Genomic DNA, 48070 nt, shown 5'->3' with positions numbered 1-48070 from the left:
GCCGGGCTCAGCCACCAGGCCGTCAACGTGCGCGCCGGCATCCGCGTACAGGGCGCCGCCCACGTGCAGAACGTCAATGCCTACCACAGCCGCTTGCGCGGCTGGCTGCGCATATTCAACGGGGTAGCCAGCCATTACCTGCCGAATTATCTGGGGTGGCGCTGGATACTCGACGCCGGACGCATCCGCTCCCCAGAAACATTGTTGAAGGCAACCATCGGAGAGTTCCCACACCTTACGGTGACATAGCCAAAAAAAACGGAGGACTCGCGTGAATCAAACGGACCAGTTGGCGGTACTGAAAAAACCGCTGCCCGCATCCCTTGCTGCCGTACTTTCCCTGATCTTTGCCGACCGCTTTTCCATGACGCAAGCCATGCGCGAACACCATGGCCGCGACGAGTCGAGCTATCCCCCCATGTTACCGGACGCTGTCATCTTCGCCCATTCCACCGAGGAAGTGGCGGCCGCCGTCAAGCTGTGCAGCGCACACGACGTGCCCGTCATCGCCTATGGCAGTGGCACCTCGCTCGAAGGCCACGTGCTGGCCCTGCATGGTGGCGTGACGATTGATCTGTCGCAAATGAACGCCATGGTCGCCGTGCATGCTGAAGACTTGACGGCCACCTTACAGGCGGGCGTGACGCGCAAGCAGCTGAACGAGGAAATCCGCGACACGGGTCTGTTCTTCCCCATCGACCCCGGCGCCAATGCGTCGCTGGGCGGCATGGCCGCCACGCGCGCCTCGGGCACGAATGCCGTACGCTACGGCACCATGCGTGAAAACGTGCTGGCCCTGACGGTGGTGACGGCCGATGGCCGCATCATCAAGACGGGCACGCGGGCGAAAAAATCCTCGGCCGGCTACGACCTGACGCGCTTGTTTGTCGGCAGCGAGGGAACGTTGGGCATCATCACGGAAGTGACGGTGAAACTGTATCCGCTGCCCGAGGCGATCTCGGCGGCTGTTTGTTCTTTTCCCGGCACGGGCGAGGCCGTCAACGCCGTGATCCAGACCATCCAGATGGGTGTGCCCGTGGCACGGGTCGAGTTTCTCGATGAAAACGGCGTCAAAGCCATCAATGCCTACGACAAGATGGCGCTGCCGCAAAAACCCTTATTATTGTTTGAATTCCACGGCACGCCGGCCAGCGTGGCCGAGCAGGCGCAACTGGTGCAAGCCATCACGGCGGAGCACGGTGCCAGCGATTTCGAGTGGGCCAGCCGCCCCGAAGAGCGCTCGCGCCTGTGGGCCGCGCGCCATAACGCGTATTTCGCCCTGCTGCAGATGCGCCCCGGCAGCCGCGCCATTTCCACTGATTGCTGCGTGCCCATTTCCCGTCTGGCCGAATGCATCCTGGCCACCAAGGCCGATTGCGAGGCGCAGGGCCTGGTCTACGCCATCATCGGCCACGTGGGCGACGGCAATTTCCACGTGCAGATGCTGGTCGACCCCGATGATCCCGCCGACATCGCCCGCGCGGAAAAGGTCAACAGCGACATGGTCACGCGCGCCATCTGCATGGACGGCACCTGCACGGGCGAACACGGCGTGGGCATGCACAAGATGGCTTTCCTGGTGGAAGAGCATGGCGAAGGCGCCATCGACACCATGCGCGCCTTGAAACACGCGCTGGACCCGAAGAACATCATGAATCCGGGCAAGATCGTGCGCTGGTAATCAGGCCGTCAATTCCATGCGCATCGGCACAAACGCGATGCCGCCCGTCTCCACCTTCGGTCCCGTAGCGACAAAGTCCAGGCTTTCATACAGGGGCAAGGCGTAGGCCGAGGAGTTGACGGTAAATGCCGTCACGCCGCCCCTGGCCAGCGACGCATCGCGGGCGGCCTTCCACAGGCGGCGCGCCATGCCGCGCCGGTGCAGGGCGCGCGGCACGAACATGTGGAACAGGTGCGTGTTGTCGCGCATGGCCACCACGCCGGCCAGCTCGCCATCAATATGCGCGAGCTGGTAATGGTAGTTCGGTAGCGACAAATAGTTTTCGATGGCTGGCTGGCGGCAGTGTTCGATGAACGTTTCCGCCCCCGCGCCATCCGGGTGCAGGGTCAGAAAGGGCATCAGGTCGTCGATCAGGGCGACGATGGCGGGCGCGTCGGCGACCAGGGCGGGACGCAGTGTCGTTTCGGGTAAAGTAGTCATGATGACAATCATGCCACCGCCTGGACGATATTGACAAGCATCAACAGAAATCGCGGCTGCTGGTGCGCAAACGCCCCAACAGATGCGACATGTCGACCAGGCGCTTGGCCACCAGGTTGCGCACCAGTCCCTCCCTTTGCCACACGCCATATACGCCCAGCAGGGGTGCGCTCAACACTTCGCGCCGCTGGCTTTCCACCAGATCGGGCCAGACGATGACGTTGACCGTGCCCGTCTCGTCTTCCAGGGTCATGAAGATGACGCCCTTGGCCGTGCCCGGTCGCTGGCGCACGGTGACGATGCCGCAGGCGCGCGCCAGTTGGCCATTCGTGTAGCTGGCAAGCGCGGATGCGGGCAGAAAACGCTGTTCCAGCAATGACTTGCGCAGCAGCGCAAGCGGGTGGCGGCCCAGGGTCAGGCCTTGCGAACGGTAGTCGCTGACGATACTCTCCCCCTCCGTGGGAGCGGCCAGCACGGGTAAGTCTTCCTCTGGTGTGGTGGAACGCAGCAAATCCCTGTCGGGCACGGCGCCGGCCGCCTGCCACAGCGCCTCGCGCCGGTGGCCGGCCAGCGCGTGCAGCGCGTTACCGGCGGCGAGCACCTGCAAGTCATGACGGTCCAGGCCACCACGCCGCGCCAGGTCGGCCACGTCGACGAAGGCGGCGATGGCGCGCGCATCCTCGATGCGTTGGGCCGCCTCGCCACGCATGCCGAACAGGCTGTTCAAGCCGAGGCGCACGGCGGGTGAGGTGCCCTGCCCTTCTTCCAATGCCGCTTCCCAGCCGCTGACGGCCACGTCGACGGGCAGCACTTGCACGCCATGCCGGCGAGCATCCTGCACCAGTTGCGATGGACTGTAAAAGCCCATGGGCTGGCTGTTGAGCAAGGCGCACAGGAAGGCAGCCGGTTCGTGGCATTTCAGCCAGGAACTGGCGTAGGTCAGCAGGGCAAAACTGGCCGCATGCGACTCGGGGAAACCGTATTCGCCGAAACCCTCGATCTGGCTGAAGATGGCCTCGGAAAATTCTTTCTCATAACCATTGTCCACCATGGCATCGACGATGCGGTCATGGTAATTGTTCATGCCGCCCTTGCGTTTCCAGGCCGCCATGGCGCGCCGCAACTGATCCGCTTCGCCGGGCGTGAAATCGGCCGCGATGATGGCCACCTGCATCACCTGCTCCTGGAAGATGGGGATGCCCAGGGTGCGCCCCAGCGCCTTTTCCAGGCCCTTCGGATACTCGACCGGCTCTTTCTGCTGGCGCCGCTGCAAGTACGGATGCACCATGCCGCCCTGGATGGGGCCGGGGCGCACCAGCGCCACCTCGATGACGAGGTCGTAGAATTCACGGGGACGCAGCCGAGGCAGCATGCTCATCTGCGCGCGCGACTCGATCTGGAACACGCCGATGGTGTCCGCCTGGCACATCATGTCGTAGGTGGCGGGGTCTTCGGCGGGAATATCCTGCAGGCGGAATTCCTCGCCGCGCCGCGCACTGACCAGCTCCAGGGCACGGCGCAAGGCCGACAGCATGCCCAGCGCCAGCACGTCGACCTTCATCAAGCCCAGTTCCTCCAGGTCATTCTTGTCCCACTCGATGACGCTGCGCTCGGCCATGCTGGCGTTTTCAATCGGTACCAGGCGCGACAACTTCCCTTGCGCGATGACAAAGCCGCCCGGATGCTGGGACAGGTGCCGGGGAAAACCCAGCAGTTGCTGCGCCAGGCCGGCCCACTGCTGCGACAACTCCGCCTCCGGGTCCAGCCCGCATTCGGCCAGGCGCTCCAGCAGATCGCGCTTGCCGTCGAACCAGCGATGCGCTTTGGCCACTTTTTCCACGATGGCCAGGTCGATCCCCAGCGCCCGGCCGCTGTCGCGCAAGGCGCTTTTCGGCCGGTAGCTGATCACCACGGCCGCCAGCGCGGCCCGCTCGCGGCCATATTTTCCGTAGATGTATTGAATGACCTCTTCACGCCGCTGGTGCTCGAAATCGACGTCGATATCGGGCGGCTCGTTGCGCTCGCGCGACATGAAGCGCTCGACCAGGCAATTGCCGCGCGCCGGGTCCACTTCCGTGATGTGCAGGCAATAGCAGACAGCCGAGTTGGCGGCCGAGCCCCGGCCCTGGCACAGGATGTTTTGCGCGCGTGCAAAGCGCACGATGTCGTACACGGTCAAAAAATACGGCTCGTAGGAAAGGTCGGCGATCAGTTCCAGCTCGTGCTCGATCTGCTGCTGCACGTTTGCCGGGATACCCAACGGAAAGCGGATGCGCGCGCCCGCATAGGTTTCCTCGCGCAGATACGTCGCTGGCGTGTGGCCGTCCGGCACCAGCTCGTCGGGATAGTCATAGCGCAAGCTGTCGAGGGAAAATTCGCACATCCTGGCGATGCGCACGGTTTCCGCCAGCGCTTGCGGCGGATACACATTGGCCAGGCGCAAGCGCGCGCGCAGATGCTGTTCCGCATTTTGCGCCAGCGCATAGCCGCACTCGCCCACGGACTTGCCCACGCGTATCGCGCACAGGGTGTCGAGCAAAGGCTTGCGCGAACGCACATGCATGCATACATGGCCGACGGCCACCACGGGCAAGCCCAGCGCCAGCGCAACGTCCTGCACGCCGCTGCGGTGCGCGTCATCCTGGGCCCGCTGCAGCAGGTTCAGGCCGATCCAGCTGCGCTCGCTTCCAAAGGTGGACACCATCCACGCGCCCTGCGCGCGCAGCGTTTCGGGCCGGGCCGGATAGCTGGGCAGCAAGATCATCAGGCAGCCGGGCAAACCCTGCAAATGGGCAAACTCGGACGAAGGCGCGGCGAAATCCTCGGGCGTCAGCAAATAACGCCCCTTGGCCGCCCGCGTGCGCGCCATGGTGATCAGTTCCGACAGATTGCCGTAACCGTCGCGGTCCTGCACCAGCGCCAGCAAGGACAGCGCCGCGCTACCGTCGGCCTGCGTCAAATGAAAATGCGCGCCGATAATCAGGGGAAAACCGGCCCGCTTGGCTGTCGCATGGGCGCGCACGACGCCCGCCAGCGAACATTCGTCCGTGATGGCCACCGCCTTGTAACCGAGCTGGACAGAGCGCGCCACCAACTCTTCCGCATGCGAGGCCCCATGCAGGAAGCTGAAATTGCTCAGGCAGTACAACTCAACATACTCGGGTAAAACAGCGCCCCACATGATCCACCTCAATACTGTATATAAACACAGTATATTATACTTATCTGGATTCGGGCTAATCGTTTATGCTGGTGTTTTACCTTTTGCCTCGACCGCCATGATCGCTCATCTCTTGAAATGTTTCGGCGCCGCACCCGGTGGCGGCAATGCGGCGCTGGTCGTGGAAAATGAGCACGGTAGCGTAACGGCGCGCCAGGCCTTCGCCCGCGAACGCCAGGTCAGCGCCTGCGTCTTCATCGACCGGCAAGCGGACGGCGGCATCGTGCTCGACTATTTTTATCCGCACACGCGCAGCCCCCTGTGCCTGCATGCCACCCTGGCGGCCGCGCATGTGCTGCTGACGGTGCCTGGCGCCCCGGCAGCCCTGACGGTGAGCACGGCCATGCACGGGCAAGCCTTGCAACTGGTGCGCCGCGCGGAAAATTTTTTCATCGGCCTGGTGCCGCAGCCGGCACCTGCCGTCAGCCTGGAAAAGTATGTGCCGTCAGAACTCATGGGCCAGCACATGCACTTGCTGTCGCCGCCCGTGATCGCCTCGGTCGGCAGTCCTAAGCTGTTGCTGGAAGTGGCCGACCGCACCACCCTGCGCGCGCTGCGGCCGAACCTGGAACTGATCGCCGACTGGAGCGCCTTGCACAAGGTCAACGGCTGCTATGCGTATTGCCGCACGGGCGAGAACGCATACGAGGGGCGCAACTTCAACCACCTCGACCCGGCGCTGGAAGACAGCGCCACGGGCGTGGCGGCGGGCGCGCTGGCATCGCATTTGCAACAGTCGCTGCGCCTGCATCAGGGCCACGTGACGCAGCAACCGTGTTTGATCGACGTGCAATACAGCCCCGGGGAGATCCTGGTGGGCGGCATGGTGCAACGCAGCACCTGAATGGGGCATCGCGCACCAGCGCAAGGCAAGCCAGGCGGTGAACAAAAGATAGTCAACCAGGAAACAACAGTTACGGCAGATTTGTAATAACAAAACAAAGTATCGCTGGTGGAGGATGAAATGATGGCACTAAAATCAAGTCACAATACCACTTGGAGACACCGCGTGCCGACCCTCACCACCTTGCGTAAAGCCATCCTCATCAGCCTGTACGGCAGCACCACCCTGGCCGCCTTCAGTCCCGCCGCCATGGCCCAGAGCACGGAAGCGACCGCCACGGACGGCCCCGTGCAAACGGTCAGCGTGGTCGGCTCGCGCCGGGTCACCAGTTCCGCCACCGACACCATGGTGCCGGTCGATATCATTCCGATTTCCAGGGTGGCCGAGCAAGGCGGTCAGTTTGACCTGGCGCAATCGCTGCAATACATCTCGCCCTCGTTCAACTCCACGCGCCAGACGGGCGCCGACGGGGCCGACCTCGTCGATTCGGCCGCCCTGCGTGGCCTCGGTTCCGACCAGACCCTGGTGCTGGTGAACGGCAAACGGCGCCACACGACGGCCCTGGTCAACCTGTTCGGCGCGCGCAACCGCGGCAACACGGGCACGGACATGAATGCGATTCCGTTGTTGGCGATCAAGAACGTGCAAGTACTGCGCGACGGCGCCGCCGCCCAGTATGGCTCGGACGCCATTGCCGGCGTGATCGACATCGAACTGAAGAAAAGCCTGGGTTGCGAAGCGGTGGCCGGCTACAGCCAATACTCGGCCGGCGACGGCAAGAACTACATGACCTCCGCCTACTGCGGCATCGCGCTGGGCGACAAGGGTACCTTGGCCATCACGGGCGAATACCTGGACCGGGGCCGCTCGAACCGGGCCGACGCGGACAGCATGCGCATCATTGGCGACACCAAATCGCAAAACAAGACGCTGTACATCAATGGCGACTACGCCACCAGCAGCACGGGCAAACTGTACTTCACGGCCGGCGCGCAGACGCGCGACGCGTCCAGCGCCGCATTCGGCCGGGGTGGCATCGGCAGCGAAGACATTCCGTCGCGCAATTCGGCCGCCATGTATCCGAATGGTTTCGTACCGTTCATTAACGGCAAGATCGATGACCAGTACGCCACCATCGGCCACCGCAGCCAGATCGGCGAATGGCATGCTGACTTTTCGCAAACCTATGGCTACAACAAGATGCGCTACGACATCAGCCATACCTTGAACGCCTCGATTGCCAACCTCGACCTGATAAACGGCGGCAAGGGCGTCAGCGCCAGCAGCTATGACGCGGGCGGCTTCTCGTTCCAGCAACTGACCAGCAACGCCGATTTCAGCCGCTTTTACGACACGGTGATGAGCGGCATGAACGTGGCCTTCGGTGCAGAATACCGCAGCGAGGAATACAAGATCATGGCCGGCGAAGCGGGCTCCTACAGCGACGCCGATGGCGTGGGCGTGGGCGGCAATGCGGGCAGCCAGGGCTTTCCCGGCTTCCAGCCCGGCGACGCCACCAAGGCCAAACGCCACAGCATCGCCGCGTATGCCGACGTGGAACTGGACTGGACAGATCGATTTAAAACGCAAGCGGCCCTGCGCTATGAAAAATTCAGCGACTTCGGCTCCACCGTGACGGGCAAGCTGGCCGCCAGCTACAAGGTGGCACCCGACGTGCTGCTGCGCGGCTCGGCCAGCACGGGCTTCCGCGCGCCGTCGCTGCAGCAAGTGTATTTCTCGTCCACCTTCACCGACTTCATCGGCGGCGTGCCCACCGACGTGGTGCTGGCACCGAACGGCGGCACCGTCGCCAACGCGGCCGGCATCCCGAAATTGAAGGAAGAAAAATCCACCAGCTTCACGTTCGGCACCACCTGGACGCCGACGCAAGCCATTTCCGTCACGGCCGACTTGTACAACATCAAGATCAAGGACCGCATCGTGCTGTCGGGCCGCTTCAATGCCGACAACTATCCGGACCTGGCGGCGCGCCTGGCCCTGTTGGGCGTGGGCGAGGCGCAATTCTTCGTCAACTCCATCGACACGCGCACGCGCGGCCTGGACTTGACGGCCTCGCACAAGGGTGAACTGGCCGGCAACCGCCTGAACACCTTCCTGGCCTTGAACTTGAGCAAAACGGAAGTGACGAAGGTCAAGACGCCCGCCTCGCTGACGGGCTTCGAGGATGTCTTGCTGTCCGAGCGCGAACGCCTGTTCATCGAACAGGGCGGCCCCCGCGCGAAAGCCACCCTGGGCTTCGACTACATCACGGGCAAGCTGGAATCGGACCTGCGCATCATCTATTTTGGCCCGCAAACCCTGGGCACCTTCAGCGGCACGGCCGCCGGCGTGCCCAACGCCCATTATGCGGCCAAGACTTCAGCCGACCTGAGCTTCACCTACAGCATCAACAAAAATACCAAGCTCACTTTCGGCGGCAACAATATCTTCAACGTCAAGCCCACCACGCAAAACGCGGATGAAACGGACAATGGTTTCAAATACGACAGCGTGCAGTTCGGCCTGAACGGCGCCTCGTATTTCGGCCGCCTGTGGGTGAAGTTCTGATCGCCCTGTCCGCCTGAAGAAACAGCGGCTGCGCCAATATGGGCAGCCGCTGTTTTTTTATGCGCAGATCAATACGCAGTGAACAATCTTTGCCCTGCGGCGGAAAGCACGGATAATAGCGGCTAACTCATCAGCACAGTATTGGATTACCTCATGGAAATTAAAGTCAACTTTCTCGACAAGCTGCGTCTCGAAGCCAAGTTCGACGATTTTACCGTCATCGCCGACCAGCCCATCCGCTACAAGGGTGATGGTTCGGCGCCTGGCCCGTTCGATTACTTTTTGGCATCGTCGGCACTGTGCGCGGCCTACTTCGTGAAGTTGTATTGCGATACACGCAATATTTCCACCGAGAATATCCGCCTGTCGCAAAACAATATCGTCGATCCGGAAAACCGTTATCAGCAGATTTTCAAGATCCAGGTCGAGTTGCCGGCCGATATCTCGGCCAAGGACCGCCAGGGCATCCTGCGCTCGATCGACCGTTGCACGGTGAAAAAAGTGGTGCAAACGGGGCCAGAATTCGTCATTGAAGAAGTCGAGAACCTGGACGCCGATGCGCAGGCCTTGCTGACCTTGAATCCGGATCCGGGCGCGAGCACCTATATCGTGGGCAAGGATTTGCCGCTGGAACAGACCATCGCCAATATGTCCAGCCTGCTCGCTGGCCTGGGCATCAAGATTGAAATCGCCTCGTGGCGCAACATCATTCCGAATGTGTGGTCGCTGCATATCCGCGACGCGCACTCGCCCATGTGTTTCACCAACGGCAAGGGCGCGACCAAGGAAAGCGCGCTGGCGTCAGCCCTGGGCGAGTATATCGAACGGCTCAGCAACAACCATTTCTATGCGGGTTCGTTCTGGGGTAACGACATCGCCAACGCGGATTTTGTCCATTACCCGAACGAACGCTGGTTCAAGCCGGGCCGCAAGGATGCGCTGCCGAAGGAGATTCTCGATGCCTATTGCCTCGATATCTACAACCCCGATGGCGAACTGCGCGGCTCGCACCTGATCGACACCAACTCCGGCAATGCGGAGCGCGGCATCTGCTCGCTGCCGTATGTACGCCAGTCCGATGGCGAGGTCGTGTACTTCCCGTCCAACCTGATCGAAAACTTATATGTCAGCAACGGCATGAGCGCCGGCAATACCCTGGTCGAAGCGCAGGTGCAATGTCTGTCAGAAATTTTTGAGCGTGCCGTCAAGCGCGAAATCCTCGAAGGCGAAATCGCCCTGCCCGACGTGCCGCAAGAAGTGCTGGCGAAGTATCCGGGCATCCTGGCCGGCATCGCCGGGCTGGAAGAACAGGGTTTCCCCGTGCTGGTGAAAGATGCGTCGCTGGGCGGCGTGTACCCGGTGATGTGCGTCACCCTGATGAACCCGCGCACGGGCGGCGTGTTTGCCTCGTTCGGCGCGCACCCGAGCCTGGAAGTGGCGCTCGAGCGCAGCCTGACGGAATTGCTGCAGGGCCGCAGTTTTGAAGGCTTGAACGATTTGCCGCAGCCCACCTTTGCCAGCGAAGCCGTCACCGAGCCGAATAACTTCGTCGAACACTTCATCGATTCCAGCGGCATCGTCTCGTGGCGCTTCTTCAGTGCCAGGGCCGATTACGATTTTGTCGAGTGGGATTTCTCCGGCCACGGCGAAAACTCGAACGCCGAGGAAGCGGCCACCCTGTTCGGCATCCTCGCCGACATGGGCAAGGAAGTGTACACGGCCGAGTACGACCAGCTGGGCGCCACCGCCTGCCGCATCCTCGTGCCCGGTTATTCGGAAGTGTATCCGGTCGAAGATTTAATCTGGGACAACACCAACAAGGCGCTGCTGTTCCGCGCCGACATCCTGAACTTGCATAAGCTGGACGATGCCAGCCTGGAAGACCTGCTCGATCGCCTGGAAAATAGCGAGCTTGACGAGTACGGCGACATCGCCACGCTGATCGGCATCGAGTTTGACGAAAACACGGTGTGGGGCCAGCTGACGACGCTGGAATTGAAGCTGCTGATTCATCTCGCCTTGCAGCAATTCGAGGAAGCGAAAGAGCTGGTGGAAACCTTCTTGCAGTACAACGACAACACGCTCGAACGCAAACTGTTCTATCAAGCCTTGAACGTGGTGCTGGAAGTGGAACTCGATGACGAGCTGGAGCTGGACGATTACGTCGTCAATTTCCGCCGCATGTTTGGCGACGCCCGCATGGACGCGGTGCTGGGCTCGGTGGACGGCAGCGTGCGCTTCTTCGGCCTGACGCCGACCAGCATGCAACTGGAAGGCCTCGACAGGCACCAGCGCCTGATCGACAGCTTCAAGAAATTGCACGCGGCGCGCGCCAAGGCTGCGGCCCGCTAGGGTGGAAAGCCAGGGCTGCTAGCAACCGGCTGACGAGAGTCAGCCGCCTGCCAGCGCTGCGATCTCCTTCTGCATGTTTTCAATGGCCCTCTGGTTGTACTGGTCGGCGAAATACGCATCGCCAAACAGCTGGCCCGCCTGCGCCTTGCTGCATAAATGCTGCAGCGCCAGGCCCCGCTGTTCGTTGAAGCGCACGGGATCCACATGCGCGTACTCGCGGCCGATGGCTTGCGTATAGGCGTGGTACACCTCTTCATCTTGCCCCAGGATGGCCAGGTCGGCGCTGAGCATGGCGTCCTTCAGCGCGTGGCTGATACCGGGGCCCTGGAAATGGTCGGTGACGCGTATCAATTGCGCCACATCGAGGTTGTCCCCGGCATCGAGGCCGCTGGCCAGCCATAACTGGGCGCTCGCCTCTTCGCTCGAATACAGGGCGTCTTCGTCGTGGCTATAGACGGCGTCGTGGAACCAGAAGGCTTTTTTGACCAGCGCGCTGTCGCGTTTGGGCGCATTGGTATTGTCGGCCCACACACGGATTTCCGACAGGCCGTGCACCAGGTGGTCGAGGTTGTGATAATGACGGTCCGCGCCGCCATACGCCTGCGGTCCCGTCAGGTGCGCGAACCAGTGATCAGCCAGCGCGATGTCGGCTTGCGAGGCGCTAGCGTAATTCCACAGCGCTTCCCACTCCTTGCGCAGGCAGTCGAGTATCCACGCCTGGTAGGCAGGACCGGGGACGAATTTTTTCATGGTCCAGTTCCAGCCCACGGGACCTTCCAGCGCCTTGACGAAGCTGGAACTGACGGAACCGAGGTCACGCGGCGGCATGACGAAAATCGTCTTGGCACCAGCAAGTACGTCCACATTCGTTTGCTGGATCAGGTTTTCATAATCGAAATCGGCCGTCGTGCGGATGCCGCGTATCAGATAGTCGCAGCCATGCTTTTTCGCCGCGCGCGCCGTGTAGTCGCCCTTGACGATAACTACCTGCACATTCTCCCAGCCGCACTCGCGCGCGCTCTGCTCGATGATGCGCTTGCGGTCTTCGGCGGGAAATTGCGGCTTCTTGGCGGGGTTTTGCGACAGGAAGACGATCACCTCGTCGGCAAGCGAACGCGCTTCGCCGATCACCCACATATGGCCGTTGGTGATGGGGTCGAGGGTTCCTGAAAATCCGATTCTCTGCATGTGCACTCCGTGGTCTGGTTCTGCTTGTTTCGCAGACAATATAGGGCCACGGCGCGCACGTCAATGCACCAGGTTAAAGATTCGCCTCAACCCGCCTCGATCTGGAGGGAAATCTGCCTCATTTTTTCACCGCCTGGGGGAATTCCACGCGCACGCACAGGCCGCCCAGGCGCTCGGATTTATCCAGCACCAGACGCGCGCCATGGCGTTCGGCGATGGCCTTGATGATGGCCAGCCCCAGGCCGCTGCCGTTGGCGTCCGTGCCGGGCACGCGGTAAAAGCGGCTGAAGACGCGCTCGCGTTCCTCGGGCGCGATGCCTGGGCCGCTATCTTCCACGGACAAGGTCACGCCGACGGGGCTGGCGCGCAGGTCGATATCGACCGTGCCACCCTGCGGCGTGTACTTGATGGCGTTGTCGACCAGGTTGCGCAGCATGATGTTGAGCGCATCGGCCTGCCCCGCCACCTTGGCCGGGTCCATGTGGTGCAGGCCCAGGTCGATCTTGCGCGCCTGCGCGATACCGGCCATGTCGCCCAGCGCACGCTTGACGACATCGTTCAAGTCCACCGCCTGCAACTGGTCGCCGCTGGCGGCGCTCGCTTCCTGGCGCGCCAGCACCAGCAGTTGCTCGACCAGGCGCGTGGCCCGCTCGATGCCGGCGCTCACGCGCGAAATCGCCAGGCTGCGCTTTTCTTGCGATTCGGCCCGTTCCAGGCTGAGTACCTGCAACTTCAATGCCGCCAGCGGCGTGCGCAATTCATGCGCGGCGTCGGCGACGAAATGCTGCTGCGCGTCGAACGCCGTTTTCACTCGCCCGAACAGCAAATTCAGTTCATGCACCAGGGGGCGCACTTCGTCGGGCAAGCCCGCTTCCGAGACGGGCGACAGATCGTCCGCCTGGCGCGCCGCCACCTGCTTGCGCACGCGCGAAACGGGCGCCAGTGAACCGCTGACCACCCACCACACGACCAGCATCAATATCGGCGCCATCAGCGCAATGGGGCCCACCGTGCGCAGCGCCAGACTGCCGGCCATGCGCTTGCGCACGGCCATGTCCTGGGCGATCTGCACGGTCTGGGAACTGGTTTGCACGGAAAAGATGCGATAGGTGGTGCCGTTGGCTTTCACATTCGAAAAACCCAGCACGGCGCGCTGTGGCAGTTCCGCGCGCGTGATCGAGCGGAACACCTGCACGCCGTCCGGCGTCCACACCTGCACCACCATGTCGTTGTTGACGGGGTCGGCCGGCAACGCCTGCGCATGGTTGGCCAGCGGCGCGCCGGAGCGCAGCGACAGGGCCATCTGCTGCATGTGGTAATCGAAGATCTGGTCGGCGTCGTACAGGGCGCTGCGGTAGGCGATCGACGCCTGCGCCAGAGCCGCCATGATGATGGCTGCCAGCAAAAACCACAGCAGGCGGCCGCGCAGCGAGTGCGTCACCGTGACCTTCATCCTCATGCCTTGGGCACCATGTAGCCGAGGCCGCGCACGTTCTGGATCAAATCGCTGCCCAGCTTCTTGCGCAAGCCATGGATATACACTTCCACGGCATTGCTGTTGACTTCATCCTTCCAGCTGTACAGTTTTTCTTCCAGCTGCGCGCGCGACAGCACGATGCCGGGGCGCGCGATCAAGGCTTCCAGCACGGCCCATTCACGCGCCGACAGGTTGACGGGATGCCCCTCGGTGATCACTTCGCGCGTCAGCGGATTGATGGAGACGCCCTGGTGTTCGAAGATCGGTTCCGGCCGCCCCGAGGCGCGCCGCAGCAGGGCACGGATGCGCGCCAGCAGTTCGTCGAGATCATACGGCTTCAAGACGTAATCGTCGGCGCCCGCGTCGAGGCCCGCGATGCGCTGCTCGACGGCGTCACGCGCCGTGGCCACCAGCACCGGGGTATCGAGTTTGCGCAAACGCATCGAGCGCAGCACGTCGAGGCCATCCTTGCGCGGCAAGCCCAGGTCCAGCAGCACCAGGTCATAGGTCTGCGTCTGCAGGGCCGTGTCGGCCATGTCGCCATCCTTGACCCAGTCCACCGCGTAATGCTCGGCGCGCAGCAAGTCGAGCACCACCTCGCCGATCATCGTGTCGTCTTCTACCAGCAATAAGCGCATGGCTTGCCTCTCTATCTCGTTATTCTCGTTTTCAACCCAAACGCACGGGGATGAAGATCTTATCGGGGCCGCGCTGTATCAGCAAGGCCACCGACTTGGCGGATTTTTCCACCACATCGCGCACCTGCTCGACCGTGTTGACGGGACGGCCATTCACCGACAATAGCACGTCGCCCGGCTGCACTCCGGCATTCGCCGCCGCGCCGCCCGCGTCTTCCACCAGCAGGCCGGCACTGATGCCCGCCTCGCGTTTTTCATCCGATTGTAACGGACGCAATGCCAGGCCCAGCTTTACCTTGCCGGCCGCGCTGTCGCTCTTCGCCACCTCGGCCACCTTGTCGGCCGCATTGCCCAGCATCGCCGTCAGACTGACGATCTTGCCGTCACGCCAGACATCCATGCTGATCTTGTCGCCTGGCAAGGACGTGCCCACCAGCGCGGGCAAGTCGGCCGAGGCGATGATGCGCTGGCCATTCACCTTGCGCACCACGTCGCCCGACTTCAGGCCCGCCTTGTCGGCCGGACTGCCCCGCTCGACGTTGGCCACCAGCGCGCCTTCCGGCGTGGCCAGCTTGAACGAGTCGGCAAAGCCCTGGTTGACTTCCTGCACCGTCACGCCCAGCTTGGCATGGCTGGCCTTGCCCGTGGCGACGATCTGGTCCTTGATGCGGCCGGCCAGGTCGATCGGGATGGCGAACGACAAGCCCTGGAAGCCGCCCGTCTGGCTGTAGATCTGCGAATTGATGCCGACCACTTCGCCGCGCGTATTGAACAGGGGACCGCCCGAATTGCCGGGGTTCACCGCCACGTCGGTCTGGATGAACGGCACGTTGCTGTCGTCGGGCAGGGAACGGCCCTTGGCGCTGACCACGCCGGCCGTCACCGTGCTGTCGAAACCGTACGGCGAACCGATGGCCAGCACCCACTCACCCACTTTCAGGTCGCTCGAATGGCCGAGCGGCACGATGGGCAGGTTGTTGGCGTCGATTTTCAGCACGGCGATATCCGTCTTCGGATCGGTGCCCAGCACCTTGGCGCGAAATTCGCGGCGGTCGTTGAGCTTGACGGTCACTTCGCGCGCATCGCGCACCACGTGGGCATTCGTCATGATGACGCCGTCCGGGCTGACGATGAAGCCAGAACCGAGGCCATGCGTGGGCACGTCGCGGCCACCGCGCTGTCCGCCTTGCGGCCCCTGGAAGCGGCGGAAGAATTCGAAGAACGGGTCGTTGCCGAAGTCGTCGTTGCCGGCCTGGGCCGATGGGTCGTACGCCACCTTGGTGCTGCCCGTCACGCTGATATTGACGACGGCCGGGCTGTTGCGCGCGGCGATCTGGCTAAAGTCGGGCAAGGCCACCAGCGGCGCGGCAGCGGCAGGCGCCACGGCGGCAGCCACGGGGGCGGCGGGCATGCCGGCGGCGGCATTCGCGCCGGCATTGTTCTGATGCATCACCATGGCGCCACCGGCACCCAGCACACCGATCGCGGCCAGCGCGGCTACGGTGCGTTTGATTTTCAGCGATGCGGTATTGGTTTGCTGTTCCATGAATTGCTCCTCATTCAATGAGATTTTGATGTATGCAATAGTGGGCCACGAGTCTTAGGCGGTGCTTAACATTTTTCCATTTGGAAACAGGCATTGGCGCCTTTAAGCAGGGTTTAATCTTGCGTGCCGCGCGCATCTCGCATGGCGGGCGATGAAGGGCCCGAACGGGCTCTGGACGTGACACTGGCCGGATCAACCGGCCAGTATTTTACTGCATGGGGAGGGGCTACCCCCTCCCGCCTATGCCAGCGCTTGGCGCCGACATCCATTCAACTCAGATCAGGCTGCCTGGCGCTGTTCCAGCGCATTCACGTTGGTGGCGGAAGCGATGGTGTCGCTGCCGGTGCCGATCTCGACCTTGCGCGGTTTCAGCGCTTCCGGTACTTCACGCACCAGGTCGATGGTCAGCATGCCGTTTTCAAACGTGGCGCCCGTAACCTTCACGTGGTTGGCCAGCTGGAAACGCTGTTCGAAATCGCGGGCAGCGATGCCGCGATGCAAGAACGTGCGCTCGACGCCATCTTTCTGCTTGCGGCCCGTGATATGCAGCGAGTCGCGTTCGGTGATGATGTCGATCTCTTCGCGCGAGAAGCCGGCCAATGCCATCACGATCCGGTATTTATCTTCCGACACCAGTTCGATGTTGTAGGGCGGATAGCTGGGCTGTGCATCGGCGCGCTGTTCGTTGAGCAACTGTGCCAGGCGGTCAAAGCCAATGGCGGAACGGTACAGGGGAGCAAGGTCAAAAGTACGCATGATAAATATCCTTTTCAAATGAAGCGATAAGAGGGGCGGACCTCACCGTGAGCATCCGCTTGCTACCAATCTAAGGACGATCAAGCGGCCTTCAAGGCCTTGAAAAAGACGATTTTTGCCCCAGTGCCGACAATATTTTTGAGGCTTGCCGCGCAGCGGGCTAGTTGCCGGTGTGCAAGGCGCAAGCCAGCGCCGTCCGGTTACTCACGCCAAGCTTGCGATAAATCATATGCAACTGGTTGCGCACGGTGGCTGGCGACTTGTCGAGCGCTCGGGCGATGGATTTGTAGGGCGTGCCGCGCATGGCCATGGCCGCCACCAGCTGCTCGGCCGGCGTCAGGCGCTGCATGACAACGTTAGCGGATAACATATTTTCATGCATGGGCTGGCTCCCCGACCCTGCTGGCATCGCGCAAGGTCTTGCCGCGTTTTCTCATGATCGAACTGTCCTTTTCGGCTAGGCGGACCAGCTGCAATGCGGCCCTTCATGCTCTTGTTCGCAGCGCACCGCCATCCGGTTCAATCTTTTTGCAATGAAATTGCGCCAGCCCCTGCGCCCACGCCTTTGCAAGCCTCGAACTTACCAATACTGCACTATTTCCCCGATGCTATAATCGCCACGACGCCATTGCCTGCCCCCCCATTCAACCTGCCCCTGCCCCCTCGACCATGAGCGCATTGCCTGTCAATCCCGCCGAACTGCTCGCTGCTATGGCATCAGGCGACCAGCGCGCGCTGGACGCCCTGTACCGCGCCTGGTCGCCGCGCGTGCGCGTGTTTGCGCGCCTGCAGCTATCGGGCTCGGGGCTCGATGTGCACGCGGTCGCCGACGAAGTCACGGTGGACGTGTTCCACGATATCTGGCGCGCGCCCATGCGCTACGACGGCCGGGTGGCATTCGCCACCTGGCTGCTGACCCTGGCCCGCAACAAGGCCATCGACCAGCTCCGCCGCCACGGCAAGCGCGTGGCACGCGAAGTGCCGCTCGACAGCGATAGCGAGGAGCAGCAAGAGCAGGCGGAATACGATCCGGGACCACAGGTGGCGAGGGAAAGTCTGCAACGGCGCCATGCCGTGCTGAAATGCCTGCTGCGTCTGCGCAACCCGATGCAGCGCGAAAGCCTGACCCTGTGGGCCCTCGACGACCTGTCGGTGGCCGATATTGCCCATATTCAACAAGCACCGGAAGGCACCGTCAAGACGCGCTTGTTTCATGGCCGCATCAACTTACGCCAGTGCATACAGCGCTGGTTTGCCCAGGAAGGCGGCCGCCATGGCTAAGTCCATCGATCCTCAGGAACAGGCGCTGCGTGAGATGCTGCCAGACTACCTGAATGGCCATGCCCCCGCAGACGTGGCCAGCCGCATCGCCGCCAGGCTGGAAGGCGATCCGAACTGGGCCGCCGATGCCGACTGGCTGGACGATATCCGCACTGCCATCGAGGCCGAAGCGGCCAGCATGGATCCCGCCGCAGGGCTGGCGGAACTGCATCGCCGCCTCGAACGCCCCGCCTTCTGGCGCCGCTGGTACCAGCGCCTGGCGCTACCTGCACTGGCACCAATGGCCATGACGGCACTGGCCAGCCTGTGCATAGGCCAGGCATGGCTGCTGTGGCAGCAAGCAGCCCCGGCGGATCAACTGCGCTGGCGCAGCGTGCCGGGTGCAGTAGCGCCGCAGGCCAGCCTGCGTGTGCAATTCCTGCCAACTGCCAGCATGGCCCAGGTCGCTGCAGCGCTGGAGCAGGCACAGGCAGGCATCGTCGCCGGCCCCCTGCCTGACCACAGCTATCTGCTCGATGCGGCCGACCCGCAGGCGGCCCTGCGCAGCCTGCAAGCGAGCGGCGTCGCGAACGAAGCATCGCGCGTCGACGCGCACACCGCGCCATGAGGCAGATGCGGCGCCGGCAAGCATGGCTGCTGCTGTCCTGCCTGCTGAGCGGCGCGGTGCTGGCGGGCGAACGCCACGCGCTGCTGATCGGCGTGGGCGCCTTGCCCGCCATGCCGCGCAGCAGCTGGCTGGGCGGTCCTACGGCCGACGTGAACGCCATGCGCGCCGCGTTGCGGCAACAGGGTTTCGCCGATGAACATATCTACCGTCTGGCCGATGATGCGGGCGCCAGCCAGGCGCCCACGCGCGCGGCCATCCTGGCGCGCCTGACGCAGCTGGAAAAGACGCTGGGCAAGGACGATGTCCTGCTGCTGTACTGGTCGGGCCACAGCGTGCTGCTGCCCGCCTATCCGGGCCAGGCAGCCGCGCCGCAAGGACGGCGCACGCGCTTGCTGACGCGCGACAGCCAGGTCAGCCACCAGGGGCGGCAGCTCGATGGCGGCGTCGGCAGCAGCGAACTGGGGCGCGCCATCGATGCGTTTGCCGCGCGGCAGACACAGGTCGTGGCCATATTCGATACCTGCCATGCGGCAGCGGGCACGCGCAGCGGTGACGGCCTGGCGTGGCGTGGGCTGGCGGCGAGCGACATCGGCTGGCGCCCGGCCCCTGGCAAGGACACGCCACCAGACGAAGCGCAGGCGCGGCCCCGTTATGTCGCCTTTTTCGCCGCCGAAGCCCAGCAGCGCACGCCGGAGGCCGCCACGGCCGCCACGCCGGGTCTGGCAGCGGGCTTGTTTACCCGGGCCGTCATCGCCGCCTTGCAACGCCAGCCACAAACCTATGCCATGTGGGCCGGCGGCACCACGCAGCAATACAGGAGCGCATTGCAGGCTTACCTGCTGCCCCGCTCCGCCTGGCCTTCGCCCGTGTATGCGGGGGCGCTCGACGCACCGCTGTGGCAGGGCGGCGGTACCGGCCCTGCGCCACTGTGGCCCGTGCAGCGCGATGCGCAGGGCTGGCAAGTGCCGTATGGCCTGCTCGACGGCATACGCGAGGGCGACCTGTTCCGGCAGGCCGGCGCGCGCTGGCGCGCCGCCACGGTCGGCTGGGGAGAAACGCGGCTGACGCTGCTACCGGACAGTGCAGGCGCCGCAGCGGGCTGGGCCAGCCGCACGCCCGCGCCGCTGCCTGCGGGATCGATACGCCCGGGCAAACAGGGGCAGCGTCTCGCCGCCCTGCTGGCGCTGCCTGCCACGCCAGGCCCGCCCCTGCTCGACGCGCGCATCGAACTGACCCTGCCAGGCAAGGCGCCGCGCCAGCTGACATTCGCCGATGGCGACCTTGGCGTGCTGCCGGCCGGTACGCGCATCCGCCTCAGCGTGGAAAACCGCAGCGCCGCCTCCGTCGACCTGGGGCTGGCGCACCTGCCGCTGGACGGCCCCGCCGCGCGCATCTATCCGGCCCTCGACGGCGACAGCAACCGCATGCCGCCCGCCATCGGCGCCGGCATCAGCCGCATCGAGCGCAGCTTCGTCGTCAGCGGCCCCCACTTTGGCGTGGAATGGCTGGCGCTGGTGGCTGCACCGGCGGCAAATGGTTCCCTGCCGCGCCGCTTCGCCATCACCGAAGCGTTGCCGGCCCTGCTACCCACGCGCGGTGCGGCCAACGTTGCAGTGCCCGTGGCGGAAGCGGGCAACCCCGACCAGGCACAGGTGGCACGGCTGTCCTGGCGCTCCATCCAATGAGACGCCTCGCCCTGGGCCTGCTGCTGGCCGTATCGGCCTTGCCGCAAATGGCATCGGCAGGCACCTGCCAGGCCGTGATCGCGCCATGGCTGGCGCAGGCGAACGACGCCAACGGCAAGGAGCAGCCGGCCGTCTCGCTGCCCCTGTTCCAGCGCAGCGTGGCCGCCTGCCGCGCGGCGGACGACCGGGCCGGCATCGCCACCGGCCTGCTGGGCGTGGGCCAGAGCCTGCACATGCTCAACCGCTACGCCGAGAGCGAACAGGCCTTGCTGGAAGGCTGGGCCATCCGCCAGGCACTGGACGACGGCGATCCAGGACGCGAAAGCATGTACTACCCGAGCGAACTGATGTACCTGTACCGCCAGTGGAGCCGCTTCGAGCTGGCCTGGCAATGGGGCGACATCGCGCTGGCGGCGAAAGCGCGCCTGATCGGCAAGGACACGGTATCGTATGGCACCAGCCTGTCCAACCTGTCCGGCGTGGCGCTGCAGACCAAGGAGTATGCGCGCGGCCTGGCGTATGCGCGGCAAGCCATGCAGACGTGGGCCCGCACCTCGGGCGAGGACAGCACCGACCATGCGTGGGGCATGCGCGACGTGGGCGTGCTGCTGCTGCGCATGGGCCGCATGGAAGAAGCCTATGGCTACCTGGAGCGCGCCTACCGGATACGCCTGGCGGCCTTCGGCGAAAACCGCACCGAGACGCAAACGAGCGTGACCGACATGGCCAACTGGTACACCCTGAGCGGCAACGACCGCCAGGCGCTGGCGTTCGCCCAGCGCGCGCTGGCCATGGCGGTGCAGCGCTCGGGGGCCGATTCGATGCAGGCCAGCGTGGCCCTGAACCGCCTGAGCGGCATCCACCTGCGCCTGGGCGAAAGCGGCAAGGCATGGCAAGAGGCGGAGGACGGCCTGCGCATCCGCCGCGCCCTGTTCGGCGACCGCCATGCCAACACCGTCAGCGCCTGGCAGGACGTGGCGCTGACGGCGCTGGCAGACAATCAGCTGGGCCGCGCGGAAGTGGCCGCCGCCGCAGCGCTCGAGCATTGCCGCGCCGTATATGGCAAGGCCGCCGCCACCTGCGCCGCGCACCAGCTCGCGCATGGCAGCGCGCGCATGGCATTGGGGCAGTACCAGCAGGCGCTGGAAGCGGCGCAGGCGGCGGCGCGGCTGGCCATGTCCGGCGGCCAGGCGCTGCCGGCCGACGAAGCCGATGCGCTGCTGCTGGCGGCGCAGGCACAGGCCGCGCTGGGACGCCAGGACGAGGCGGAAACGGCACTGGCCGGCCTGGAGGCGCGGCTGCTGCAAACGCCTCCCGCCACGGCCGGCATGCTCGACACGGTGCGCCAGGCACGCCTGCAGTCGCGCGCGGAGCATGCCGGCATCGGTGCGGCCGAACTGCAGGCGCTGGCGCGCGAGGCGGGCGCCATGGCGCAGCAGCTGGCCGCCACGCGCGGCGCGGCCCATCCCGCCCATGCACAGGCCTTGCTGGACGCGGCCGGACTGAATGCGCGCGCGGGCGATGCCGCCACGGCGCGCTCCCAGTCGGCACGCGCTCTGGCCATCGGCATGGCGAATGAACAGAGCATGCTCGAAGCGCGGGCGGCGGCGCAGCTGGGCGCGCTGGAACCGGACGCGGCCGGCATTTTCCTCGGCAAGCAGGCGGTCAATGCGCTGCAAGCCACGCGCGCCGGCACGGCCAGCCTGCCCGTGCCGCTGCGGCAGGGCTTTGTGCGGCAAAAACGCGCCGCCTATGGCCAGCTGGCGGACCGCCTGCTCGACCAGCATCGCATCCACGAAGCGGAAACCGTGCTGGCCATGGTACGCGAGGACGAATTCCACAGCCTGGTGCGCAGCGCCCCTGATCCGCGCGCCACACGCCTCGGCTACACGGGAGCGGAAGGCGAATGGCAGCGCCAGTTCGATGCGCGCGCCGCCGCCCTGCGCGCAGGCGCTCAGGCGCTGGCTGCGGCGCGCGAACGCCAGGCGCAGGGCGTGGCGCAAGCCGACGACGCATGGCAGCGGGCAAACGACGCCATGGCACTGCTGCTCGATGGCGCCACCGAGGCGCTGGCCACGCTGCCAGCGGCCAGCATGGCCACGCCCACGCCAGCAGGCAAGGCTGGCATGGCGCGGCGCGAACCGCTCAAGCGGGGCGTGCTGCACCTGACTTACCTGGTTACCGAGACGCGCTTGCGCATCGTCGCGCAGCGCGGCGGACGCACCGGCAGCACCATCCACGACGTGGCCATCGACGAGCGCGCGCTGGCGCAGCGCATCGCCCGCCTGCGCCGCAGCGCGCAAGACCCGGGACAGGACGCGCGCGCCGATGCGCAGGCACTGTATGCGCTGCTGCTGGCGCCGGCCAGCCGGGAACTGGACGGCGCCACCTCGCTGTCGCTGTCGCTAGGTGGCGTCTTGCGCTACCTGCCGTTCGCCATGCTGCATGACGGGCGCCGCTGGCTGATCGAACGGCTGCCCGTCTCGCTGCATGCCAGCGGCGGCGAACAGGCCGGCGCACAAGAAGCGCCGCGCCGCGCGCCATCGCTTGCCCTGTTCGGCCAGACGCGCGCCAGCGGCGAACTGCCGGCCCTGCCCTTCGTACAGCGCGAACTGCGCGCCGTGCAGGCGATCGGACACGCGGCGCGCATCCCCAGCCAGGTCTACCTCGATGGCGACTTCACCGGCGCGGCGCTGCAGCGCGCGCTGCCCGCCAACAGCAGCGTGCATATCGCCAGCCATTTCGTGCTGCGCTCGGGCGTGGGCGCGGACTCCTACCTGCTGCTGGGCGATGGCGGCAAACTCAGCCTGGCGGAACTGGCGCAGGACGGCTACCGCTTCGCCGGGCTGGACCTGCTCACTCTGTCGGCCTGCGAAACGGCCGTGCCGGCCGGCACCGATGCCACGGGACGCGAACTGGAAGGCCTGGCCTGGCTGGCCCGCCAGCGCGGCGCGCGCAATGTGCTGGCCAGTTTGTGGCGCGTGTCGGACCAGTCGACGGCCACCCTGATGGGCGATTTTTATGCGGCGCTGGCGCAAGGCAAGGGCAAGCCGCAAGCCTTGCGCCAGGCGCAGTTGCGGCAGATACGTGCCGCCCGGCATGGCGTCACGGCGACGCGGGGCCTGACGCCGCTCGACGCCGCCGGCGGCAGTGGCGACGCACGCGGCCATCCCTTCTACTGGGCCGGTTTCATCCTGCTCGGCTCCTGAGCGCCACACGACGGAAGGCTGTTTTTGGTGTATGCTGGCGGCATGAATAATGACACCGACATCCAGCTCAGCGGCCCCTTCAAGGCCACCGACGGCTCCGGCCGTGCCCACGACATCAAGGCCATCCGCATCTTCGACGAAGGCTACGGCATCATCGACGTCTATGTCGATTTCGCCGCCCCGCTCGAAGCGGGTGCCTACAAGGACAAGACCCTGGTCGGCCACATCCTGGCCCGCTTGCGCAGCCTCGGCTACGTCGGCCCCGACTTCGGCCATGGCGACCTGGGCTTGCAAGACAAGAAACTGATCGTCCTGGAAGCGCCCGAGGAATTTTCCGCCTTTGCCATCAGTAAAGGCTGGAAGGATCTATCAGCCGAGTTTGACGAAGACTGATCTTTCAAGCTATCAACACCATCTGCGCCGCGCCAGCTTCTGCTGCCGCGGCGTTTTTCATGGGCGACCGCTTAGTTCAGCTTAGTTGATATAGCGCGCGCTCCAGGCGGCGATCACATTGGCGACATAAGCCGCATCATCGCGCGCCGTCAATAAATGGTCGGCATCGTCGAGCGAAACGAAACTTTTCGGGTGCTTGGCTGCCGTAAAAATCTCCATCGCGTTCGACAGACTCACGGTCGTATCGTTCGGCGCATGCATCACCAGCAGAGCGCGGCGCAGGCCGGCGATATGGGCCTTCAGGCTGTGGCTACCCGCGTCGTCGACGAATTGCTGGCGGATGCGAAATGGCCGCCCTTCCAGTTGCACCAGCGCCTCGCCGTCCGCGGCGATTTGCTCCAGATGATCGCTGAACAGGCGCGTCACGTAGGCGGGCGTGCTGGGGGCGGCCAGGGTCACCACGGCCGTCGCTTCCGGCACTTGCGCGGCAGCGGCCAGCACGGCGGCGCCACCCAGGCTATGGCCGATCAGCAATTGCGGCGCAGCATGTTTTGCCCGCAGAAAATCGGCAGCGGCCAGCAGGTCGTCCACGTTCGACGAGAAATTCGTGGCGGCAAACTCGCCCTCGCTGGCGCCCAGCCCCGTAAAGTCGAAGCGCAGCACGGCGATGCCGTGTTCCGTCAAGCCTTGCGCGATGCGCCGCGCGGCCAGCACATCCTTGCCGCAGGTAAAGCAATGGGCGAACAGCGCATAGGCGCGGATGGCGCCGTCGGGCGCGTCGAGGCGCGCCGCCAGCACATGGCCGTGCGCGCCGGGAAAATCTTGCCGGGTGGATTTCATTGTCTCAGATCAAAGCTGCCGCGCAGCGCGGCCGATGGCGCATTGTAGCGCTGCGGGGCAGTCGCCGCAGTTAGCCAAGCTTAATCGCGCTTGGGTATGTCCAGTCCCTTGATGACGGCAGGCCGGGCCAGGAACGCTTGCAGCGCGCGCTGCACATTCGGGAAGTTGTCGAAGCCGACGAGGTCGCCAGCGCCATAAAACTCCACCAGGCAGCGCACCCACGGGAAAATGGCGATGTCGGCAATCGTGTATTGCCCGCCCATGATCCAGTCGCGGCCCTGCAGGCGCTGCTCCAGTACGCCCAGCAAGCGCCTGGCTTCGCCGAGATAGCGCTCCAGCGGACGTTTGTCTTCGTAGTCCTTGCCGGCGAATTTGTGGAAGAAGCCCACCTGGCCAAACATGGGGCCGATGCCGCCCATCTGTAACATCAGCCACTGGATGGTTTCGTAGCGCAAGCCCGCGTCCTGCGGCAGGAACTTGCCCGTTTTCTCGGCCAGGTACAGCAGGATGGCGCCCGATTCGAACAGCGCCAGCGGCTTGCCGTCGGGACCGTTCGGGTCGAGGATGGCGGGAATCTTGTTGTTCGGATTGAGCGACAGGAATGCGGGCGACAACTGGTCGTTGTGTTCGAAGCTGACCAGGTGTGGCTCGTACGCCAGACCCAGTTCTTCCAGCAAAATGGAAACCTTGATGCCGTTCGGCGTGGGCAGCGAATACAGCTGCAAGCGCTCGGGATGCAGTGCAGGCCATTTCTCGGTGATGGGAAAGTCGGAGAGTTGGGACATGGAAATCCTTATTGAAGTGTGCGACACGGCGCAAGAAGGCAAGTATAGCCAAGCATGGCAATGTGCGTTGCGTGGCCAGCACGTTCTTGCCACAAGCAAGACCATGGGCTAACTGCGTGTAAGCGTGGATAGCGCCACTGGGCGGCCCGGACATCGCCACGGTTGGCATCACTGCTTGCGCTGGTTCAGCAGGCTCACCGCCTTGTTCAGCACGACATCCTCGCCTGCGGCCAGACTTTCTCTGGTGGCACGCACCTCGACATCGGGAAAAATGCCGATACCCACGAATTCCCGCCCATCGGGATAGGTATCGCGCTTGGCGCAAATCCGCCCATAGCCGCCGCCCGGCAAATACACCAAGATGGGCTGGCCCGTACTGCCTCCGGTCGCCTCGCCTATCTTCAATCCCCTCTGCAATGTATCGAAGGAAACAAGAAAATCTTCTGCCGCTGAAAACGTCGCTGCACCTGTCAGCACAGCCACCGGACCGTCAAAAACACGCTTCCGTGAATAATGCGCTTCACTGCCCTTTCCGCCCATGACTTTCCATACGATATGTTCACCGTCACTCCGGGAATAACCATTGTCGCTCCGAACGTAACTCTTCGAAAACGGGATCGGCTGCCGGGTCAGGTAACTGAGAATATCTGCACCAAACTGTGTGGAACCTCCGCCATTTTTCCGGATATCGAGGACGAGCGCCTTGGCCTGCAGGATGTCAGGGAAAACCTTTTCCAATTTTCTGACGCCTTCATCACTCTCGAAATGGTCGAGGGAGAGATAGGCTATTCGCCCAGGCAACATCTTGAATATAAATGCTTCTTTCTTTTCAATATCGGCATGCCCCGACCTGGCGATGACTTCAATACGCTCAAGACCGGCCATATTGCGCAAGCCAAGCGTGATCGGCCTGTCCGCATCGCCCGACAGGAGCTGATAACCATACGTGCGCAATTGACGGTCCTGCTCCGTTGAACTGCTCACCAAGGGCAAAATGTATTGTTTCGCATAGTCCTGAACCGGCATGCCATCGATGCTGAGCACTTCATCGCCAACTGCAAGCCTGGCCTTCAGCGCAGGACTATAAATTGCCTCTATGACTACTTTGTTGTCCAGCATGGCCGTGCGCAACGGTGGCCGGGCATACAATTTCTTGCTGAGTTCTGGCGGCGCATAAATATTCGTGTGGCCATCCCTGAGCAAGGGCGCCAGTTGCGACAGCACGCGGTAATATTCTTCCGTCGTTCCGGCTGCGATCACCTTGCCCAGGTATTCCAGGTAGACCTTATTCCAGTCGAGCTCCGGCACGTTGTCGAAATGGACGAAACTTTCCCTGACCTGGTGCCAAAATTGCGAAAGCCCCGCCACCCGCTCCTCGACGCTCAAGGTGGCGGCGTAGGGATACGCGGCCTCGGATGGCCATAGCTGACTGGGGATAGCGGCAACGGACAGTATCTTTTGCACGCGTGGGTCATTTGCCATCTTTGCCAGGCCGGGCCTGTCTTTCATTACTTTCAGCAGTATCGGCGTCCAGCCTATGTCGTTGATTTCCTGCAAGGTCTTGACCACCTTGTCTTGCTGCTTCAGTTTGCCATACGTTTCGGCCAGGTCCAGCCTCAGATTAAATCCGCAAAATTTCACATAAATATTACCCGCCGCCAGATCACGGACCTCCGGCCTGTCCAGATAGATAAGGATGGCTTCCAGCGCCTGCGCATATTTTTTCAGCGCTGCCTGGTCATCCCTGGCATTGACAATGATGTTGAAAGCGGCTTTCCGCAGAAACTGCACCTGCTCGTAGCTTGCCATCGCAGTATGCGGAGGCGGCTGTTGAGCGGCATGCGTCGGATTCCAACACGACATGAGTCCCAATACCAGCAGCAACAACAGTTTCATATTTTCCCAAAGATATCGTAACGTTCGCTGGCCTGGCATCTTGCATCCATCACACAAGATGCAGGCAGGCGCTCTGTCCATAAACAGGATGTGCATCTTACAGGAGCAAACAGTGTCAATTATCTCCGTTTGTCACGGGAAGCCGAGCGCAAAACAGGCAGGCAAGGCGCGCAGGAACGGTTCCCCCGCTCAGCCAAACAAGCCATGCAAAAACCAGCGCGGCGCGGCGCCTTCGCCGCTGCCGGCGATGCGTTCGCGGTAGACCCAGTAATGGGCGTGGTCGAGGCCTTCGGCGATGAAATAATCGCGCGCCTGCGACTGGCCCCACCAGCCTGCCTCGATGCGCTCGGCCACGGACACCATTTTCAGGGGCGAGCCATAGAAGGGCCGGTGTTCGCGCATCAAGAGCGCAATGGGCTGGGCCAGCAGCCAGCCGGGACGGGGCATGCCGGGCAAGCCGGGCGGCAAGTCGGGTAGCGCGCTTCTTGAAACGGGCTTGGCCGGCAACGGCAGCCACTGGTTGGCCGCTTCGGGGCGGTAATCGGCGCGTGGCACTGCCTGCAAGACATTCTCGGCACCCAGGCGCGCCACCAGCAATTCCATCAGGCGCTGGCGCTCCTGCGGCGTGCCGCCCGGCTCGGGAAACAGGCTCTCGCTGGGCGGCGCCATGGGCTGCACCTGCAGCGCTTCCAGGGTGAGACCGATCACGGGCGCCTCCAGCACCAGCTGCGCCAGGCGCTCCTTGAGCAAACGCAACAAGTGTTCATCGCGCCAGACGGCCTCGCCCAGGGCCAGCTCGATGACGGTGGGCGGGCGCGCCACCCTGCCCCGCTCGTGGGCCAGCAGCAGTTGTATGCGCTCGACAGCAAATTGCCGCGCACACAGCCAGCCCGTCATTTGCTGCAGCAGGCGGCGCGCGCCGAACAGCAGCGCGTCCGCGTGCTCCACGCGGTCGAACAACTCCAGGCTGGCGCGGAACGTGGGCGGCGCTTCGAGCCACAGATACAGTTCCGTGCTGTGGCCATGTGCGTCGTCAAGCATGTCCAGCAAGGCCCCGCCGCAGCGGCGCTGCAAGCCAGGCCGCGGCAGGTGGCGCAGCTGCCCCAGGGTGCGGCAGCCGATGCCCTCCAGCCAGTCCAGGTAGGGGCGCGCGGGTGGCAGCAAGGCGCACGGCAGGCGGTCGAGGCGGCGCACGAGACTGGCCATGCTTAATGTCCGGCCCCGGCGCGTACCGGCGCGCGCCAGCAGCCAGGCGCCCCGCGCCGTGGGGGCGCACGACAGCTGGGCCGTGTAGCCGAGTGTGCGCAAGCTGGCCGCGATTTGCCGGCACAGGGCGCGCACACCGCCAAACAGGCGCAGGCTGGCGCCCGCGTCGACCAGCAGGGTGGCTTCTTCGCCCTGCGCCACCAGCGGCGAGTATTGCAGCAGCGCCAGCGCCACCGCTTGCAGGGCTTGCGCTTCCAGCTCGTGCGAGCGTTCATGCAGGCGTGCCTGCGGCGCCAGCATCAGCGCGCCCGCGCGGCGCATGCCCGGCCGGATGCCAGCCGCCTGCGCCAGCGGCGACAGGAGCATCACTTGCTCCTGCTCCAGCACCACGCTCAGGCGGTCAGCCGACCAGCGCGGGCAAAACACTTCGAGCGGAAGCCGGGGCAGGCACAGGCCGATCCAGAGTCGCATGGCGTAGCAATAATGAAGGAGGTTGCAGGGGCAGGAACAGGGGCGCGTCGCGCTGCGGTCCCCGGCGCTTGATGAAGCCGATCTCGATGCCGCCTGCGGCCGGGCGCACGGACAGGCGCAGCGGCGCTGGCGACGCATCCTGCGCGCCGTGCAAGGGGCGCAGCATGCAAAACAGGGTGTTACCGCCTTGCGCGGCCAGGTGCAAGCGGCGCAGGCTGTCGGCGCGCACGTGCGACTGCCAGAACAGCAAGGCGCCGCAACTGCCGCTGCGCAAGATGTTTTCCGCCGCCCACAAGGCATCCTTGCTGCTGGCGCTCTTTAGCCACAGCAGCTGCGACGACGCCAGTCCCTGCGCGGCCAGGGCCAGCGCCTGCGGCGGATGGGGCGGCTGCAGCAGCACGATGGGCAAACCCGGCAGCTGCGCCAGCGCGGGCGCCAGCAAACGCAATTCGCCGCTGCCCGGCTGCTGCACCAGCAGATCGATGAGGCTGCCACTGGGCCAGCCGCCGCCGGGCAGTTGCGCGGACAGGGCGGCGAAGCCCGTGTCCAGGCAGCGCGTGGCACCCTGGCCCAGCTGCGATGCACGCCATAAAGAAGGGTGCAAGGCTTCCGGCGTGGCCATCAATTCGGAATGTTGCATAATTGAATATGAAGATAAGTACTGTATGCATATACAGTACTATCCAACCCTCCTTTTGGCAAGGCTTATCTGCTTATTCTCTGTGCATCGCCGCTGCCCGGGCCGCTTCGCCATGTCCGAAAAACCCCGTTTCTGGCATCGATTGCTGTACCATAAGCACTCTCCTTACCGCCTGGCAAAGTACCAGGCGGCTCCCTCCGTCCATAAGGAAACGCATTTGACCACCATCCAAATCATCAGCGCCATCGTCTTCGGCCTTGCGCTCATCCACACCTTCGCCGCCAAGTCGTTTGAAACCCTGGCGCAGCGCCACCCCCGTCATGCAGGCATGCTGCACTTGCTGGGCGAAGTGGAAGTCGTATTCGGCTTCTGGGCCTTCATTTTGATCATCATCATGGCCTTTGTCTCGGGCGGCGAGGCGGCCATCGAGTATGCCGAATCGCGCCAGTACACAGAACCGCTGTTCGTCTTTGTCGTCATGGTGGTAGCCGCCTCGCGCCCCGTGCTCGACGCCGTGCAGCGCCTGTTGAAAAGCGTGGCGCGCCTCATGCCGCTGCGCACGGAACTGGCCCTCGTCTGGCTGGGACTGGCGCTCGTGCCCCTGACGGGCTCGATGATCACGGAACCGGCCGCCATGACCCTGGCCGCGCTGATGCTGGCACCACAAATCTTCCGTCCGGGCATACCCGAATGGCTGAAATATGGCGCGCTGGGCGTGCTGTTCGTCAACGTGTCCATCGGCGGCACCCTGACCTCATACGCGGCGCCGCCCGTGCTGATGGTGGCCACCACGTGGAACTGGGACAGCGCCTTCATGGCCAGCCATTTCGGCTGGAAAGCGGCCATCGCCGTGCTGGTCAATGCCACGGGCGTGAGCATCCTGCTGCGCAAATACCTGCACAGCAACACGTCCGATATCAAGCCGAAAGCGGGTGACGTGGAAGCGCCGAAAGTGCCGCTGGCCGTCAGCGTCGTGCACATGATCGTGCTGGGCGGCGTGGTCGCCCTGGCGCACCATCCCGTGCTGTTCTTCGGCCTGTTCCTGTTCTTCCTCGGCTTCGTGCAGGCGTATGAGCGCTATCAAAGCCCGCTGATCCTGAAAGAGGGTTTATTGGTCGGCTTCTTCCTGGGCGGCCTGGTAGTACTGGGCGGCATGCAGCAATGGTGGCTGCAGCCCATCGTCTCGAGCCTGAAGCCGCTGGCCCTGTTCTTCGGCGCCCTGGGCTTGACGGCCATTACCGACAATGCGGCCCTCACTTACCTCGGTTCGCTGATCGTCGGCATGACGGACGAAGCGAAATACATGCTGGTGGCCGGCGCCGTGGCCGGTGGCGGCCTGACCGTCATCGCCAACGCGCCGAACCCGGCCGGCGTGGCACTGCTGCGCCGCGGCTTCCAGGATGAATCGATCGGCGCCGTCGGCCTGCTGGCCGGCGCCCTGCTGCCGACGGCCGTGGCGGCCCTGGCTTTCCTGGCTTTGTAGTCAGCGCAGTGCGGCGGCCAACCTGGCCGCCGCTTTAATCCCCTTCATACACGAGGAAGTGCAGCCGGTCATAAAACAGGCTGTAGGCATAGTCGAACGTGCCCACGCTGCGAAAACCCTTGTGCAGATACACTTGCAGCGCTTCGCTCTTTTCCCATACCGTCAGGGTGATGCGCGCACAGCCCTTGCGGCTGGCCAGGTCGCGGATTTCATGGAACATTTGCCGGAACAGGCCCTGCCCCCGGTATTTCTCGTCGATGGCCAGGCTGCTGACGAAACAGTCGTCGGCGCGCGCATGCGCTAGCACGAATGCGTCATACGCATCGTCGAGCGCCTTCATGTCATCGCGGTAATACGAGACGGCGCCGCAGGCATGGAACTCGGCCATCGTCGCAGCCGTGAAGAAGCCGATGAAACGCTCATCCTCGTCATGCAAGCCATGGATATGCGCCAGGTAGGGATCGATATTCTGCCGCCGCTGCAATTCGACAAATTGCAGATTGAGTTTATTGCCGAACGAGCAGTATTCGAGGTAGCTGGTGGCAAACAGCAGTTTCGCCATGCGGTTCTTCGCCTCGTCGTCCAGCAGTTCGCCCGCCACCAGCTTGAGCGGCGCATGCGACAGCAAGCCCGCCTGCACCTCATCGCCGGACGGAGCGGCATCGCCGACGGCCGGCATGCGGCTGCCGTGGCGGCCCACGGTGGGACGCCAGAAATTGCCGGCGGCAATATGCTGCGAACGGTGGGCCAGCAGGTAGCGGCAAAAGACGGCATTCACGCGGTCCAGCTGCGGGTCGTCCGACAGCACCGAGTAATAGTGAAAATGATCGATGTCCGCCCGCAGCTGGGCCGCATACGCCATGCGCGGCACTTCTTCGATGTCGAACACGTCGACGATGTCGGGCAGGCGCAATGGATCGTCGAGTTGCCAGTCGATTTCATCGAGCCTGGCGACGCAGCGCGCATACGCACGCCGCTCCTCGTCGCTCAAGGGGATGTGCATGCCGGTAATGATATCGTCCAGCAGCCGCATGCCGCGGATGCCGCCCGTCACCGCTTCCCGCGCGCCGTCATACAGCACGCAATAGCGCTGGTAGAACTCGGCATGGCTGAGCAGGGTCACGCCCAGGTTCTTCTTCCATTCGGCATAGAACTGGCCAAACAGCTGCGCCTCGAATTGCGGGCAAGAACGGGGAATCTCCCCATCGATGCGCGCATAGGCGAGATTCACATTGCGCTGGATCACACGCAGCGCAGCATCGTTCTTCTTGGCGATCAGCATGCCCGTTTCATCGAGGAACAGATTCATCCAGCTGACATGCTGGCGCTCTTCGCTGTCACCGTCCTTGCGCTGGAAATAATCGGGCACTTCCGGCTTTATCAGGAAAATCGTCGCCGGATTATGCGGGATCGTATCGACATCCATATACATGCCGCCGTATTCGCACAGGATGAGGATGCGGAAATAATCGGACAAGGTGGCGAAGTAGCGCTGCGTATGCAGGGTATCGAGGATATCGAAGCGGGCCGGCGCAAAGTCCAGCGCCAGCGCGCGCAACGAGTTGATATGCAGGGTCGTGCCACCGATGGCGTAGCGCCCTATCGTGTAGCGCCCGGCGCCGCCCGTGGGGCTGAAGCGCGCGTCATCGCGCAATTGCTCCCCATCCCACACCCACAGGATCGAGACATACGGCGCGCCGCCGTTGTGCCGCACGTCGTCGAGCGCCGCGCCCCACTGCCCGATCGCCTCACAGGCGATGGCCGGCAACGGCCCGCCCATCCAGATGCGGTGCAGGTAGCGCTCGTCGTCGCCCAGTGCGCGCGTGGGGATGCAGCTCAGCGAGGAACAGCTTGCGGCATTGAAATGCGTAAAATTGACGGCGACGAAGCTGCGCAGGGCGGCGATGCCCGCCTGGTGCTCCACGGCCATTTGTTCCAGGTCGCTGCTGGCGGGCCGGACATCGGCCACGGTGATGTAATCGAGTTTCAGCCGGTGGATGCGAAACTCGTACTCCAGGTTGAAAATCTTTGCTTGATCGTGTTTCGATGCCAGGTCATCTATTTTCATGGGCGCACCATTTTCCGCAGGAGAGTGTCAATAATCGTCACAGGAGATAAAACAAGGTCGGGAACATGCGCATCGCTGCGCCATCAATGCCGGGCCAGCCGCACCTCGCCTTCCCGGCGCCCCGCCATGCCGCGCGTAAACACCAGCAGGCAGGCGGCGATGACCACGATGACGGGGATATTGAGCAGCGCATACGTTTCCAGCGCATAGCCGAAGCGCTGGCACAGCACGTTGTACAGCTGTAGCCAGGCGGACAAATAAATGCAGTACAGCAAGCTCATGGCAGCCGTCGTCAAGGTCATCGATTCCTTGCTGGCCGTAATCGCGCTGCGGATCAGGGCGCCATTGAACAGGCCGAAGCCGATGGAATAGACAAACATGCAGGCCGCAAACACATCGACGTGATGGCGGCCCGCGCCGGCGCCCAGCATGCCGGCGGCCGCGATCAGCCCGCCCAGGCGCAGCAGCTGCACGAGCGGGAAATCCTGCCGCAGGCGCTGGATGGCGATGCTGCTGAGCACAAAGCCGGACAAAATCACGCATTGCAGGGCGATATAGGTGGCATAGGAGGCGCCCATTTCCTGCAGCACGAAGATGGGCGAAAAGCCGATCCAGGCCGTCAGGGGCACGGTGGCCAGCCCGGCCGTGAACATGCCGAACATGAAACGCCCGTTGCTGAAAATGGCGACATAGCTGCGCACGATGGCGGCAAGGTTCAGGCGCGTGACCGCCGCCGCCGCGCGCGGCATGCTCTTGAACAGGCCCAGCAAGGACAGCAGCGCCAGCAGGCCAGAAAGGAAAAAGACGTAGCGCCAGTCCAGCCGGCTGATAATGGCGCTGCCGAGGATGGGGCCGGCCAGGGGCGCAAGGATGGTGGTGCTCGATAAAATGCTGCTGAGCTTGACGGCCGCCATGTCATCGAACAGTTCATGGATCATGGCATAGCCGACAAAGATGAAGCAGCAGCCCATGCCCTGGATGAAGCGCGCGGCGAGAAATTGCTCGATCGAGGCGGCAAACGGCACCGCCAGCGTGGCCAGCAAGAACAAGGTATTGCCAGTCAGCACCAGCTTGCGCTTGCCGATGGTGTCGGCCAGCGGGCCCAGGAAAATCTGCAGCGAGCTACCGCCCAGCAGATACAGGCTCAGGGACAGCGGGACGAACTTCTTCTCCGCCTGGAACTCGTCGACGATGCCCAGCATCGCCGGCATGATCATGTCGTTCGACAGATAAATATTCAGTTCAAAGACGAGGAAAAATGCAAAAAAACACAACAACTGCCTGGACTTGATGGACATGGCGCGTTCCGTAACGTGGGTGGCTGCCGTCAGTGCGTATCGGCCGTCGGGGCATGGGACGGCGGACACATTTCACACTGAAAACGTGTACCAATTGTATACCAGTTAGTATTTTTAGCGCCTTTTTTTGTGACTTTTAAATACCGCAACAATACCACTTACCAAAAATCGATGGCAGGACGGCATTCGCTGGGGAGCTGAAAAAGGGCGCGACAGGCGCGCTGGCGCAGCCGTGCGGCGGCACGGCCAGCGCTGCGGGGAACAGAGGAACGGTGCGTACCAGTGACTGCCGCGCCGCAGCGCGACACCGCACTTTCAGGTGCGGCGGTGGCTGGCGAAGAAATCGAGCAGCATCTTGCTGGCGTCGGGTTTGGCCTTGTCGTTGAACGGCAGGCTGGCGTCGCCGCCGCTCCACGCGTGCTCGAGGTGCTCGACCTGCGCCACGCGCAGCAGCACATCCTTGCCCACCTGATAATCGTGCAAGGCATACGCATGGGCCGGATTGCGTCCGCCCGCCGCGCCGCCCGGCAGGCGCTGCGCCGTCACCAGCGTATCGGCAGGCAGGCGGTTGACGCGCACGCTCTGGCGTACCAGTTGCGTCTGATTGATGGGCCGCACCACCTTGTCGGCCTGCCCTTGCAGCAGGATGGTGGGCAGGCGGGGAAATTCGGGCTGGCGTGCCAGCACTTCATCGATGGCCGCATCGGCACGGGCGGCAGCGCCATGCTGCATCACCTGCAACGCGCCGATCAGATTATGGCCGGCGCCAAACACAGGCCCCGAATGCAGGCCCAGCGCGGCAAACAGATGGGGATGGTTCAGGGCCACGATATGCGCCATGCCGGCACCGGCAGAAATGCCGCAAATATAGATACGCGCGCGGTCGATCGCATACCGGGCCGCCACCTGCTCGATGGCGCCGACGATCAGGCGCACGTCGCCGCCACCCTCCTGCGTCAGCTTGTCGTACCACTTCCAGCAACGGCGCGCATGCGAACGCAACGATTGCTGCGGATACAGCACGGCATAGCCCTTGCGTTCAGCCAGGCGGTTCATGCGCGTGCCTTCGGCAAACTGCGTTGCGCTCTGTTCGCAACCGTGCAGCATCACCAGCAGCGGCCGGCCACGGCTGCGCATGGCGGCGCTCGGCGCCTTCTCGGGCAGGTACAGGAAATACGGCAGGCGCCGGCCCGGCAACTGTCCCAGTTCCGGCAACGGCGCATAGTGGGAGGCCAGCCACTTGCCCGGCGGGGGCGCCGTTCGCTTGCGCACGCGCGGGGGCGACAGGGGTGTGGCAAACGGCGCCAGTGCGGGCACGGCGTCGCTGACGGGCCTGGCGCGCGGCTTGGGACTCGCCTGCGTGGCCTTGGCCACCGCCTTGCGGCCCCTGGGCTTGGCTGGCACGGGCCCGAACAGCACCTTGGCCAGTTTGGTCGCCGTGCGCTGCTGCGCCTTACCGGCGCGCAATAGCCCGCGCAGCCATTTGGTGGCGGGCTTCACCATGGCAAGCGCCGCGCGTGTCGTTGTGGAGCGTACCGCAAGTTCATTCCTCTGCATCGTTGCATCGTCAGCATGTGCGGCCTCCTCCGTAGAACGCATAGAGTACCGCAATTGGCTGACAACACCGTACGTTTGCACACCGATAAAAGTGCCGCAGGCACCATTGAGGCAGATCAAACGCGACCTTGTGCGCATGCGTAATCTGAGTATTCGATCAGCATCTTACGAGGAGAGAACACCATGAGCTATCTGGACCGCGACATCCTGGGCATGTATCGCAACCACGACGGCCCGGGGCCGGCCCTGATGGGAGCCGACACCCTGCTCGGCGACGATGTCTACAATCACAGCGACGAGGAACTGGGCGACATCAAGGAAATCATGCTCGACATGCGCACCGGCCAGATCGCCTATGCCGTACTGTCCTTCGGCGGCATCCTGGGCACGGGCGACAAGCTGTTTGCCGTCCCGTGGGAACGCCTGACCCTGGACCCCGTCAACAAGCGCTTCCTGCTCAACGTGGAAAAAAATCAGCTGAAAGACGCACCCGGCTTCGACAAGAACAACTGGCCCGACATGGGCAGCGATGCGTGGGACCAGCAGATGGAAGCGTTCTATGGCAGCGGCACGCGCTACGGCAGAGGTGCCATGGCGGCAAGCCGAATGCAGTCCGGCAGCGATCTGCGCAGCGGCACCAGCGTGCAATCGGGCAACGAAGCCAGCATGTCGGGCTCTTCCATGAGCGACAGCCGCGCCGGCACGGGCAGCAGCCAGGGCGGCTCGCGCTCATCGCTCAGCGATGATGGGCGCGACGAGCGCAGTTGAGCGAGCCGCCAGGCAAACCCGACAGGCAAGGGCCGGGGTCGTACCCTGAGGGTACGACCCCGGTATTTGCTTGGGGGTTAGCAACCTACCGCTGCATCGATTCCCACACTTTTTGTAAACGCTTGGCAGAAACAGGCATCGGCGTACGCAATTCCTGCGCAAACAGGGATACGCGCAGCTCTTCCAGCATCCAGCGGAACTCGACCAGTTTCGGGTCCGTGTTCTTGCCCGCCTGGCGGTCCTTGGCCTGGCGCAAGTACGGCGCGGCCGCCGATTGCCATTCAGCCATGAGCTTGGTGTCGCGCGCGGGGTCGGCGCGCAGCTTTTCCAGGCGCACGTTGATCGCCTTCAGATAGCGGGGGAAATGCGCCAGCTGCGTGTACTCGTTTTCCGTCAGGAAGCGTTTGTGCACGAGTCCCTGCAGCTGCGACTGGATATCGGCCGCCGCCGCTGCCGGAATATTCTGCAGGCGCTTGGGCAAGCCGTGGAATTCCGTCAGCACTTGCGACAGCAAACGGGCGATTTCATTCACCAGCAACACCAGGCGCGACTTGCCCTCCGCCTGGCGCTTGGCAAACGAAGCGGCGTCCAGCGGCAGCGGATCTTGCAGGCAAGCGATGTTGAGCGCCTTGTTGATGATTTGCTCGCGCAGTTCTTCCTGCGAACCCAGGGCCATGAACTGCATGCCCATCTGTTGCAGGCCAGGGATGCTTTTCTCGACGTACTTGATCTGCTCCTTCATTTGCAGCGCAAACAATCGGCGCAAACCGATCTTGTGCGTACGCGCAGCCACGGTCGGGTCGTCAAACACTTCCAGGTCGCAATGCGTGCCCTTGTCAACTAGCGCAGGGAAGCCGATCAAGGTCAGCTTGCCCTGCACGATTTCGAGCAATTCCGGCAATTCGCCGAAGGTCCAGCCCGTCAAGCCCATGTGCTGCGAGACGGTGGCATTCGCCGATGTCGGTGCGGCAGGGGCGGAAGCACCCTTGCCTGCTGCAACGGTAGCGCTCTGCGCCTGCAGCCGCGACGCCACTTGCGCGCCCGCCACCTTGGCACCGGGTGTGCCCGTGCCGGACACGCCCGACACTTCGGCCAGTTTCTGGAAACTCTGGCGCGCCTGGCCGCCGAATTCCGCCTGCAGGGTGGCCAGGTTGCGGCCCATGTCCAGCTGGCGGCCATGCTCGTCGATCACCTTGAAATTCATGAAGTGATGGGCAGGCAGGGTTTCCGGCTTGAAGTCCGTCGTCAGCACATTGATCGTGATTTGCGTGCGGATGTCGGCGATGATGGCGTCGATCAGGTCACCCCGGCCAAACACGCCCGCCTCGTGCACGCGCTCGCAAAATTTCGCCGCATAGTCAGGCAACGGCACGCAATGGCGGCGCAACTTTTGCGGCAAGGATTTGAGCAGCAAATGCACTTTTTCCTTCAACATGCCCGGCACCAGCCATTCGCAGCGCTCGCGCGGCAACTGGTTCAGCGCATACAGGGGCACGCTCAAGGTCACGCCATCGCGCACGCTGCCCGGCTCGAAGTGGTACGTGAGGCCCATTTCCAGGCCCGTCACGGACATGGTTTTAGGGAACAGATCCGTCGTCACGCCGGCCGCCTCGTGGCGCATCAGCTCTTCGCGGTTCAAATACAGCAGCTTCGGATTTTCGCGCGCGGCGTCCTTGTGCCACTTCTCGAAACCGGCGCCATTGCACACGTCCGCCGGCAGCAGCTTGTCGTAGAAGGCGGCGATCAATTCATCGTCGACCAGCACGTCCAGGCGGCGCGATTTGTGTTCAAGGTTTTCGATGTCCTTGATCAGCTTGTGGTTGTGCGCAAAGAATGGCGCGCGCGTGTCGAAGTCGCCGCCCACGAGCGCATCGCGGATGAAGATTTCGCGCGCTTCCGGCAAGTTGAAATTGCCGTAATTGATGCGGCGCTGGCTGTACACCACCAGCCCATACAACGTCGCCCGTTCCGACGCCGTTACCTGTGCCGAACGTTTTTCCCATCGCGGCTCGCCCCACGATTTCTTCAGCAGGTGTACGCCCACCTTTTCCAGCCATTCGGGCTGGATTTGCGCCACGCAGCGTGCATACAATCGCGTGGTGTCGACCAGTTCGGCCGCCATGATCCACTTGCCCGGCTTTTTCAGCAGCGAGGAGCCGGGCCAGATATGGAACTTGATGCCGCGCGCGCCCAGATACCCGGCGCCCGGCTCGTCCTCGCCCTTGAAACCGATATTGCCCAGCAAGCCAGTCAGCAAGGCCATGTGCAGGTTGTCATAGGTGGCCGGTGCGTCGTTCAGGCGCCAGCCCTGTTCCTTGACGATGGTTAACAACTGCGAGTGCACGTCGCGCCATTCGCGCAAGCGCATCTGCGACAGGAAATTCGTGCGGCAATTGTCCTGCAGCTGGCGGTTGGTTTTCTTGTGCTCGATGGCGGACTCGAACCAGCGCCAGATTTTCAGGTAGCTCAAGAATTCCGACTTTTCATCGGCAAACTTCTTGTGCGCCTCGTCGGCCGCCTGCTGATGCTCCATCGGGCGGTCGCGCGGATCTTGCACGGACAACGCGGAGGCGACGATCAGCACTTCCGTCAAACACGCGTTATCGAGCGCGGCCAGGATCATGCGGCCCACGCGCGGGTCGAGCGGCAGCTTGGCCAGCTTGTTGCCCAGCGGCGTCAGTTTATTGACTTCATCGACGGCGCCCAGTTCCTGCAGCAACTGGTATCCATCGGCCACCGCGCGCGCCAGCGGCGGCTCGATGAAGGGGAAGGTTTCCACGTCCGTCAGGTGCAAGGATTTCATGCGCAGGATGACGGCCGCCAGCGAAGAGCGCAGGATTTCCGGCTCCGTGAATTTGGGCCGCAGCAGATAATCCTGCTCTTCGTACAGGCGGATGCAGACGCCATCGGCCACGCGGCCGCAACGGCCGGCGCGCTGGTTGGCGGCCGACTGGGCGATCGGCTCGACCTGCAGTTGCTCCACCTTGTTGCGATAACTGTAGCGCTTGACCCTCGCCAGGCCCGCGTCGACCACGTAGCGGATACCGGGCACCGTCAGCGAGGTTTCCGCCACATTGGTGGCCAGCACGATGCGGCGCGCATTGCTGGTCTTGAACACGCGTTCCTGCTCCTCGGCGGACAAACGGGCGAACAGGGGCAAAATCTCCACATGCGGCGGATGGTGCTTGCGCAGCGCTTCGGCGCAGTCGCGGATTTCGCGCTCGCCGGGCAAGAACACCAGCACGTCACCCGAGCCGATGCGGCACAGTTCTTCCACGCCATCGACGACGGCATCCATCAGGTCGCGCTTTTCGCGCGCAGCGGCGGTGCGCTGGCCCGGTTTGTCGGCGCTGTTGCTACCCGCACCGGGCATGGCCACCTGCTCGCGTTCCACGGGACGATAGCGCACTTCCACCTGGTACAAACGGCCCGACACTTCGATCACAGGCGCGGGCTTTTCCGGCGTGCCGAAATGGCGCGAGAAGCGTTCCGCATCGATGGTCGCCGAGGTGATGATGATTTTCAAATCAGGCCGGCGCGGCAGCAGCTGTTTCAGATAGCCGAGCAGGAAATCGATGTTCAGGCTGCGTTCGTGCGCTTCATCGATGATGATGGTGTCGTAATTTTTCAACAACGGATCGGTCTGCGTCTCGGCCAACAAGATACCGTCCGTCATCAGCTTGACGGAGGCGCCACGGCTCAAGGTGTCGGTAAAGCGCACCTTGAAACCCACCGTTTCGCCCAGCGGCGTTCCCAGCTCCTGTGCGATGCGCTTGGCCGTCGAGGACGCGGCGATACGGCGCGGCTGCGTGTGGCCGATCATGCCCTTCTGGCCACGTCCCAGTTCCAGGCAAATCTTCGGCAACTGCGTCGTCTTGCCGGAACCCGTCTCACCCGAGACGATGATGACCTGGTTTTCCATCAGGGCCTTGGCGATTTCGGCGCGCCGCCCCGAAACGGGCAAGTCTTCCGGATAGGTAATCGGTGGCAGCGGATTGCGGAAGGCCTTTTCCGCCTCGCGCGCGGCGCGGGCTGCATCACGGCTTTCCTGCCCCTCGCGCGGCGGGCGCGGCGCGCGCTGCTGCTGCTGCTGCTGCTGCTGTTGTACTTTCGGCTGCTCCGTGCGCGGCGGCTGCTTCCTTTGCTGGCTCACAGGCGGGCGCTGGCGGCCCTGCGCAGGCGTGGCGACAGGCGCGGAAACATCCCCGTTGACGGGCACATTTGCAACGTTGGAAAGAGGGGAAGACTTATTGCTGGCTGAAGACATTGTTTTTTTACAGGTATTTTAAGCGCGCACATCGCGCAGCGAATTATAATGCGCTTAATGGAAAACCCTACCCAATTCGTCCAATGGCTGCGCTCCGTCGCGCCCTACATCCACGCCTTTCGCGGCAAGACCTTCGTGGTCGCCTTCCCCGGTGAACTCGTCAGCGCCGGGGCGCTGCAGGTGCTGGCCCATGATTTGTCCCTGCTGCATGCGCTGGACATCAATGTCACCGTCGTCTACGGCTCGCGGCCGCAAGTGGCGGAACAACTGGCCTTGCGTAACGTCGAAGGGCGCTTCCACAATGGCGTGCGCATCACGGACATCGCTGCGCTGGAATGCGCGAAAGAAGCGGCAGGCGAGCTGCGTCTCGATATCGAGGCCGCCTTCAGTCAGGGCTTGCCGAACACGCCGATGTCGCATGCGGCCATCCGTATCATTTCCGGCAACTTCATCACGGCGCGCCCGCTGGGCGTGATCGATGGCGTGGATCTGGAACTGACGGGCATCACGCGCAAGGTCGACGCCGAAACCATCCATTCCATCCTCGGTTCGGACGGCCTGGTGCTGCTGTCGCCGCTGGGCTTCTCGCCGACCGGCGAAGCGTTCAACCTGACCATGGAAGACGTGGCCTGCAGCGCTGCCATCGCCCTGCACGCGGACAAGCTGATTTTCATCACGGAAACGCCGATGATGGAAGACGCCACGGGCGTGGAAATCCGCGAACTGTCGTCGCACCAGGCCGAAGCCGTGCTGATGGCCGGCTTCTTGCCGGACGCCACGGCGTTCTACCTGAAACATTGCGTCAAGGCATGCCACAACGGCGTCGAGCGCTCGCACATCGTGCCGTTCTCGATGGATGGTTCGGCCCTGCTGGAATTGTTTACCCATGATGGCGTGGGTACCATGATCAGCCATGAAAACCTGGAAAGCCTGCGCCAGGCCACCATCGAAGACGTGGGCGGCATCATCAAGCTGATCGAGCCGCTGGAAGCGGACGGTACCCTCGTCAAGCGAGGCCGCGAGCTGATCGAGCGCGAAATCGATTATTTCTCCGTCATCGAGCATGATGGCGTGATCTTCGGCTGTGCCGCCCTGTACCCGTTCCCCGCGCAAAAGATGGCGGAAATGGCATGTTTGACGGTCAACCCGGAAGTGCAAGCCCAAGGCGACGGCGAGCGCATCCTGAAACACATGGAAAACCGCGCGCGTGCCGCCGGCCTGAACAAACTGTTCGTGCTGACCACGCGCACCTCGCACTGGTTCAAGAAGCGGGGCTTCGTCACGGCTACCGTCGACGATTTGCCGAAGGACCGCCAGCATATGTATAACTGGCAACGCAAGTCGCAGGTGTTAATGAAAACCTTGTAAAAAAAGCCCGGCATGCCGGGCTTTTTCTTTACTTAAACATCATTACTTGATGTTCAGCGGGGCGAACGATTTCACCAGATCGTCGAGCGCCTTCAATTGCGCCAGGAACGGTTCCAGCTGGTCCAGTGGCAAGGCGCTGGGGCCGTCGCAGCGGGCGTTGTCGGGGTCCGGATGGGCTTCCAGGAACAGGCCGGCGATGCCGACGGCCAGGCCGGCGCGGGCCAGGTCCGCCACTTGCTGGCGGCGGCCACCCGAGGCGGCGCCGCCGGGGTCGCGCTGCTGCAGCGCGTGCGTGACATCGAAGATAATGGGCAAGTCGTCACAGGTTTTCTTCATGACGCCAAAACCCAGCATGTCGACCACCAGGTTATCGTAACCCAGGCAAGTGCCGCGGTCGCACAGGATCAATTGCTCGTTGCCCGCTTCCTTGAATTTTTCGACGATATTGGCCATCTGGCCAGGGCTCAAAAACTGCGGCTTCTTGATGTTGATGACTTTACCCGTTTTCGCCAGGGCCACGACCAGATCCGTCTGGCGCGCCAGGAAGGCGGGCAGTTGCAGCACGTCGACCACTTCGGCCACCTGCTGCGCCTGCCATGGCTCATGCACGTCGGTAATCACGGGCACGCCGAACGCCGCCTTCACGTCCTGGAAAATGCGCATGCCTTCTTCCAGGCCGGGACCGCGGTAAGAATGGATCGATGAACGGTTGGCCTTGTCGAAACTGGCCTTGAACACATAGGGAATGCCCAGTTTTTGCGTCACGCGCACATATTCTTCGCAGGCGCGCATGGCAAGATCGCGCGATTCGAGCACGTTGATGCCGCCAAACAGCACGAAGCTGCCTGCATTGCTGACGTCGATGCCATGGACTTTCACTGAGGTCATACGGATTCCATATTGGTTAATTGCTACTACTTGCTTGGACGAGGCGCAGCCAGCGGCTGGCGCGATAAGGCATCTTACTAGCTAGGGCGGCGCAGATCAAATTTGATCCAGCGCAAGGGCTCGATAAACGCCATGCAAGCTGGCCGTGACGGCCCCGCGAGGGCAGGCGCAAAGTGCCTTATAATCACGCTTTATCTCTACACTGATTCAGGAGCACAGATGGCCCGCACGATCCACTGCATCAAACTCAACAAGGAAGCCGAAGGACTGGATTTCCCACCGTACCCGGGCGAACTGGGCAAGAAGATTTACGAATCGGTGTCGAAAGAAGCGTGGGCCGCCTGGCTCAAGCACCAGACCATGCTGGTCAATGAAAACCGCCTGAACCTGGCCGACGCGCGCGCCCGCAAATACCTGGCCACGCAGATGGAAAAGCATTTCTTCGGCGATGGCGCCGATGCGGCCATGGGCTACGTTCCGCCAACGGAATAGTTTTATCGCTTGCCCGTGACCACGTCACGGGCAGTTTCACCTGCGTTTCACGCCCTGCCCCGCCGATTCACGGCACCTCCTCCCCGTTTCGTCGCAAGCGCCTCGCCGTCCCTGCCGCCGTCTGGCACATTACGTCCATCGACAACTTTATTTCAGGGCGGACACCATGTTGCAGCAAATCTTCAGCCACACTCCCCTCTACGTCTGGGCCATCCTGGGCTTTCTCGTGTACCGCGGCGTGCTGGCCAGCCGCGCACGCGAAGTGGCCTTGCGCAAGCTGTGCATCATTCCCCTGGTCATGCTGGTCCTGTCCCTGAGCGGCGTATACGGCAGCTTCGGCCTGGCCGGCATCGCGCCATTCGTCTGGGGCGCCGGCGCCCTGGCCGGTGCGGCGCTGGCCTGGACGCTGGTCGATCCGCGCAAGATGACGGCCATTCCCGAGCGGGGCAGCGTGCAGCGCCCTGGCAGCTGGGTGCCATTGATCTTGATGATGAGCATCTTCTGCATGAAATATGCGGTCGGCGTGACCCTGGCCATCACCCCGGCGACTGCCCATGCAACCGGCTTCATCGTGCCAGTCTGCCTCGCCTATGGCAGCTTCAGCGGCCTCTTTCTCGGTGGTTTGCTGCGCACCGTGGCCGTGTACCGCCAGGCGCAAATGACAAGCGGCCCACAGGGGGCCGCCGTCTAAGAAAGGTGCAAACGCCGGCGAACGCCGGCGATCACCTTAGTACGCCAGGGTACGCACGCCTTCCGGCGTGCCCAGCAGGCAAACATTGGCGCCGCGCACGGCGAACAGGCCGACGGCGATGACGCCGACGATCTGGTTGATCTGCTGTTCCAGCGCCACCGGATCGGCGATCTGCAAGCCCAGCACGTCGATGATTTCGCCACCGTTGTCGGTAATGAACGCTTCGGTGCTGCCAGCCTTCAGGCGCAAGCGGGGCGTGCCGCCCAGCGCGGCCAGCTGGCGCGATACGGCGGCGCGCGCCATCGGCACCACTTCCACCGGAAGCGGGAAGGCGCCCAGAGTGCCCACCAGCTTGGAACCGTCGGCGATGCAGACGAACTGTTTCGCTACAGAAGCCACAATCTTTTCACGCGTCAATGCCGCGCCGCCGCCCTTGATCATGGCACCGCTGGCCGTGATTTCATCGGCGCCGTCGATGTAGACGGCGATCGACTCGACGTCGTTCAAGTCGAAAACTGCAATGCCATGGCCTGCCAGGCGGGCGGCCGTCGCTTCGGACGAGGCGACCGTGCCTTTGATGCGATCCTTGATCTTGGCCAGTTCGTCGATGAAAAAATTGGCGGTGGAACCGGTGCCGACACCGATGATTTCACCATCGACTACGTAATCAATGGCGGCACGGGCTACGGCTTGCTTCAATTCGTCTTGGGTCATGACATTCAGGCTAAAGTGGGAAATGACGCTATTTTAACGGATTGCCAGCCCGGCCAGCCGGCCATGATGACCGCCCATTCGATTTGATACAACAGGCAAGTGGGAAAACCTTGCCATAGGGCAATTCCCCATTCAAATACTCTCTATGCCCAGAAAAATATATGCGAAAATGAAACGATAGCTCAATATGACGTTTCAGGAATAGCAAATGAATCACAGTAAACAGGTACTTGTTGTCGATGACAGCCGGGTTTCACGTTTGATGTCGCATCAGTTCATCCTCAGCAAACATGCCGACTGGCAAGTGATTGAGGCGGCGACAGGTGAAGAAGCCCTGGAAAAAGTCAAGACAGTCAGCCCTGTCCTGATATTACTGGATGTCAACATGCCCGGCATGGGCGGCGTGGCAGCAGCGGAACAATTGCGCGTGCTGTGCCCGCAAACGCACATCATTCTCGTTACGGCGAATGTGCAAAACGCCATCCGCAACCGTGCCAGCGAACTAGGCGTGGGCTTCATGGAAAAACCCATTACGGAAACCCGCATCCATCAGCTGATCGAATCACTGGGACTGTGAGCATGATCAATCTCTCCGAACTCGAAAACGATGCCCTGGTAGAGATATTCAACATCGGGGTGGGCCACGCTGCTGCCGCGATGAGCGAGATCGTCAATGAAGAAGTGACCATGTCGGTGCCGTCGATCACCTTCCTGAACCGTGCCGACGCGGGCGCCCTGCTGGACAGCAAGAAGGATGGCGAACGCATCTGCGGCGTCAGCCAGCATTACGATGGCGCCTTCGCCACCGAAGCCATCCTGATGTTCCCGGAAGACAAGAGCCTGGAAATCGTGCGCCTGATGGTGGGCGATGCCATGCCGCTGCAGGAGCTGACGGAGATGGAACAGGAGGCGATGAGCGAAATCGGCAACATCATCCTCAACTCCTGCGTGGGCACGCTGGCCAACCTGTTCGACAGCGAACTGCATGGCTCGCTGCCCCTGTACCACTTGGGCACCAGCGCGGAAATCCTGTCCTCGTTCGGTGGCCACGATGACGAAGCCGTCGTGCTGATGCTGCATATCGACTTCGTGCTGTCCAAGCACCAGATCCACGGCTATGTCGCCTTCGTGCTCGACCTGTCCGCCTTGCATGACCTGAAACAGCAGGTCAGCCACTATCTGGCCAAGGTCCTGGGACAGGCGTGACAATCATGCCGGATGCCTTACACCGACTCGCCCTGCTCGAAAGCATACTCGGTGCCGTCAACCTGGGTGCCATCGTGCTCGACGAGCAGCACCGCATCGTGCTGTGGAACCACTGGATGGCACGCCACTCGGCGTGCCAGGCCGACGCCGTGCTGGGCCAGGACTTCTTCGCCGTCTATCCGGAACTGCGGCACAAGCGCATCGATTCGGCCATCCGCCAGGCCCTGCGCGACAATTTCCAGTCGCTGCTGTCGCAAACCCTGCACAAGGCGCCGTTTGCCCTGTACACGCATGGTGCGGCGGAAGGCCAGGAACGCATGCAGCAGGCTATCGCCGTCACGCCGATCAATCTACCCGGTTCGCCACGCCACTGCCTGATCCAGATCAATGATGTCACCATCGCCGTGGGCCGCGAAAAGCTGCTGCGCGAACAGACCATGGTCTTGCGCTCGCAAACCTTTTCCGACGGCTTGACGGGCATCGCCAACCGCCGCCACTTCGACGTGGCGATCGAAAAGGAAATGCGGCGCGCCATGCGCACCAGCAGCCCGCTGTCGCTGCTGATGATCGACATCGACCATTTCAAGGATTACAACGACCATTACGGCCACCAGCAGGGCGACGACTGCCTGATCCGCGTGGCAGCCGAACTGGCCGCCATGCTGCAGCGCCCCACCGACCTGCTGGCGCGCTATGGCGGCGAGGAATTTGCCGCCATCTTGCCCGATACGGACGCGACGCAGGCGCTGCGCATGGCCGAGGCGATCCGCCAGCGGGCGGCCGGACTGCACATTGCGCATGCCAAGACGGGCAATGACGTCAAGCACATCACGGTCAGCATCGGCATCGCCACGCAGCACCCGCAGCAGCCGCTGGCCATCTCCGCCCTGATCGGCGCCGCCGACCGCGCCCTGTACCTGGCCAAGGGCGCCGGGCGCAACCGTGTGATGGTACAGCCGCTGTAGGAAAGCAACGCCGGGCACATAATTCCTGTAGACATCTCTGCGGCGGATGCGTAGACTCGTTCCTTATTGCAGCAAAAACAACAAGGATTTATCAGCGGTATCTTTCATGCACATGCTCCATGCATGCGCGGATACTGCCAGGAGTGCTTGTGAACCTCGACCTGCCCCTCAAATCCCGCCTGCCGGGCACCGGCCTGGATACGACCATGGTCAATGGCATGCGCCTGCTGTTGTCGAGCGCCACCTTGCTGACCCTGTTCATCGATCCCGAAAGCGTCGGCAAACTGAGCAAGATCACCTGGCTGATCTTTTCCGCCTACACCGTGCACAGCCTGCTGCTTTACGTGCTGGCACTGCTGGGCTTCAGCCTGCCCCAGGACATCTTGTTGTACTGGCTGGATGTGGCCTGGTATGCGCTGATCGTCTTCTCCAGCAGCAACCACAGCAACCTGTTTTTCCTGTTTTTCTTCTTTGCCATCCTGACCTCGTCGTTCCAGCGCGGCTTCGAGGAAGGCGCGCGCATTACCCTGGCATCGGCCGGC

37 protein-coding genes and 1 pseudogene (1 of these 38 cut by a window edge) are annotated in these 48070 nt (G+C 63.2%); 19 read left to right on the top strand and 19 right to left on the bottom strand.

From position 1 onward, the window contains the following. Both ACQ4WN_RS14415 and ACQ4WN_RS14410 read left to right on the top strand, forming a co-directional pair. Positions 1–249 (top strand): annotated as a pseudogene (locus ACQ4WN_RS14415) (IS1595 family transposase); the annotation flags it as partial. A gap of 22 nt (positions 250–271) precedes the next feature. Next, on the top strand, positions 272–1681 hold the full coding sequence (locus ACQ4WN_RS14410; protein WP_436552156.1) for an FAD-binding oxidoreductase: 1410 nt from the start codon (positions 272–274) through the stop codon (positions 1679–1681). Here the strand turns inward: ACQ4WN_RS14410 and ACQ4WN_RS14405 are convergent, their stop codons facing one another. Both ACQ4WN_RS14405 and ACQ4WN_RS14400 read right to left on the bottom strand, forming a co-directional pair. Then, entirely contained in the window at positions 1682–2161 is a 480-nt protein-coding gene (locus ACQ4WN_RS14405; protein ID WP_436552155.1) for a GNAT family N-acetyltransferase, read from the bottom strand. A gap of 40 nt (positions 2162–2201) precedes the next feature. Beyond that, positions 2202–5342: an error-prone DNA polymerase gene (locus ACQ4WN_RS14400; protein WP_436552154.1), complete on the bottom strand. Its 3141-nt coding sequence runs from the start codon at positions 5340–5342 to the stop codon at positions 2202–2204. A gap of 97 nt (positions 5343–5439) precedes the next feature. On the opposite strand from ACQ4WN_RS14400, the gene ACQ4WN_RS14395 reads away from it, so the two are divergent. The 3 genes from ACQ4WN_RS14395 (at position 5440) to ACQ4WN_RS14385 (ending at position 11145) form a co-directional block, all read left to right on the top strand. Next, entirely contained in the window at positions 5440–6225 is a 786-nt protein-coding gene (locus ACQ4WN_RS14395) for a PhzF family phenazine biosynthesis protein (protein WP_436552153.1), read from the top strand. Between the two features lie 165 nt (positions 6226–6390). Beyond that, positions 6391–8793 carry a TonB-dependent receptor plug domain-containing protein gene (locus ACQ4WN_RS14390; protein ID WP_436552152.1) on the top strand — a complete coding sequence of 801 codons (2403 nt, stop codon included), beginning with the start codon at positions 6391–6393 and terminating at the stop codon, positions 8791–8793. A gap of 153 nt (positions 8794–8946) precedes the next feature. Further along, entirely contained in the window at positions 8947–11145 is a 2199-nt protein-coding gene (locus ACQ4WN_RS14385) for an OsmC domain/YcaO domain-containing protein (protein ID WP_436552151.1), read from the top strand. A gap of 39 nt (positions 11146–11184) precedes the next feature. Here the strand turns inward: ACQ4WN_RS14385 and coaD are convergent, their stop codons facing one another. From coaD to ACQ4WN_RS14355, 6 genes are all read right to left on the bottom strand, one after another. Next, on the bottom strand, positions 11185–12333 hold the full coding sequence (coaD, locus tag ACQ4WN_RS14380; RefSeq protein ID WP_436552150.1) for a pantetheine-phosphate adenylyltransferase: 1149 nt from the start codon (positions 12331–12333) through the stop codon (positions 11185–11187). Between the two features lie 118 nt (positions 12334–12451). Then, positions 12452–13786 carry an ATP-binding protein gene (locus tag ACQ4WN_RS14375; protein WP_436552162.1) on the bottom strand — a complete coding sequence of 445 codons (1335 nt, stop codon included), beginning with the start codon at positions 13784–13786 and terminating at the stop codon, positions 12452–12454. 2 nt (positions 13787–13788) lie between these two features. Continuing rightward, positions 13789–14448, bottom strand: a complete 660-nt coding sequence (locus ACQ4WN_RS14370; protein WP_436552149.1) for a response regulator — start codon at positions 14446–14448, stop codon at positions 13789–13791. Positions 14449–14479: 31 nt separating this feature from the next. Next, positions 14480–15994: a Do family serine endopeptidase gene (locus ACQ4WN_RS14365; protein WP_436552148.1), complete on the bottom strand. Its 1515-nt coding sequence runs from the start codon at positions 15992–15994 to the stop codon at positions 14480–14482. 279 nt (positions 15995–16273) lie between these two features. Next, a complete protein-coding gene (locus ACQ4WN_RS14360) occupies positions 16274–16750 on the bottom strand; it encodes an Hsp20 family protein (protein ID WP_436552147.1) in 477 nt (158 codons plus the stop codon). Positions 16751–16910: 160 nt separating this feature from the next. Then, positions 16911–17132: a helix-turn-helix domain-containing protein gene (locus tag ACQ4WN_RS14355; protein ID WP_436552146.1), complete on the bottom strand. Its 222-nt coding sequence runs from the start codon at positions 17130–17132 to the stop codon at positions 16911–16913. Between the two features lie 287 nt (positions 17133–17419). Between ACQ4WN_RS14355 and ACQ4WN_RS14350 the strand changes: the two genes are divergently transcribed. Genes ACQ4WN_RS14350 through ACQ4WN_RS14330 form a run of 5 tightly spaced genes read left to right on the top strand, consistent with a single transcriptional unit; the run spans position 17420 to position 23925 of the window. Continuing rightward, the gene (locus ACQ4WN_RS14350; protein ID WP_436552145.1) at positions 17420–18031 is read left to right on the top strand and encodes an RNA polymerase sigma factor; all 612 of its coding nucleotides are present in this window, start codon (positions 17420–17422) and stop codon (positions 18029–18031) included. After that, a complete protein-coding gene (locus ACQ4WN_RS14345; protein WP_436552144.1) occupies positions 18024–18638 on the top strand; it encodes a hypothetical protein in 615 nt (204 codons plus the stop codon). The genes ACQ4WN_RS14350 and ACQ4WN_RS14345 overlap by 8 nt, the downstream gene beginning before the upstream one ends. A 5-nt stretch (positions 18639–18643) precedes the next feature. Further along, positions 18644–20323, top strand: a complete 1680-nt coding sequence (locus ACQ4WN_RS14340; protein ID WP_436552143.1) for a caspase family protein — start codon at positions 18644–18646, stop codon at positions 20321–20323. Further along, positions 20320–23532 carry a CHAT domain-containing tetratricopeptide repeat protein gene (locus ACQ4WN_RS14335; protein ID WP_436552142.1) on the top strand — a complete coding sequence of 1071 codons (3213 nt, stop codon included), beginning with the start codon at positions 20320–20322 and terminating at the stop codon, positions 23530–23532. Before ACQ4WN_RS14340 ends, ACQ4WN_RS14335 begins: the two co-directional genes overlap by 4 nt. A gap of 42 nt (positions 23533–23574) precedes the next feature. Further along, entirely contained in the window at positions 23575–23925 is a 351-nt protein-coding gene (locus ACQ4WN_RS14330; protein ID WP_035827997.1) for a hypothetical protein, read from the top strand. Between the two features lie 81 nt (positions 23926–24006). On the opposite strand, the gene ACQ4WN_RS14325 is transcribed toward ACQ4WN_RS14330, so the two are convergent. The 5 genes from ACQ4WN_RS14325 to imuA form a co-directional block, all read right to left on the bottom strand. Beyond that, complete coding sequence (locus ACQ4WN_RS14325; protein WP_436552141.1) at positions 24007–24765, bottom strand: alpha/beta hydrolase family protein; 759 nt, start codon at positions 24763–24765, stop codon at positions 24007–24009. Positions 24766–24845: 80 nt separating this feature from the next. Beyond that, on the bottom strand, positions 24846–25550 hold the full coding sequence (locus ACQ4WN_RS14320) for a glutathione binding-like protein (protein ID WP_436552140.1): 705 nt from the start codon (positions 25548–25550) through the stop codon (positions 24846–24848). 168 nt (positions 25551–25718) lie between these two features. After that, complete coding sequence (locus tag ACQ4WN_RS14315) at positions 25719–27446, bottom strand: S41 family peptidase (RefSeq protein WP_436552139.1); 1728 nt, start codon at positions 27444–27446, stop codon at positions 25719–25721. 189 nt (positions 27447–27635) lie between these two features. After that, positions 27636–29123 (bottom strand): Y-family DNA polymerase, encoded by a 1488-nt coding sequence (locus tag ACQ4WN_RS14310; protein WP_436552138.1) that lies wholly within the window; start codon positions 29121–29123, stop codon positions 27636–27638. After that, entirely contained in the window at positions 29053–29763 is a 711-nt protein-coding gene (gene imuA, locus ACQ4WN_RS14305) for a translesion DNA synthesis-associated protein ImuA (RefSeq protein ID WP_436552137.1), read from the bottom strand. Before imuA ends, ACQ4WN_RS14310 begins: the two co-directional genes overlap by 71 nt. A gap of 217 nt (positions 29764–29980) precedes the next feature. Between imuA and ACQ4WN_RS14300 the strand changes: the two genes are divergently transcribed. Then, positions 29981–31246, top strand: coding sequence for a putative Na+/H+ antiporter (locus tag ACQ4WN_RS14300; protein WP_436552136.1), 1266 nt, complete (start codon positions 29981–29983; stop codon positions 31244–31246). A gap of 34 nt (positions 31247–31280) precedes the next feature. Here the strand turns inward: ACQ4WN_RS14300 and ACQ4WN_RS14295 are convergent, their stop codons facing one another. From ACQ4WN_RS14295 to ACQ4WN_RS14285, 3 genes are all read right to left on the bottom strand, one after another. Next, positions 31281–33314 (bottom strand): GNAT family N-acetyltransferase, encoded by a 2034-nt coding sequence (locus ACQ4WN_RS14295; protein ID WP_436552135.1) that lies wholly within the window; start codon positions 33312–33314, stop codon positions 31281–31283. 83 nt (positions 33315–33397) lie between these two features. Further along, positions 33398–34612 (bottom strand): MFS transporter, encoded by a 1215-nt coding sequence (locus tag ACQ4WN_RS14290; RefSeq protein ID WP_436552134.1) that lies wholly within the window; start codon positions 34610–34612, stop codon positions 33398–33400. Positions 34613–34927: 315 nt separating this feature from the next. After that, complete coding sequence (locus ACQ4WN_RS14285) at positions 34928–36115, bottom strand: extracellular catalytic domain type 1 short-chain-length polyhydroxyalkanoate depolymerase (protein ID WP_436552133.1); 1188 nt, start codon at positions 36113–36115, stop codon at positions 34928–34930. A 237-nt stretch (positions 36116–36352) separates the two neighbouring features. On the opposite strand from ACQ4WN_RS14285, the gene ACQ4WN_RS14280 reads away from it, so the two are divergent. Beyond that, complete coding sequence (locus tag ACQ4WN_RS14280; RefSeq protein ID WP_436552132.1) at positions 36353–36937, top strand: PRC-barrel domain-containing protein; 585 nt, start codon at positions 36353–36355, stop codon at positions 36935–36937. Between the two features lie 85 nt (positions 36938–37022). On the opposite strand, the gene hrpA is transcribed toward ACQ4WN_RS14280, so the two are convergent. Then, positions 37023–41204 carry an ATP-dependent RNA helicase HrpA gene (gene hrpA, locus ACQ4WN_RS14275; RefSeq protein WP_436552131.1) on the bottom strand — a complete coding sequence of 1394 codons (4182 nt, stop codon included), beginning with the start codon at positions 41202–41204 and terminating at the stop codon, positions 37023–37025. A 57-nt stretch (positions 41205–41261) separates the two neighbouring features. Between hrpA and argA the strand changes: the two genes are divergently transcribed. Continuing rightward, positions 41262–42572 (top strand): amino-acid N-acetyltransferase, encoded by a 1311-nt coding sequence (argA, locus tag ACQ4WN_RS14270; RefSeq protein ID WP_436552130.1) that lies wholly within the window; start codon positions 41262–41264, stop codon positions 42570–42572. A gap of 42 nt (positions 42573–42614) precedes the next feature. On the opposite strand, the gene kdsA is transcribed toward argA, so the two are convergent. Next, positions 42615–43460 (bottom strand): 3-deoxy-8-phosphooctulonate synthase, encoded by an 846-nt coding sequence (kdsA, locus tag ACQ4WN_RS14265; protein ID WP_436552129.1) that lies wholly within the window; start codon positions 43458–43460, stop codon positions 42615–42617. Between the two features lie 219 nt (positions 43461–43679). Here kdsA and ACQ4WN_RS14260 point away from each other — a divergent pair, with 219 nt between their 5' ends. Both ACQ4WN_RS14260 and ACQ4WN_RS14255 read left to right on the top strand, forming a co-directional pair. Next, positions 43680–43952 carry an oxidative damage protection protein gene (locus tag ACQ4WN_RS14260; protein ID WP_034750797.1) on the top strand — a complete coding sequence of 91 codons (273 nt, stop codon included), beginning with the start codon at positions 43680–43682 and terminating at the stop codon, positions 43950–43952. A 166-nt stretch (positions 43953–44118) separates the two neighbouring features. Then, a complete protein-coding gene (locus ACQ4WN_RS14255) occupies positions 44119–44643 on the top strand; it encodes a DUF6622 family protein (RefSeq protein WP_436552128.1) in 525 nt (174 codons plus the stop codon). A gap of 36 nt (positions 44644–44679) precedes the next feature. Here the strand turns inward: ACQ4WN_RS14255 and rpiA are convergent, their stop codons facing one another. Then, positions 44680–45357 carry a ribose-5-phosphate isomerase RpiA gene (gene rpiA, locus ACQ4WN_RS14250; RefSeq protein ID WP_436552127.1) on the bottom strand — a complete coding sequence of 226 codons (678 nt, stop codon included), beginning with the start codon at positions 45355–45357 and terminating at the stop codon, positions 44680–44682. 208 nt (positions 45358–45565) lie between these two features. Here rpiA and ACQ4WN_RS14245 point away from each other — a divergent pair, with 208 nt between their 5' ends. The 4 genes from ACQ4WN_RS14245 to ACQ4WN_RS14230 all read left to right on the top strand — a co-directional run. Continuing rightward, positions 45566–45934, top strand: a complete 369-nt coding sequence (locus ACQ4WN_RS14245; protein ID WP_436552126.1) for a response regulator — start codon at positions 45566–45568, stop codon at positions 45932–45934. 2 nt (positions 45935–45936) lie between these two features. Then, on the top strand, positions 45937–46563 hold the full coding sequence (locus ACQ4WN_RS14240) for a chemotaxis protein CheC (protein ID WP_436552125.1): 627 nt from the start codon (positions 45937–45939) through the stop codon (positions 46561–46563). A 5-nt stretch (positions 46564–46568) separates the two neighbouring features. Further along, complete coding sequence (locus ACQ4WN_RS14235) at positions 46569–47528, top strand: GGDEF domain-containing protein (protein WP_436552124.1); 960 nt, start codon at positions 46569–46571, stop codon at positions 47526–47528. Between the two features lie 149 nt (positions 47529–47677). Further along, positions 47678–48070: the 5' portion of a sensor histidine kinase gene (locus ACQ4WN_RS14230; protein ID WP_436552123.1), read on the top strand. Its footprint extends 1275 nt past the window's final position; only the first 393 of its 1668 coding nucleotides appear in the window; its start codon is at positions 47678–47680; the stop codon falls past the right edge of the window.

It is taken from the genome of Janthinobacterium pasteuri (genome assembly GCF_051380775.1).
Taxonomy (GTDB): Bacteria; Pseudomonadota; Gammaproteobacteria; order Burkholderiales; family Burkholderiaceae_D; genus Janthinobacterium.
The sequence above is the reverse complement of the archived record's forward strand: the minus strand, read 5'-3'. Positions and strand labels throughout refer to the sequence as shown.

Excerpts from the sequence above, each read along its gene's own strand:
- ACQ4WN_RS14405 (WP_436552155.1), bottom strand. The coding sequence starts at position 2,161 with ATGACTACTTTACCCGAAACGACACTGCGTCCCGCCCTGGTCGCCGAC.
- ACQ4WN_RS14400 (WP_436552154.1), bottom strand. The coding sequence starts at position 5,342 with ATGTGGGGCGCTGTTTTACCCGAGTATGTTGAGTTGTACTGCCTGAGC.
- ACQ4WN_RS14395 (WP_436552153.1), top strand. The coding sequence starts at position 5,440 with ATGATCGCTCATCTCTTGAAATGTTTCGGCGCCGCACCCGGTGGCGGC.
- ACQ4WN_RS14385 (WP_436552151.1), top strand. The coding sequence starts at position 8,947 with ATGGAAATTAAAGTCAACTTTCTCGACAAGCTGCGTCTCGAAGCCAAG.
- coaD (WP_436552150.1), bottom strand. The coding sequence starts at position 12,333 with ATGCAGAGAATCGGATTTTCAGGAACCCTCGACCCCATCACCAACGGC.
- ACQ4WN_RS14375 (WP_436552162.1), bottom strand. The coding sequence starts at position 13,786 with ATGAAGGTCACGGTGACGCACTCGCTGCGCGGCCGCCTGCTGTGGTTT.
- ACQ4WN_RS14370 (WP_436552149.1), bottom strand. The coding sequence starts at position 14,448 with ATGCGCTTATTGCTGGTAGAAGACGACACGATGATCGGCGAGGTGGTG.
- ACQ4WN_RS14365 (WP_436552148.1), bottom strand. The coding sequence starts at position 15,994 with ATGGAACAGCAAACCAATACCGCATCGCTGAAAATCAAACGCACCGTA.
- ACQ4WN_RS14360 (WP_436552147.1), bottom strand. The coding sequence starts at position 16,750 with ATGCGTACTTTTGACCTTGCTCCCCTGTACCGTTCCGCCATTGGCTTT.
- ACQ4WN_RS14355 (WP_436552146.1), bottom strand. The coding sequence starts at position 17,132 with ATGCATGAAAATATGTTATCCGCTAACGTTGTCATGCAGCGCCTGACG.
- ACQ4WN_RS14350 (WP_436552145.1), top strand. The coding sequence starts at position 17,420 with ATGAGCGCATTGCCTGTCAATCCCGCCGAACTGCTCGCTGCTATGGCA.
- ACQ4WN_RS14345 (WP_436552144.1), top strand. The coding sequence starts at position 18,024 with ATGGCTAAGTCCATCGATCCTCAGGAACAGGCGCTGCGTGAGATGCTG.
- ACQ4WN_RS14340 (WP_436552143.1), top strand. The coding sequence starts at position 18,644 with ATGCGGCGCCGGCAAGCATGGCTGCTGCTGTCCTGCCTGCTGAGCGGC.
- ACQ4WN_RS14335 (WP_436552142.1), top strand. The coding sequence starts at position 20,320 with ATGAGACGCCTCGCCCTGGGCCTGCTGCTGGCCGTATCGGCCTTGCCG.
- ACQ4WN_RS14330 (WP_035827997.1), top strand. The coding sequence starts at position 23,575 with ATGAATAATGACACCGACATCCAGCTCAGCGGCCCCTTCAAGGCCACC.
- ACQ4WN_RS14325 (WP_436552141.1), bottom strand. The coding sequence starts at position 24,765 with ATGAAATCCACCCGGCAAGATTTTCCCGGCGCGCACGGCCATGTGCTG.
- ACQ4WN_RS14320 (WP_436552140.1), bottom strand. The coding sequence starts at position 25,550 with ATGTCCCAACTCTCCGACTTTCCCATCACCGAGAAATGGCCTGCACTG.
- ACQ4WN_RS14315 (WP_436552139.1), bottom strand. The coding sequence starts at position 27,446 with ATGAAACTGTTGTTGCTGCTGGTATTGGGACTCATGTCGTGTTGGAAT.
- ACQ4WN_RS14310 (WP_436552138.1), bottom strand. The coding sequence starts at position 29,123 with ATGCGACTCTGGATCGGCCTGTGCCTGCCCCGGCTTCCGCTCGAAGTG.
- imuA (WP_436552137.1), bottom strand. The coding sequence starts at position 29,763 with ATGCAACATTCCGAATTGATGGCCACGCCGGAAGCCTTGCACCCTTCT.
- ACQ4WN_RS14295 (WP_436552135.1), bottom strand. The coding sequence starts at position 33,314 with ATGAAAATAGATGACCTGGCATCGAAACACGATCAAGCAAAGATTTTC.
- ACQ4WN_RS14290 (WP_436552134.1), bottom strand. The coding sequence starts at position 34,612 with ATGTCCATCAAGTCCAGGCAGTTGTTGTGTTTTTTTGCATTTTTCCTC.
- ACQ4WN_RS14285 (WP_436552133.1), bottom strand. The coding sequence starts at position 36,115 with ATGGTGAAGCCCGCCACCAAATGGCTGCGCGGGCTATTGCGCGCCGGT.
- ACQ4WN_RS14280 (WP_436552132.1), top strand. The coding sequence starts at position 36,353 with ATGAGCTATCTGGACCGCGACATCCTGGGCATGTATCGCAACCACGAC.
- hrpA (WP_436552131.1), bottom strand. The coding sequence starts at position 41,204 with ATGTCTTCAGCCAGCAATAAGTCTTCCCCTCTTTCCAACGTTGCAAAT.
- argA (WP_436552130.1), top strand. The coding sequence starts at position 41,262 with ATGGAAAACCCTACCCAATTCGTCCAATGGCTGCGCTCCGTCGCGCCC.
- kdsA (WP_436552129.1), bottom strand. The coding sequence starts at position 43,460 with ATGACCTCAGTGAAAGTCCATGGCATCGACGTCAGCAATGCAGGCAGC.
- ACQ4WN_RS14260 (WP_034750797.1), top strand. The coding sequence starts at position 43,680 with ATGGCCCGCACGATCCACTGCATCAAACTCAACAAGGAAGCCGAAGGA.
- ACQ4WN_RS14255 (WP_436552128.1), top strand. The coding sequence starts at position 44,119 with ATGTTGCAGCAAATCTTCAGCCACACTCCCCTCTACGTCTGGGCCATC.
- rpiA (WP_436552127.1), bottom strand. The coding sequence starts at position 45,357 with ATGACCCAAGACGAATTGAAGCAAGCCGTAGCCCGTGCCGCCATTGAT.
- ACQ4WN_RS14245 (WP_436552126.1), top strand. The coding sequence starts at position 45,566 with ATGAATCACAGTAAACAGGTACTTGTTGTCGATGACAGCCGGGTTTCA.
- ACQ4WN_RS14240 (WP_436552125.1), top strand. The coding sequence starts at position 45,937 with ATGATCAATCTCTCCGAACTCGAAAACGATGCCCTGGTAGAGATATTC.
- ACQ4WN_RS14235 (WP_436552124.1), top strand. The coding sequence starts at position 46,569 with ATGCCGGATGCCTTACACCGACTCGCCCTGCTCGAAAGCATACTCGGT.